This window comes from Psychrobacillus sp. FSL K6-2836 (assembly GCF_038003085.1).
Classification (GTDB): Bacteria; Bacillota; Bacilli; order Bacillales_A; family Planococcaceae; genus Psychrobacillus.
This window is the reverse complement of record NZ_JBBOOM010000001.1, coordinates 807,399-865,069: the sequence shown is the minus strand read 5'-3', so window position 1 is coordinate 865,069 and position 57,671 is coordinate 807,399. Positions and strand designations below refer to the sequence as shown.

Below are 57,671 nucleotides of genomic sequence, written 5' to 3'. Positions count from 1 at the left end.
ATGTGAGCTTTGTAGGAGGCAGCCAAGAAGGGCAGTCTAGAGGAAGCTCAAGTTCTAATACAGCTGAAATTTCAGTAAAGTTAAAAGCATTAGAGGATAGAAAACGTTCGGTTTTTACCTTTGTAGATGAAGTGCAACCAAAAGTAGTAAATGCTGTAGGAGCTGCTGCAGAAATAAATTTCAATGTGCAGACTGCTTCTGGCTCTTCTCCAAATGTTGTGTCATTTACTGTGTCATCTAACAATAAGAGTGTATTGAACGCAGCAATTACTAACTTACAACAAGATTTAGAAAGCTTAGATGGAGTTGTCAAAGTTACAAATGACTTAAGCACTAAGATGGAAGAGGTACAGATTAATGTTATTCGAGAGAAAGCTACAGAATATGGAGTTGCTCCCGCCCAAATTGCGCAGACCGTAAATAATATGACGAGAGGGGTTTTAACTTCTCAAATTATTGATGAAAACGACAAAGTATTAGGCGTTTATGTGAAATATGATGAAATGTATCGAAGTAATTTGGAACAATTAAAGCAATTGCAATTACGTACTCCTTCAGGTCAGTATATTGCACTACAAGAGGTTGCAAATGTAGAAATAGCTGAAGGTCCCGTCGCCATTCGAAGTGTTGACCAAGCAAGTGCGGTGTCATTTTCAGTAAAATATGAGTCCAAGTATTCACTTGGTGAAATGTCAGATCTAGTTGACGAGATTATACAGGATCAGAAACTTCCAGAGGATATTGCAGTATCTTTTGGTGGCGATCGAGAATTATTGGATAACTCCAAGAATGATATGATATTGGCGGTATTACTGGCAGTGGTATTAGTATTTATCGTGATGGCAGCTCAGTTTGAATCATACAAATATCCTTTTGTTATTATGTTTACCGTTCCACTTGTAGTTATAGGTATTTTCATAGGACTCTTCACCACGAATTTGCCGATTAGTATTTCAGCCATAATTGGAATTTTAATATTGGTTGGAATTGTCGTAAATAATGGTATTGTCTTAGTCGATTATATTAATCAACGGAAAATGGAAGGTATTTCTTCGTATGAGGCAATTATTACATCTGTCCGCGATCGTGTTCGTCCAATATTGATGACTGCGCTGACGACAATATTAGGACTTATACCTTTAGCTTTAGGTATAGGAGAAGGTACTGAGATCAATCAGCCAATGGCAATAACTGTTATTGGTGGATTAATAAGTTCCACTTTTCTCACTCTATACGTAGTTCCAATAATCTACAGTTTGTTTGATAGAGAAACTAGAGGTAAAATATAATCGAAATATTCGGATAATTATCATGGAGAGTCTTCAATTGGAGACTCTTTTTACGTATAATGGAAAAAGGGGTGTAACACATGTCCATTGCTTTGATGACAGGGTTTCCAGGATTTTTGGCAAAGAATATTATAAAAGAGTTAAGGCAGCAGAGTGCTTTTTCAAAAATTTATGTACTTGTACTACCTTCTCAAACTGATTTAGCAGAAAAAGTAATCGAGGAAATTTATCACGATCAATTACATACTCCAACAATTGAAATCGTAGTAGGAGATATAACCCTTTCTGATGCCGGAATTCAAGAGGATTTTCTCGAAAAGTTGCGAAATGAAGTTGAATACGTTTGGCATCTTGCTGCCATTTATGATTTAGCTGTTCCAAGAGAAATTGCCTGGAAAGTGAATGTCCATGGTACAGATATGTTTAATAAAGTAGTAACTGAATTCTCCAAACTAAAACGATATGTATATTTTAGTACAGCATATGTGGCAGGTTTAAGAGAAGGGAAATTATTAGAAACTGAATTAATTCGACCAGATGGTTTTAAAAATTATTATGAAGAAACGAAATATGAAGCAGAATTACTTGTAGAGAAGTTAAAAGTAGCGATTCCAGTTACAATTATTCGACCTGGGATTGTAAGGGGCCATTCAGAAACTGGAGAAACGATTAAGTTTGATGGTCCCTATTTCTTTGTTAATATGATTTCAAAATTAAAGAAGTTGCCTTTTATTCCCTATTTAGGAAAATCAATTTCATGTATTAATGTTGTTCCAAGTGATTTTATAACTAAGGCATCAATCTATTGTTCCTTTAGTGACGCAGCAATTGGTCAAACTATACATTTAACCGATCCGCAGCCTTATCCAGTTGAAGAGGTTTATAGAGCATTTGTGAAAGAAATTACTGGGAAGCTTCCAAGAGGGAGGCTTCCATTATCAATTGCAAAATCTTCTGTTGAATTGTATCCCGTTCGAAAATTTTTAAGGGTAGAAAAAGAAACATTAGATTATTTAACTTGGAATGCAACATTTGATACGACAAATGCTGAAACAATTCTTTCAAAAGGAAATATTACATGCCCGGATTTTATCCAAACAATACCAGCAATGATTGCATTTTATAATAAGCATAAGAACGACTCCTCTTTTCATATTTTAATAAAGTAGTTATTAGTTTACAAAAGCTTTGAATATGTTATAATTAATAACATAATTAAATAGACTTTTGACTAACGTCAAAGGGGAGTAGCTATAGGGAAACCTATTTCATAGTCGTCATTACGTGGTTGTTGCCACCGGTTATGATAGCAATTATATTATTTTTGCTTAGCAAGACCTTTGCCTTTTTTAAGGCATGGGTCTTTTTATATGCAAAAAAGGAGGATTTTGATGGACGCGTCAATATTATTGGAGTACGGATGGGTGTTATTAGTTCTTGTTGGTTTAGAAGGATTATTAGCAGCCGACAATGCAGTCGTAATGGCTGTAATGGTAAAACATTTACCAAAAGATCAACAGAAAAAAGCATTATTTTATGGTTTACTAGGTGCGTTTGTATTTAGATTTTTAGCATTGTTTATGATTACTTTCTTAGTGAATATTTGGCAGGTTCAAGCAATAGGTGCAGCATACTTATTGTTCATATCGATTAAACATATTTATGATCAACGAAAAAATTCAGATAACCATATAGATATGGACGATATGGCACCTAAAAAAGGCTCTGGCTTCTGGATGACTGTTTTAAAAGTAGAACTTGCAGATATAGCATTTGCTATTGACTCTATGTTAGCTGCGGTTGCAATCGCTGTAACATTACCATATTGGGGAGAATTTGAAATTGGTGGTATTAATGGTGGACAATTCGCAATAATGTTCTTAGGTGGAGTTATTGGTCTAATTATTATGCGATTTGCAGCACATAAATTCGTTAAATTACTGGAGAAGATGCCTTCATTAGAAACTGCGGCATTCTTAATCGTAGGATGGGTTGGAGTTAAACTTGCGGTTATGACATTAGCACATCCAAATGTTGGAGTGTTAGATGAGCATTTCCCACATTCTACTCCATGGAAGTTAATTTTCTGGACAGTTTTACTTGCCATTGCTATTGGTGGTTACGTATTAGGGGTTATGCAAGAGAAAAAAACAGCGAAATAATTATAGAATAAGCGTAAAAAGATAGTTTTAACTATCTTTTTACGCTTATTTTTTTTACAATGAGATAATGATTACTTGGAATACCGAAAGGAATAAAATAATGAAGCAGCCACAACTAAAAAAGAAATTGAAATTTACACCTGCTCAAGTTATTGTCACTTATTATTTCATTGCCATTGCTATTTCTGTTATTCTTCTTCGTTTACCAGGAGTGCATAAACCTGGGGTTGAAGTAGCATTCATTGATAGTCTTTTCACCGCTGTGAGCGCCGTTTCCGTTACTGGTTTAACGTCTGTAAGTATTTTGGAGACATACAGTGTATTTGGCTATTTCATGATTATTCTTATACTACAGCTTGGCGGAATTGGAATTATGTCGTTAGGGACATTTATTTGGTTGATCGCAGGAAAGAAGATTGGTCTACGTGAAAGACAGTTAATAATGGTCGATCATAACCAATCCAATTTATCAGGAGTCGTTCATCTGATAAAAGAGATTGTCAAAATTCTTCTACTTATTCAAATTATCGGCGCGATACTATTAACCTTATATTTTACCAAGTATTTCGATACGTTAGAACAAGCAGCGATACATGGAATATTCACATCTGTATCTGCAACAACTAATGCAGGGTTTGATATTACTGGCCAATCATTATTTGCATACCATAATGATTATTTCGTGCAAACAATAACAAGTATATTAATCGTTTTTGGAGCAATAGGTTTTCCGGTTTTAATTGAAGTAAAGGAGTTTTTATCAAACAAAAACAAAAATTTCCGGTTTTCTTTATTTACAAAGTTAACGACCATTACGTACGGAGTACTTCTGTTGTTTGGAGCAGTTATGATTTTTATATTAGAGCTTTTTCATTCCTTTAAGGGTATGCCGTGGCATGAGAAGTTTTTTACCGCATTTTTTCATTCCGTATCTACACGCTCAGCGGGTTTAACGACTATGGATGTTACGTTATTTAGCGAGGGTACCAATTTTTTAATGAGTGTTCTAATGTTTATCGGAGCTTCTCCAAGTTCTGTCGGTGGTGGAATTCGTACTACAACTTTTGCCATTGCACTCCTTTTTTTAATCCATTTTTCAAGAGGAAAAGACAATATTCAAATATTTAATCGAGAAATTCACTTAATAGACGTCTATCGTTCATATGCTGTCATTATTCTAGCTCTAGTGATGGTTTTCACGGCTACGCTGTTACTTTCTGTTACGGAGCCTGATGTACCAATTTCCTCTTTAATATTTGAAATCACCTCAGCTTTTGGAACATGTGGTATGAGTCTCGGTATTACAGAGGATTTGTCGAATATAGGGAAAATAACAATAATGATTCTGATGTTTATAGGGCGAGTAGGTTTAATATCTTTCTTGTTTACATTAGGAGGAAAACACAAAAAAACAAAATTTCATTATCCGAAAGAGCGTGTGATTATTGGGTAATATTAAAAGCCAAGCAATGGAACTATTGCTCGGCTTTTTTTTAGAAAAAAGTTGTAGGAGAGCTACGGACAGATAAATTCCACAAGATTACCTCTCCCCAATTAGGTCGATAATATTATACCAACCAATTTGTCCAAAGCGCTTCGGAAAAACATAGAAACAGTTTTTGAACTAAAGCACCGGGCATTGTTTATGCCCGGCTTTTCTTAATCAATAGTTATTATATCAACTAAATTTGGGATGCAGTTATTTCATTAACAAATGCTAAATGAGGCGTCTCCGTCTTTCCAAATGTAGTTAACAAATATCCTGCTTTTTCCTCAATAGATCCTTGCATAAATGCATCAACATCAATAGAAATTGGTGTTATAAATGTTTGTTTGTATAATTCTCGCTCATTTAACTGTAATGTAGTAAATGATTCACCAGCTAGACTTGGATCTTTTACTAAAAATTTATACATTTTAGATTGTTCTTCCTTACTAAGATCATTATTCCACCAAGGCTTGCGAGGCTGGAACTTTTGTTTTGATAAATAATCTAGCTTCATCACACTTTGAATAGTAGGCAATGAAATATTATCTAGGCCTTCTAAGAACGCATAAAGTCTAGTGTATAAGTCCTCTAATTGGTGTCCGATTCTAGACCAGTTACGCTCCTCCCAGAAAGTCCCGAACTGTTGGAAAAAATCGAAAGGAGTTTCAAATACATGTTCGAATAAATACTCAAGTGTGCGATCCATCCTATGCGCATTCCAATATTTCTCTAAAACATCTTCTACTTGCTTAATACGTAAAATATCATCAAAGTTTAATACATTATTAGAGAATATCTCGTATGGAGCTTGATCTACATAAACATAGCCATATTTCTCCGCTTCAACTCGTAGACCAGTACCACGAAGTAATTTTAAAAATCCTAGCTGAAGTTCTTCGGGACGCATTTCAAATACTTCATTAAATGTATTTCTAAAAGAAGAATAATCCTCTTCTGGAAGACCGGCGATTAAATCTAGATGTTGGTCAATCTTCCCACCATTTTTAACCATAGTTACAGTTCGTTTTAGTTTTTCAAAGTTTTGACGACGTTGCACAAGTTCATTTGTTAAATCGTTTGTAGATTGTACGCCAATTTCAAAACGGAATAATCCAGCTGGAGCGTTTTCATTTAAAAATTGAATTACTTCTGGACGCATAATATCTGCTGTGATTTCAAATTGAAAAACAACTCCGGGTTGATGTTCATCTATTAGAAATTGAAACATTTCCATTGCATAACTTCGACTAATATTGAAAGTTCGATCGACAAATTTGATAAGTTTAGCACCATGATTCATCAAATAACGAATATCTTCTTTTACTTTATCTCGATTAAAATACCGTACGCCAACTTCTATAGAAGATAAGCAAAACTGACAAGAAAATGGGCAGCCTCTACTCGTTTCAACATAGACGATACGTTTCGATAAATCAGGGAGATCCTCTTTAAAACGGTAGGGGGAGGGGGATAATCTTAAATCGAGTTTTGGTGGTAGCGGATTAAGTATAAATTTGTCATCTTGTACATAAGCTAGACCAGGAACCTCTTTAATCGTTTGTTTCTTAGATAAAAAATTTAGTAAGTCTTTAAACGATTGTTCTCCTTCACCAACGACCACATAGTCGATTTCTTTGATTTGTCGTAACCAGATATTTGTATCATAGGAAACTTCAGGACCTCCTAAAACGACAATAACAGATGGGTCGACAGTTTTTAACATTTTAATAACTTTTATCGTTTCTTCAATGTTCCAAATATAGCAGCTAAAACCAACAACATTTGGCTTCTTTTGATAAAGATCAGCAACTATATTAAAGGTGGGATCTTTTATTGTGTACTCTACTATTAAGGGGTGATACTCGGGTTCTGCATAAGCTTTTAAACAGCGTAGCGCTAAATTAGTATGGATAAACTTCGCATTTAAGGTGGTTAAAATTATATTCATTGTTCATAAACTCCTTTTTTTATAATTCTATTGTAGCAGTCCAAATTCTTATGGACAATATAGGTCATAAGAATCATGTCAATCCGTCCAATATTATGGAATAATCAGAATAAACAAACAAATTTCTGTTGTTCTTATTTATAATTTGATGTAGGTAATATTCAGAAAGGCTGGTGTATTTCTTGTTGACAAAATACGAATATAAGGAAAAGTTTGAACATATTTTTCAGCTTTTTTCAAGTGGACTTATATTTATTAATGACAAAGGAATAATATTAGATTTGAATTCCTATGCCGAAAAAATTCTGCACATAGACAAAAGCGATTTCATTGGCCTGAGTGCACGACATCTGTTAAGTTTATTCAATGAAACCGTTGAAGAAAAAAATAGCTTTTTAGAAAAGCTTCTCAACGAAGGATATTTGGATACTCATATTGAATTCCAGACTTTTGTAGGTGAGCATAAATTTATACATGTAGTAATTTCTAAACAAAACGATAGCGGATTATATCTAGCTGAAATATCTGATGAATCAGAAAAAATGTTTATGAAGAAAAGACTCGATCAGTCGGAATCACTTCGTACATTAGGACAACTGGCAGCAGGTATAGCGCATGAAATTCGAAATCCTATGACATCGTTGAAAGGATTTATACAACTATTAACTCAAAATGCAACAGAAGATGCGAAGCGATACTTAACTGTTATAAATGACGAAATCAATAAAATGGAAGAAATCCTCACTCAATTTTTAGAGCTCTCTAAACCAAGTAAATCAAAGTTTACTGTCATAAATGTTGAAGATACTATATTAGAAGTTGTCAATTTTATGGCTCCCCAAGCTTTATTAAAATCAATTAACTTAAACGTTTCTAGTCAAATAAGCAAAGAGTGTGAAGTTATTGGAGATAGTCAATTACTGAAACAGGTATTTGTAAATGCTATTAAAAACGGGACAGAAGCAATGCCTAATGGTGGAAATATCCATATTAGTATTTCATATAAGCTTGGGAACTTTGTTAGTATTTCTGTGAGTGATCAAGGACATGGGATTGAGGATGGGCATATCAATAAAATTTTCCAGCCTTTTTTCACTACTAAATCAACTGGGACAGGTCTTGGATTATCACATGTCTACAAAGTTATAGAAGAACATGGTGGAAATATAAAGGTTAATAGTATAGTTGGAGAAGGTACTACTTTTGATTTTATTCTTCCATGCCAAAAATAGTTTATTAAGCTTTTTGACAATATAAACCGTGGACCTATATAATAGTGGGTAATGTATTTTATATAGGTGAGGATGACGTAATATGACAGAAGAACAATCAAACAGTGCATTAAAACTATTTATAGTATTGTCACGTGCCCATAAAGTAATTCATGAATGTTCCAATCAGTTCTTTCAAGAAAATGGTTTAAATCCAACGGAATTTGCTGTGTTAGAGCTTTTATATCATAAAGGTAAACAGCCACTTCAACAAATTGGTAATAAGATTTTATTGGCAAGCGGTTCTATCACGTATGTCGTTGATAAACTAGAGGGACGAGGGTACGTTAGACGAGTATCGAGTCCAACTGATAGACGTGTGACCTATGCAGAAATTTCTGAAGAAGGTACAAAATTTATGGATGAGTTATTTCCACGCCATGAGAAACAATTGATAGGGCTCATGGATGCATTGCCGGAAAACGAAAAATTGGAAGTAATTGAACTTCTAAAAAAGCTAGGTCTATCTATTAAAAACTTATCTTATTAATAATATAAACTTCGAGCCTTATAATGGGATCGAAGTTTTTTATTTATTCTTTTAACATAGAAGCCCTTTGGGGTGAGTAAAATGTAATCTGAACATATAAAGAAGAAATGAAGGCACAAAATTTTCCGTTCCATAAATCTAGTGTTCTAGGTACTTTGAAAAATAGGATATACCCAAGAATACCGCTGATTTCCGTTTCAGATGGAGTACAAAGGCAAAGTGCTCCACTATGCGATCGCAACGCCTTCGTGACCAACATCCTGTTGGCCTCCGAAGGGTGAGCGATGAACCATCACCGTCGCCATCACATCGATATGATGGTTCATCTGTCTCACTGATTCTGCTGGAGTCGGCACCTTTCACTACAATAAATTAGTGTGTAGTACTCCACTAGAAGATTTATAAAAGCTTATCGCTTAGATGATAAGATTGGTCAAATTTTAGAGAGTTATAAAATTACTAGTAATCGCTCTTGAAAGGAGGAAGTAGGTTTTCTTTTATCAAAGTGGAAATACAGAGAAAAAGAAGTATATATTCAATAAAGATGCAATGATGGGCCAGAAATTGTATTTTCTGGCGCTCATTCTAAGTATAGGAATGTATCTTTTCTCTAGTTACCCAAAAATGTATTAACCTGTTTTTAAAAGTTGTCGAATGGTGACGGATAAACTCTATAAGATTAACGAAAAAAAGATGCTGGTTGATTGCGACGAACGTCACAATCAACCAGCATCCCTAAAATTCACTTGGTAATAAATATAGCAACAAGTCCGTCTAAAGCCCTTCGAAAACGATAGTAACAGTTTTAGGCAATTAGAAGTACTTAGGTTTTTCTTATTTCGCTTTAATTGTTTCTGCCATCTGTACAAATGTTTCGAGGGCAGGAGAATCAGCTGTGTCAAATACTGTTAGTTTAACAATTAGTCCTTCTCGTTCAAATACATAACCTGAAACCTTGCCTTCAGGTGTATCAATCTGATGAGAAGAAGTATTTTCTATAAAATCATTAGTAGGTATTAGATTTTTTTCTTTAATATCAGTAACTGTTGCTGATTCATTGGATGCTTGTAAAGTAACAACTAGATTTTCTTGAATTTCTTCGATTTTTACTTCATCTGCAGAGAAAGTTTCGATACGCATTGACTGTGAATCATTGTTTTGATTGAATAACAAGTCTTTATTTGGTTCTTCGCCAGTTAACTCAAAACCTTTCATGACAGTGATGGAATAGTTTTGACTGTCACTTTCCGTAGTAGTTCCTTCTACTACTTTTTCTGTAGAATTAGTGGATTGCGATTGTTCGGTATCTGTTTCTGTTTCAATATTCTCCGATTCTTCCGGAGAGGTAGCTTGTTCAGTATTTTCATCTACTGTTACTTGGGTCTCATCTGGATCCTCAGTTGTTGTGCTTGTACCACAAGCCGCGAGAAGACCTGTTAGTAATAGAATAGAAAGCGATGTATAAAATTTTTTCATCCGTTTTCAGCTCCTTTTTTATTATCAAGTGCATCCTTTAGTCAGCATTTGTCCAGCTCCAGCGCTTGTCGGGGTCGACATATGCGCTTGTGCTTTTCTTATGTAGACGATAAGGGGTTTTGTTTTGTTTCAAGTGAAAGGCAATACTAAAAACAATAGAACCAGCAAAGTAATGTGTGCAAGAACAATTGCAGTGATACTTTTTTTCCACTCATATAGTATACCAAAGACGACACCTACGAAAAATCCTCCTAATATACCTATCCAAAAACCAGTGAATATGAACGACAACCCAAAAAGCAGGGAACTCAAGATAATAGCAAACTTAGGCTGCATATATTTTTTTAATTGTTGTTGGATTAATCCTCTCCAAAAAACCTCTTCACCAGGAGCAATGATGAATATTAGTAATAGATAATGCCAAATAGCTGTTGGGCCATAATGACTTAAAAATTTATCTATACTGTTTGTTAAATAGGCTGGTCCCATGTCTATTAAGAGATAAGTCCCTAGCATACCTGCATAAGAAAGGAGCCCGAACATTATGCCAAGAAAACTTAAGCGGATTGAATTGTTGTCTTCTTCCATTTTGGAAAAATAGAAAAAAGCTGCCATAAGGAAAAATACGGAGAAAGTATAAAAGTACCAAAAAACTTTTTCATTTGAAAAAGTAATCCAGGATAGACAATAAGCAAGAATTAATGAAAGTAGTAGTTGATATATTGGTGATTGACGAAACATAATACACATCCTTCTCATATTTAAAAAACCGTCCATCTTTTTGAGAGGAACGGCATGACGTTTAATCTTCATTACTATATAATATCTTATAACGCTTATGATTGATAACTGTTTTCTCTTCTGTTTCCAGTTCATTAAAGTTTTCCATATAAGTTAAGTTAACGATCACCGAGTTTTCATTGACTTTCTCTACAATACCTTGAAGACCATCTTTGAATTCAATAATATTCCCAACTTCAGCTATTTTCATAGAGTGTCCCATCCCCTTAAGAACATAATATAATACAGTTTGCCTTAAAATAAGGAGTACGTAAAGTATTTTGGCTAAACTTCTTAAAAAAATCTTAAAAATAACTAATAAAAGGATTGATACTTATGCAAGAATCATATGAAGAAAGACTTAATATGCTTCAAAATGGGGACATTAAAGACATTGTCATTGAAAAAAATGAATTTATAGCTTTTAGAGAAGTATTAGTTCTACGAGAGGATTTTAAACATTTTTCTGGTAATGCGAAACAAGGGGGTCAGATAGTATATACCTATTTAAATATACCTAGAAGTTGAGAATGTCGTTAATTGTCATACGTCTTATGGTTTAGTCCCATTCCTCAAAAGGTATACTGAAATTAATATACATTGTTAAAAGGAGCGATTCAGTATGTCAGAGACAAGATTAAAAAGATTAGAGGCTACTAGAGAGAAAATGGTAAGATCCGCTTTAGAAAAAGGGGTTTTAAACCAAGATACGATTAAGTTAAGTGAAGAGTTAGACCAATTATTAAATGACTTTCAATTTATAGATATGGATGAGGAAAATACTAAAAAAGAAGGATAATAGGGGAGAGAGTAAAATGGGGAGTATATCATTATTACAAACAGAACTGAATAAAGCTATTGTTGGAAGAGAAAAAGAAATTAACTTTATGCTAATGGGGTTATTAGTACAAGGTCATGTGCTATTAGAAAGTGTTCCAGGATCAGGGAAAACAATGATGGCTAAGGCGTTTGCAGAAGCGATTCAAGGTGAATTTAAACGTTTACAATTTACACCGGACGTATTACCTTCAGATGTTACCGGTATAAGTTATTTTCATCCACAAAAACAAGAATTCGTTCTTCGAGTAGGACCAGTAATGAGTAATATATTACTTGCTGATGAGATCAATCGCGCAACACCAAGAACTCAGTCTAGTTTGTTGGAGGCAATGGAAGAAAAACAGGTTTCCATAGACGGGGAAACCATTCCTCTTTTAAAGCCTTTCATGGTTATTGCTACACAAAACCCAGTTGAATCTCAACAGGGAACTTTTCCTTTGCCAGCAGCGCAATTAGACCGTTTTTTATTTAAATTGACGATAGATTATCCGTCACAAGTAGAGGAAAAAAGTATTTTGCAGCAATTTGGACGTACACCAGGACAAGTTAGCATCGATAAAATTGTCTCATTGGAACAGATTGGAAAGTGGACAGAGCAAGTGAAAGAAGTAACTGTACATGAGGATATCATGACATATATCATTCAAATCGTACATTATACAAGAAATCATCAATACATAGAACTAGGGCTTAGTAGCCGCGCTTCTTTGGCGATTCTACAAGCTGCGAAAGCTCATGCTTTTGTGAACAATAGGACCTTCGTGACACCAGATGATGTGAAAAGGGTTATTGAGCCAGTATGTCTTCATCGGATGAAGTTATCATCTCAAGGAATGCTGATTTACAATTTAGCAGAGATTTTGAAAACAATAGTAGAAGAGGTGGAAGCACCTGTTGAGGCTAATGTACGATGAATTGGAATCGTCATGGTTCCGGTATGACCAATACTAAAATTTACTTAGATCTCCTCATTTTTACTTTTATTCTTAGTTTTCTTTTTAAACAGTATATTTTTGTTGCGGTTATTTCTTTTTTGTTGTTAATCGGGCTCGTTCAAATAATTTATTATCGCAAAGTTGGGCAAAGGTTTGAATTTGTAAATACTAAAAAAAGAATACGCTTAATGAAGAATACTTCCTCAGACCTTACACTGACTTTTAACAACAAAGGACTGCCAATTTGGAACGCAGTTTTAACTATATCTTTTCAAACAAATATAGTGCCAAATGGAATACCTAATACAAGAGTGGGTGACTTTCACGAAGTTAAAATTCCTTTTTCGATTGGTTATAAAAAGAGTGTTTCATTAAAGGTTCCCATCAAAGGCGCGAGCAGAGGCCTTGCCAAGATTAAGCAACTTGATGTTCAAATACCTCATCCTTTAACTGATGGATCCATATTACTGGAGTTTAAACCATATATACTTTTGGATGCGATTGTTTTTCCAAATATATACGATGTTAAAGAGAATTTCTTACCATCCAAATTGAAACAAGGGGATTTGGCGTTGAATTCCTCATTGTTTGACGATCCTTTCTTTCCAGTAGGTACCAGGGAATATGAGCCTGGTGATCAGTTTCATCATATACATTGGAAGGCTAGTGCGAAGACTGGACAGTTACAGACGAAAGTTTTTACCCGTGTGGCAAATGTATCGGTATTATTTGTCGTAAATGTGGGTGAAAAGTATAGTGTTCTTTCTGACTTTGAAGATAAATTAGAGTGGCTTGCTTCCTATATCGATGCTTGCTATAAGGAAGATATCCCCTTTTCATTTGCGTTAAATGTTCGAACATCTGGAAAAGTCCCTTTTGTATATCTCCCATTGGGTAGTGGGGATTCACATCGTATACAAGCAATGGAATTGTTGTCAATCCTCTCGATTGCTCATAGTATTATTCCTTTTGATAAATTACTAGCATACTTAGATTTGCATGAGGAGCTACCAGTTGCAACTTATGTGAAGACGCATCGTGTAGAGGCGTATACACCGCTACTACAACGATGGGAGCAACGAACAAATGTATTATATAAGTCGCCTACAGAGATAGGGGGCATATCTCATGGATATAATGACTAATAATGTAAAAGTTCAAGCACAGTCACTAGGGAAATACATACAAGATGTATGGATTGTTGCACTACCTTTGGTTATTTTTCAGTATGAGACAACCTTCGAACTACCTTTTTTATGGATCATTCTTCAAACTATCATTGCTATCTGCATGCAAATAACAATGGGGAGAACTGGTACAAATCCAATTATTCCTTTTATAGTTCCAACCAGTGTTCTATTAATATTATTATTGTTTAATAGTCCTCTCTGGTTATTTATATTAGGTACAGGAATTTCTATTTGGCGTATACAAGTACGATTTAACAAAATACAGGATGAACAAACAGTTGAAAGTAACTATAATCTGTATTTCTTTTTAATATTTTTGGCCGTTCATTTTGTTTGTTTTATCCTTGGATTAGAGAACTATATCTTTTCGTTATATAGCATGGTCATTTTAGGAGTTGTGTTGCCTGTAGCTATGAGATTGTATGCTGTTTGGGTGAGCACGAATAAACAAAACTCAGCTTCCATGTCTCAGGTAATAGGCGGGTTTTCCATAGGATTGTTATCTGTAGTAAGCTTATCCGCTGTGCTTTATATTACGATTCCTTTTATAAGAAAAGGGCTTGATGTTCTGTTTGGGAAGGTTATGAGTATCGCCATCATTCCATTTCTACCGTTATTAGAGTATTTAGAAAATCTTTTTAGTCGGTTAGAAATAAAAGCACCGGAAGAAAGTGAACGTATCCAGTCAGAAGTGCCAACGGAAATGGAGCCATACGAAATAGTCTCGGAAAGTATTGGAAATGGTTTTCCGTTTGAACTTGTCTTCTTTGTTTTAGCAGTTATTATAATTGTATTATTTATCCGATTTTTATTGAAAAATAAACCAGATACGTTATCGACAGAACCTAGTGTTATTCATTATATAAATAAAGAGATAGAGGAAGATAGGAAAGTTAAGCAGTTAAATGGTCAGCAATCCATATATCAAGTGGATACGTCTCTATTAAGAGAGAAATATAAAGAATTTGAAGTAGAAGCTTCCTTGTATGATTTTGATCGAGCTAAAAGTGAAACAGTGCGTGAATGGTTTCACCGGATGGAATGGGCAGTGAAGGATGAGTTCTTCCAAGTCTATGAGGAAGTAAGATATGGCGGGGTGACTATTCAATCGGAGAAGGCCGAATTTTTCCTCTCAAATCTCGAAAAAATAAAAACAAAATATTTTTTTGAAAAAGATGTTTAAAAATGTCTGAGCGGGGCATAATAATAAAGAACACAGCAACATTCTCATTTCCCCCTTTTTAAGGACCATCCAAAAGTTATATGGATGGTCCTCTTTTTTTGGTACACTAAATGTATTCAAAAAAAAAGGAGGGTTATCTATGTCAAAACAATTTAAGGTTGGATTTATCGGTACAGGTGTGATGGGGAAAAGCTTGGTGAAGCATCTATTAAATGCTAATCATGAAGTAACAATTTATACTAGAACGAAAGAGAAGGCAGATGAGCTTTTAAAAGAAGGAGCAAAAATGGTCTCATCTCCTAGCGAAGTTGCAAAACAGGTAGAAATTTTGTTCACAATGGTCGGTTATCCTCGTGATGTAGAAGAAGTGTATTTTGGGGATAATGGTATTTTTCAAATAGACAATACCAATTTAACGGTCATAGATATGACAACGTCTACACCAACATTGGCAAAGAAAATTGATGAAAAAGCAAAAGAGAAAGGGATGCAGTCACTAGATGCTCCTGTTTCTGGAGGAGATATTGGGGCACAGTTTGGGAAGCTTTCTATTATGTGCGGAGGAGAAAAGTCGACATTTGACCAAGCTCTTCCAATATTAAATCTCTTTGGGGAAACGATTTTATACCAAGGGACTGCTGGTGCAGGTCAGCATACTAAAATGTGTAACCAAATAACTATCGCTACAGGCATGATTGGTGTTTGTGAGGCAATGGCTTATGGAAGGAAGGCTGGCTTGGATTTAGATCAGGTTTTGCGTTCCATTTCAACAGGTGCAGCAGGTTCATGGTCACTTAGCAATTTGGCACCTAGAATGATAGCAGGAAATAATGAACCAGGCTTTTATATAAAGCATTTTGTGAAAGACATGAGGATTGCTTTGGAAGAGGCAGATAAGATGGATCTTCAATTACCTGGTTTAACACTTGCAAAATCATTGTATGAGGACTTAATAAATGAAGGTTACGCAGAAAATGGTACACAAGCCCTGATTAATAGCTATTTATAATATAGTAATTATTTACTAGTGCATGTTATAATAAATGTAACACATCTTATGAAGGTAGGCGACTCATCATGAACGACCATAAAGGAATATTACTTGAAAGTGGCACAAACGAATTAGAAATTGTGGAATTTCAAGTTGGACAAAACAAATTTGGTATAAATGTGATCAAGGTTAAAGAAATAATTCAACCTATTGGAATTACATTTATTCCACATGCACATCCACATGTTGAGGGCATTGTTCAACTTCGCGGAGAGGTTCTACCTGTAGTAAGCATGAATAGAGTATTGGGGATTCCTATTCAAAACAAAAGTGATCAAGAAAAGTTTATCGTAGCGGAGTTCAACAAACAACGGGTCGTATTCCATGTGGATAACGTCACCCAAATTCATCGGATCTCATGGGATCAAATTGAAAAACCATCTGATATTTACCAAGGCAGCTCTTCACATGTTATTGGGGTTATTAAAAGACAGGAAGAAATGATTCTATTAGTAGATTTCGAGAAAATTATTGTTGATATTAACCCAGAATCAGGTATTAATGTGGAGTCTGTGAAAAAGCTTGGAAAACGTGAGCGTTCGGACAAAAAAATTGTAATAGCAGAGGATTCACCCTTACTACGTAAACTGTTACATGACACTTTGACGGAAGCAGGTTACGCAAACTTAGAGTTTTTTGAGAACGGATTAGATGCTATTAACTATTTAGAACAATTAACAATAGTAACTAGTGACATTTCAGAGCATGTCCAAATTGTTGTAACAGATATTGAAATGCCTCAAATGGATGGACATGCGCTAACTAAAAAGATAAAAGAGCATAATAATTTATCGAAGCTACCTGTGCTTATATTCTCTAGTTTGATTACGGATGATCTTCGTCATAAAGGAGATCAAGTCGGCGCAGAGGACCAAATTAGTAAACCAGAAATAGCAGAACTAGTTTTAAAAATAGATAAGTTTATATTATAAGCGTGGCTAGTATGAAATTTTAAACGGAATAATAGTTGTATGTAACACTGAATTGTACCATTACCTTAGCATATATATGGAGGGTCGCGACAAGCATCGCGCTCTCCTTTTTTCGGTGGTCTTGCGGCGTTATTGACTGGCAATTAATAAATCAGTCCGTCTTTGACTATAAAAGGAACCCTTTTATACAAAAACTGAATGTTTAACGAGCACGTATCATGTTAGAAGGAAGGAAGTACCTTGCTACAAAAGTTCAATTTCTTTATCCAAAAATGGATGGCTGTTTTAACTCCTTTAAGTTTAGTTCTAGGTGTATTTCTGGAAGATGTGGGAGGGTGTCTATTATTCCTAGTTCCATGGTTATTTGCATTCATGACTTTTTCCAGTAGTCTGAGTATGAAGCTTAGCGATATCAAGGTGTTTACCAAATATCACAAAACAATTTTATTTAGTATCGCATTTTTACATATTTTGATGCCTATCTGGGCTTATTTTTTATCTATAATTGTTTTTGATGATCATTTGTTAACGATTGGATACGTTCTTTCTGTTGCTGTCCCAACTGGGGTTACCAGTGTCATTTGGGTTAATATGTGTAAAGGACATATTCCACTTAGTTTATCTATCGTCTTAATTGATACATTATTATCTCCAATAATTATGCCTTATTTATTGCATATAATTGTTGGTGAAAGTATTGCTATTGATACAACATCTATAATCATAGATTTAGTATGGATGATAGTACTGCCTTCCATTGTAGGGATTGCACTTAATGAACTGTCCAAAGGTTCTATCCAAAACACTTTAGGGAAATATTTAGCACCGTTTTCAAAATTAAGTCTTTTTGGAGTGATAATGATTAACAGCAGTGCTGTAGCACCCTTTCTAAAAGATATTAACTGGGAATTATTTGGTGTAATTTTCTTTGTACTCATTCTATCTATCTCTGGCTATACTTTTGCTATGCTACTAGGTAGATTTATCTGGAAGGATACAAGTATTCTAACTACGTTTGTTTTCATTGGTGGCATGAGAAATATTGCTGTCGGTGTTATTGTAGCTACTACTTACTTCCCTGCGAAAGTTGCTATGCCTGTAGTCTTTGGTATGTTATTCCAGCAAGTACTTGCTTCATTATTTAGTAAAGTGATTCAAAAAAAACAGTTAAAGAATGATGACCAATTGGAAATTTGAATTCAAGTATACTTTTAATAAGGATAGAAAAAATAAATGTCCAGCATTTTCAATTAAATATTCAGATAAGGACAGTCTAATTACGCGACATCGTGGTGCTCCTGCGCAAAGCTCGTCGCAAAATAAAAAAACATTTCACAACGACTGCCTGACCCACATCGTGTGGGCCACGAAGATGCAATTTCGTTCGCTATTTCGCTTCTTTATGGGTCAATCACTTATTACTTTTTTTTATTTCCACTAAAATAAAAGAAAATCTACTTTCTCCTTCTATTATTGGATAATAGTATTTCTAATTCGACTGCTATTACAGATGATTTTCACTATCTAAAGTTTAACCTCAGGCGAACGCGAAGCGTCGGTGATGGTTCCTCACCCTGCGGAGTCCACGGATGTTGGTCACGAAGGCGTTGCGATCGCGAGGTGGCGTTCTTAGCCATCGTTCCTTTGTCTCCACCTGAAACGAAGATCAACATTACTATTCCTTCAAGAAAGTCCTAAGAGCCCAGTGTTCATGGGACATTTTTATTTACTTTCTTTTCTTTTTAAAAAACTAGCAGGAAGATTAATCTCTTCCTGCTAGCCTTTTTTATATTTTGCTTACTCAGAACTCAACATAAAATAATTCAAAATTACTTACCTATCTAAATAGGATTTCATCGTACGCTTTTTTCGTTGCTCTCTCATGTAAGACTTAGTACAAACAACAGGTTGTTTTGGGGACTTTTTCACAATAAGCTGAGGACCAATATATTCAGTAAGTAACTGCTTAGCCATCTTTAAATTCATCTTTCGAATTGGGTTTCGATAGGAATCGTCTAAGTGTCCAAGATGAGGGAGGATTTTAAAATCTTCTTTTACCGGAATCATATGAAAATAATAGTCGGCATACTGGATCAAGACAGAGGATTGTTGTTGACTATGTTTTGGGTTTCGAACGAAATGAAGACCAACTTTTTTGGCTTTGTTTTCAGCTAATAGTTTATCAATTGTTAACTTTTTTAATTCGTAAAGTGGTTTGTTATCTATTGCTGTTTTCGCATGACGGTTTACTGTATAGATTGCTGTTGCTATGTTTTTTTCATCTAAAATAACTGACATATAATCCCCCTTCGAAAGCTGCTCCATAAGTATATCATACCAATTCCACCTTAAATTGTGTACACAAATCAAAAAAATATTGAAAATAAATATATTTGGATAACATTTCTAAAGAATATAGTGAATAAACCGATAAAATGAAGTAAAGTTATTTATATAACAAGTACTTTTACGTAATCATTGGAGGACTATATGCATAATTCATCAAATAAAAAATTAGCTATCAGTGATTATTTATTAAATGTCGTCAAGGAAAATCCCTCAATCCCAACATATATGTTGAAAAGAGATGAACAAAATGGATTTTCTGTTATTTATGTAAATGATGCTGCTATTTCTATTTTTCAACCATTTGAACAAAGCTCTCTAGAAGCAGTGTCGAACCAACTACAAACACTAATTGTTAGCGATGAAAAGTGTGGAATCCATCAAAATATTCCTTTTACTATTCAAAAAAAACAGTATACATATGATGTTACTATTATATTGATAGAAGATGGGATAGAAACGATTTACGGTGTGACTATGTACGATAGGACGAAGGATGAGAATGAAAAAAGTATATTAAAGGGATATAAAGAAAAGTATCTTTCCCTTTTTAATAATAATTTGGATCCCATTATTTTGGTTTGTGAGAATGGAAATATCCTCGACCTAAACGCTATAACATCCAAAATTTTAGACTATGACCCAAAAATTTTAGTTGGCCAATCAATTGAACAGCTGATTGAAGAAAATTCGATGAGAAATTTTCAATTGATGATGAAGCAAACATTAACTGGCTATGCTACAGAAATACAAAATTGCTTAATAAGGCATGTTAAAGGGCATTATTTACCTATGTATATAAAAGCAATACCGATGGAAACAAATAATAATGTAAGTGGTTTCTATTTGGTTCTTCGAGAAACAGCAACCATATCAGATGAACAAGAACAATTGTATTATCTTGCTTATCATGATCATCTCACAGGTTTATGGAATAGACGTGCTCTAAAGGAGCATTTACGGGATACTTTAGTGAATGCGGAACCGGGTAGTGAATTATCGGTAGTACGAATTGATTTAGATCGATTTAAAATGATAAATGAATCACTTGGCTACAATTACGGTGACGAGCTCCTGAAAAAAATTGCAGATCGACTTGGGTTGTACATAGATAAATCAAGTAATTTATACCGTCAAAGTGGGGATGAATTTGTTTTTATAATTACAGACAAATCTAGAGATGAAACTAGTGAGTTTGCAGAAAATATATTAATAGAACTTTCTAAGCCACTATATTTAGATCATCAAGAATATTTCGTTACAGCTTCGATAGGTATCTCTATGTATCCATACGACGGAAAAAAGATGGATGAGCTACTTATAAAAGCGGACCAAGCATTATATATAGCTAAGGATAGAGGAAGAGCTCATTATCGCTATTATCAAGAACAAATGAATTTAGCCTTTCCAAATGATGCCTTAATGGAATCACATTTACGAAGAGCGATTGAGAAAGAAGAGTTTTCTATTCATTATCAGCCGCAAGTGAATCTAGTAACGGGTGAAATAAATTCATTTGAAGCGTTACTTCGATGGAATAATAGGAAATTTGGATATGTATCACCTATGAACTTTATACCAATTGCTGAAGAGTCTGGAATGATTATGCAAATAGGAGATTGGGTATTAGAAGAGGTTTGTATACAGCTAAAGTATTGGCAAGAAAAAGGGTATCGACCAGTTAGAATAGCTGTAAATATATCCCCAAAACAATTTATACAAGACAATTTTGCTATGAAGATACACGAAAAAATTCAAAAGTATAATATCAGTCCAAGCTCACTAGAAGTGGAAATCACGGAGAGTGCTATGACTGATATGCAGGACACTTTTACTACTCTAAAAGAATTGAAGGATATAGGAGTTTTTATTTCGATTGATGATTTCGGTACTGGTTATTCTTCTCTAAGCTATTTAAAGAAGTATCCTATCGATATTATTAAAATAGATCAATCATTTATTAAAGATATGGAATTAGATGATAAAAATGCAGCTATTGCTACAACGATTATCCAACTTGCTCACAGCTTAGGTATGGAAGTTATTGCTGAAGGAGTCGAAAAGGATCGTCAAGTAGAAATACTTAAATCTGCTAATTGCCAAAAAGCTCAAGGCTATTTGTTTAGTAAACCCATTCCAATTGAACATATCAATGAGTCTTATATGCAGCATGTAAAACCGTAAATTCTTTTTTAGAATTTACGGCTTTTTTAAATGAATGAAAATATAAATTTTTTGTCTTGAAGAGCGATTGACACTGTTGATTTTAGTTCGTGACGTAGGTCACGAACAATATCTAAAAAAAATTAGCGGTAATAGTATAGCGAGAAGTCTTTCCAAAGCACCTTGGAAACGATAGAAACAGGTTTTGATGACCTTAAAGTTTTCTTATACTGCACTTAGAATTTTCGGTTTTTATTGTTCATATATGATAAAATATTGAGTGAATGTTCATTCAATTTAAAAGGGGTGTTTATATTGTTGAAACAGAAGACAATAATAGTTACTGGTGGTTCAAACGGGATGGGAAAATACATGGCGATGAAGTTTGTCTCAGAAGGTGCAAACGTAGTCATAACCGGGCGTGATTTAGAAAGGCTAGAGAGAGCTAAAAAGGAAATCGAAGCATATGGTAATACTATATCGTTCTTTCAAATGGATGTTCGCAATCCTGAGCATGTTGAGGCAATGATTCAATTTACAGACAAAACATACGGTCATATTGATGGTTTAGTTAATAATGCTGCGGGTAATTTTATAGTAGAAGCAGAAAAACTTTCTCCTAATGGGTGGAAAGCAGTAATTGACATCGTTTTGAATGGTTCTTTTTATTGTTCAAGTGCGGTTGGAAACTATTGGATTAGCAAAGGAAGTAAGGGGTCTATTTTAAATATGCTTGCCACATACGCATGGGGAGCGGGAGCCGGGGTAGTCCATTCAGCTGCCGCAAAAGCTGGTGTGATGTCGTTAACAAGAACTTTAGCAGTTGAATGGGGTAGCAAATATGGAATTCGTGTAAACGGAATAGCACCAGGTCCTATTGAACGTACTGGGGGAGCAGGAAAGCTGTGGGAATCAGAAGAAGCTGCAAAACGAACTCTTCAATCTGTCCCACTTGGACGCCTTGGAAAACCAGAGGAAATTGCAGAACTCGCAACATTCATATTATCCGACAAAGCTTCATATATGAATGGTGAGATTGTAACGTTAGATGGTGGACAATGGTTGAATCCTAATCCTTTCTAAAAATATAAGTAAGCGATTACATGGTTTTTTTATTCCTTTAATATGCTATGATAGTTACATAGGGTGTTTTCTTATGATGAAAGCAAACAAAGGAGTAGGATGCAATGATAACTGTGAGCAGCAAAGATTTTTTACAAATTCCAATTTTGGAGTACATTATTTCTGCAGAGAAGGTTGCACATGTACAATTAGGAAATAACGCGGAGCATGCTTTACTTGTACTCACAAAAACTGGGTATTCTTCTATTCCAGTATTAGATGTAAAATATAGACTTCAAGGGTTAATAAGCTCTCAACAAATCACAGACGAAATTTTAGGATTAGAACATATTGAATATGAACGTTTACCAGATTTAAAAGTAGATGATATTATGAAAAAAGACATAGCTGTCATTCATGTGGATGAAAAATTTCAAAAAGGATTAGATTTATTAGTAAATAATCCATATATATGTGTAGTAGACGACGAGCAAACCTTTTTAGGGATTTTAACAAGAAGAGTCATTTTAAAACAAATGAAAAAGTACCTTTATCAAGCACAATAGAATCCTAAATTTTTTTAAGCATGGAAGGCCAATCTCAGATGGCCTTCTTTTTTTCAAAAGTAAAGAAAGTATAAAAAGATGTGCCGTGAACACTGGATTCATAAGACTTTAAAAATGAATAATACTGTGATTTCCGTTTCAGCTGGACGCTTTCCGCGGGCGAGGCCGAGCCTCCTCGTTCGCTAGGCTCCCTGCGGGGTCTCGACTTTCTCGCTGTTCCCGCTGGAGTCGCCACCTTTCACTTCAATCAACTAGTGTGTAGTACTCCACTTTAAGATTTAGCATAGCTTATCACTTAGATAATAAAATTGGTCAAATTTAAGAAAGTGATAAAGTTATTTGTAATTGCTTTTGAATTAGAAATGCGATTATCCAATGATAGTGGAAGACAACAGATTTTCTTTTATACTAGTGGAAATAAAGAGAGGTAGTAAGTGTTTGTCCCATAAAGAAGCTAATAGCGAACGAAATTGCATCTTCGAGAGCTTCCACAATGAATAGGAAAGTAGCTTTTCTCTAGTTAACCAAAAACGCACTTACCTGTTTCTAAGAGTCTTAGAAGGGCGACGGACAGACAAATGCTATAAGATTACCGAAAAAAAGGGGTGCTGGTTGGTTGTGACGTACGTCACAACCAACCAGCATCTCTAAAAATTCACTCGGGAATCATATAGTAAAAGGCTGTTTAAAGCTCTTCGAAAACGATAGAAACAGGTATTGACCTAAAAGATACGGGCGTCTTGCTCGGTTTTCCTTATACAATCATTTATGTGCATATCCTTTTAGAATGCGTATGAATGCCACTACAATCCCATCCGAAAAGAGGAAAGCCAATGGTAACAGATTTTCTAATTATTAGAACACTAGCCGAGGAACAAAATATGCGAAAAGCAGCAGAAAGATTGTTTCTATCTCAGCCAGCATTATCTCTAAGACTTCAAACAATTGAAAAAGAATGGAATGCGAAGCTGTTTTTGAGATCACAAAAAGGCTTAACTGCAACCCCAGAAGGTGAGCTAGTCATTGAGTTCGCTATTCAGATACTTCAGCAAAGGGAAGAAGTATTTGAAACGATTCAATCATTATCTTCGAAAGTACATGGGACTTTGAAAATTGCTTGTGCTTCAATTGTAGGTCAAAACTGGTTACCAAAAGTTTTAAAAGACTTCGTGCAAACTTATCCAGAGGCGAAAATTTCCCTGTTGACTGGATGGAGCTCGGAAATTGTGAAATCGATTTATGATGGAGAGGCTCAAATTGGCATAGTGCGTGGCCAATCTGATTGGAAGGGAAACAAAATTCATTTATTTAGAGATACTTTATATTTGGTGGACAAGGAGATGACGTCCATTGATGAAGTGTTGACGACGGAAAAGCCTTTTATCCAATTCAAAAGTGATTCTAACTACTATCAGGAAATTCAACAATGGTGGCAGAAACATTTTGCGATTAATCCTAAAAGGCAAATTATTGTAGATCAGATTGAAACATGTAAGCAAATGGCGTTAAATGGTATTGGTTATGCGATTTTACCTTCTATTACATTAACAGGACATGAGGAAGTGAACAAAATACCCTTAACGAATAATGAAGAACAATTTGAATTGACGAGAGATACATGGCTTATCGGCTATGATGCGGCATTCAATCTACCTCAGGTTGATGCGTTTGTCGAAATTGTCAAAAAACATGCAAAAAACTTTCAATGAAGGAACCTAACTACGCCATTATCGTACTAATACATATAAAGACAAAGGGGGGAAAAAGATGCATATAAAAAAGTTTTTGATGGTTATTTCAGCATTTATGATTTATTTTATATTATCGCCATCAATAGAAGCATTAGCAGCGCCTGAACTAAATGTAAAAGTGACAACTGGATTTAATGGAAAAGCAAAATATGGTGAAGGCTTGCCAATTTCACTAACAGTGGAAAACAAAGGAGATGCATTTTCAGGTGACATCGTCCTCGATCTAGCTGAGTCCTATAATTTAGGGAATGCTCAGTCTATTCCGTTCGAGATTGGAGCAGGTGAAACAAAGACCATACAAATTGCAGCAAGTGGGTTAGCGGAAGATTATATGTATCAAGGAACTAATGTTCAAATGATTCACTTTTTCGAAGGAGGATGGGAAAAAGGTAAGTCCATCGACTTCAAAGGAAATAAAACGTTCAGAACAAACTTTCAAGATCCAGCAACCATCTACTATTTAACATTAACGGAAAGTGCGGATCGCTTAAAGGCTCTGGGTCAGCTTAAGCAACCAAATCAAGTGAACGATGAAATTATACATGTAGCACAACAGAGTAACTTTGCATTACCAGAAGAGGCAGTTGCTTGGGAAATGGCAGATTACATTATTATAGATGAGTTCGTGATTGCTGATTTAACTGAACAGCAACAGCAAGCGCTTATCGATTATGTCTCTACTGGTGGAATAATTGTAGTTGGTGCTTCTGATAATTTAGAAGCAGAGCTTGGGAATCTAAGCAGCTATTTACCATTAAATTTACATACATCAACTCAAAGTATAACTGCTCAGCAAGCAAGCGCATTAACAGCGAACAACCTATTAACAAATGATTTAAAGATATATGATGCATCTTTATCTAGTGGAGCTTCACCGTTAATACAACTGGATGGGACAATAATAGCTGGTAAGAAACAAATTGGTAGCGGAACGATTATTCAAACTACTTTTTCTCTAGGAGATGCACCTCTGGCAAATGATCCTGTATATAGTGATCTAATGTCAACAATATTGCAGGCAGTACAAGTGAAAAATACACATAGTATGAATGGTTATAATAATCGAAAAGACGAGCTTGTTTATAGTTTAGGTGAAACGAATTCGTTATTTAGTTCCTTTAAAGTATCTACGCCATTAATGATTGGAATTGTCATTGTTTATATGATCATTATAGTTCCATTGTTATATATTATATTGAAAAGAAAAGATAAACGAGAGTACGCCTGGGGTATCATTCCTCTTACTGCGATAATTGCATCTCTAGCGATTTTTGGCTACGGTGCAAAGGATCGAATTGCAAGACCTCAAATACAGCAATCCTCGTTCCTTCAAGTAAATGAGGATAAGAGCCTGAATGGATATTTTGCAGAATCAATTTTAAGTAATAAAAGCGGAGACTTCACTTTTGAGGCCCCAATTACCACTACGATGGTTGCAAAGAGAGGTACAAACTCTCTTACGGGACAATCTGCTAATGTGTATGAAAATGCAATTATGGAAAAACATGCAACGAATAGTGAGCTAACATTCCGTGATGTTGGATATTGGTCTGTATCTTCATTGTTTGGGGAGACACAAGTCCAGGATGTAGGTAATTTCGAGGTAGATTTAAGAGTCGATTCTAGTAAAATTCTTGGGACAATTCAAAATAATTTTCCTTTTGGCTTAAAAGATGTCGCTATTTGGTCAGGTAGTAAACTGTATAAATTAGGTGATTTAGCCGCTGGAGAAAAGCTAGAGGTTGATAAAGAACTTGGTACAGTTATGCTTATGCCAACTTCGAACCCATATGTTAATACAAATTACGGAGCATTTGCGAACAACCAAATCGATTTAATGACCCAACGTAAACAATCCCTATATTCATCTAGCATTATTTTTAAAAACACTAATTCGACTCCAGCTATTACTGGCTTTGCAGAGGACAATATTCTTCCGATAGAATTGAAGGACAAAAAAGTCGAGCTTTCTGCTTTACATTTAGTTATTCAGCCTTTCACAGCTACTACTATTTTCTCTGGAGAGTTTACTCTTCCAGCTAATATGTTCACAGTCAATGTGAATACCGACCAATACGGCAAATATATGGAACCTGTTCAAAATAGTAACCTTGAGTGGTATTTAGATGAAGGGGAATATAATGTGTTTTGGGCAGTACCAGAAACACTACCTTTAGACAAGGTCAATTGGACACAGCTACAAATTGCGAATACAGATCGTAATTCCCATGCAATTGAGATTTGGAACTTAAAAACAGAATCTTTTGAAGAAATTACTGAAAGCCGTTTTACATTAACTGAAAATATTGATACGTATATCAATGAAACAGGAATAATACATTACAAATTAATCAAAAAATCAGTACAAGGTGATCCATATACACGACTTCCAGAAGTGCGTATGAAGGGGGAAGTGAAGTAATGATAGAGATTAAAGGGTTAACTAAAAAGTACGGCTCGTTTTATGCATTAAATGATCTAAATTTAACATTACAAGAAGGCACGGTATTTGGTTTCGTTGGGGCGAATGGAGCAGGTAAGTCTACAACCTTTTCAATACTAGCTACATTGCTTCAGCCGACCTCCGGTGATGCCATTGTAAATGGAAAAAGTGTAAGGACAGATGCAAGTGAGGTACGTAAACAAATTGGTTATATGCCAGATTTTTTTGGAGTGTATGATCAATTAAAAGCGAATGAGTATTTAGATTTTTATGGGGCAAGTTACGGAATTCCCGAAGCGGAAAGAAAGGTATTAATTCCTCAATTGCTCGAACTTGTTAACCTGACTCATAAACGTTATGAATATGTCGATTTACTTTCACGAGGAATGAAACAGCGATTATGCTTGGCTCGTTCATTAATACATGATCCAAAGATTCTTATATTGGATGAACCGGCTTCAGGACTTGATCCACGGGCTCGTGTAGAGATGAGAGATATTTTAAAACAGCTAAAAGGAATGGGGAAAACGATTCTCATTTCCTCACATATATTACCTGAGTTAGCTGAAATGTGTGATGAAATAGGTGTGATTGATGGAGGAAGACTTATTGCACATGGCTCAGTTGCAGATATTCAAGCACAGCTTGCAGGAGAAAGACATATTACAGTGAAGGTAAAAGGATTATTAGAAAATGTTGCGACCTTTTTTGAGGAGGATCCTTTTGTATCTTCAGTAGAATTACACACAGAGAAAAATTCAGTTTCCTTCCATTATCGAGGGACTGAGGATGATCAAATCAATTTACTTAAAAAAGCGATGGATCATTCGTTCAAAATTATTTCCTTCTCCGAGACAGAAACAGATTTAGAGGACGTCTTTATGGAAATCACGAAAGGAGCGAAATAATATGAAGCAGGTGTTTTCTAATCCAGTATTGGTAAAAGAAATAAAGTTGCGCTTTCGTTCCCCAAAAAGTTTCATAGGAATTCTATTTTATTTAATTGCTATGTGTATTTTTGTCTTTGGGTTTATCATGCTAACTACTCAATTTTCAGGGACTGGTTATTTCCGACCAGAGGAAAGCTTTTTTATGTTTACGATGCTCACCTATATTCAACTTGGGCTAATACTTTTCATCACTCCAGGCTTAACAGCAGGTGCTATTAGCTCAGAACGAGAAAAACAAACATTGAATATATTATTAACGACAGCTCAGTCATCATTTCAAATTATTATTGGCAAATTAACATCCTCCATTGCGTTTTTACTATTGTTATTAATAGCAGGATTGCCTATTTATAGCATGGTTTTCTTATTCGGCGGGGTATCACCAGGTCAATTAGGCATTATTTTCTTATTTTTCTTTTTAACGATGCTAGCTATTGGAAGCATTGGAATTATGTACTCGACCATCATTCGTAAAACAATTGTTTCTATGATAGCGACATACGGGACTATGATCTTTTTAAGTGCGGTAACCGGGTTTATCTACTTAGTTATTACAGGTATGAATACTATGGTATCAGGTTCTTTAGCATCTTCACCAGTAGGTCATTTCTTTGCGAGTATTAACCCGGTTGTGTTAGTTCTGACGCTTGTATCACCAGGGTCAGATACTTTTATAACAGATACAACTAAAGTCGATTTCCCAATTTGGGCAGGCTATGCTATCTTTTATATTTGTATTACAGCATTTACTATTTTTATATCTGTGAAAAAACTGCGGGTAAATATGAAGCGGACAAAATGAGGAGGACAATAGATGAATAGTCCAAAAAAGTTAATCCGGTACGTTACTAGAGCTAAAAACAGTCTGGCGGTGGAGCATTATATTAGAATGCTCCAAGCAGCCTTATTTTATGGTTTTAGTGCTACTGCGATCATTCTTTTAGTATCTCGTTTGTTTGTATTTCCATATTTTTTAAGAACTTCCATTCTTGTTGGAAGTTCTGTTTTTATAGGCACGTTTTTGTATGCTTTTTGGAAAAGACCTACAAAAAACGAAGCAGTACAGAAGTTGGATTCCTTCTATTTGGATAATTTATTGGTAAGTGCTTTAGCTTTCCTTCAGGAAAAATCTATACTCGCTAAAGGCTTAATAGATAAAGCAGAAAAAAACAGTGAAAATGCATTCCAGCTGTTCAAGAAACGTGATAAAAAGTACTTTCAGCCTAAGTGGATTACAGGATTTGTTTTAGCACTTGCAGTAGTACTTTTTTTGTATGCATTCCCGGCTGCTACGCAATTAGAGGCTAAGGATTTGGAAAAAGAGAAGGAAATTGTAAAGGAACTAAAGAAAGAAGTAAGTAAGCTCGAGAAAAAAGAGTTATCAAAGCCAGTCAAAAAAGAATTAAATGATCTAAAAGAAAAATTAAAAGAAGCAGATACAGCAGAAAAAGCTTTACGAGAAGTAGTGAAAAAGCAAAAGGAACTAGCACTTAAAGAACAGAAGCTAGAACAAAAAAAAGAGGTGGCTGAGGGGCTAGGTGCAACTGAATCTTCTTTAACCGCCGAGGAGCAAAAAGAGCTAGCTTCTTTAGAGGATATTAGTAATTCACTAGCAAAAAGTGCATCTAATTCTCAAACTACTTTAAGTAAGATGGGTAAATCATTACCGTTCAGTTCCAGCGGGATAGCCCAAGGAAACAACAATGCACAAACTTCAAGTAGTTCCAAAGGTCAACAGGGACAAAACCAATCGAGTCAAGGACAAGGGCAGGGACAAGGACAAGGACAAGGACAAGGACAAGGACAAGGACAAGGACAAGGACAAGGACAAGGACAAGGTCAGGGTCAAGGACAAGGTCAGGGTCAAGGTCAAGGGCAAGGTCAGGGTCAAGGTCAAGGTCAAGGGCAAGGGCAAGGACAAGGTCAAGGTCAAGGTCAAGGTCAAGGTCAAGGGCAAGGACAAGGACAAGGGCAGGGACAAGGACAAGGGCAGGGACAAGGGCAAGGAACAGGATCTGGTGCTGGTTTAGGTTCAGGAGGTAGGGATTTACTTTCGATTCCTTCAAGAATTGGAGGATTTGGAGAAACTTCTGTCGATTCAGGGGGACTTGGAGAAGGAGATTCCGCTAGTGAGGAACCAGCAGATATACCTATTACTCGAGGATCCGCAAGACCATATGAAGAAGTGGTCAACGAATATTCGGAGTCTTATATAAAAAGCTCCGAGCGTATGCAGTTACCATCCGATTTACAAAGAATTGTCCAAGATTACTTTTCGTCAGTTGAAAATAGTGAATAACGGAGGGAACTATGACTTTTACAACAGAGGACTACATGAATATGAGTAAGCGTTTAGATGAGGTAAGAACAGAGATAGGTCAATTTATCGTTGGTCAAAAGGAGGCTGTTGAGTTTTCTATCTATTGTGTGTTAGCGGATGGGCATGCCCTTTTAGAGGGATTACCTGGATTAGGTAAAACCATGCTCATACGAACAGTTTCGGAAGTGTTAGATTTATCCTTTTCACGTATTCAGTTTACCCCAGATTTAATGCCTTCAGATATCACTGGTACGAGTATGATAGAGCGATTAGAAAATGGAAAACAACAATTTACTTTTCAAAAAGGACCAATTTTTAGCCAAATGGTGTTAGCAGATGAGATAAATCGAGCAACACCGAAAACACAAAGTGCGCTTCTAGAAGCTATGGGTGAAAAAACAGTTACCGTTCTTGGCGAAACTAAACAAATGGATCGACCATTCTTTGTGCTTGCTACGCAAAATCCAATTGAAATGGAAGGTACCTATCCTTTGCCAGAAGCTCAAATGGACCGATTCTTATGTAAGATACTCGTTTCCTATCCTTCCAAAGCCGAGTTAATGGAAATAACTAAACGTACGACTGGTGGACAAACGATTCAATTGAATAAAATAATGAATGCCGAAGAAATAGTGCATGCTCAGCAGATGGTTAAGGAAGTACTTATAGCAGATGATATGCTGGAATACGCAGTGGATATAATTGCGGCTACACATCCTGAAGAAGCGAGTATCCCTGAAATTGCTCAGTATATTCAATACGGAAGTGGTCCACGCGGATTACAGAGTCTGATCAAGCTTGCCAAAGCAAGAGCTTTAGTAGCGGGACGTTACCATGTATCGATTGCAGATATTAAAACAGTTGCTAAACCTGTATTGAGACATCGTTTATTACTCAATTATGAAGGAGAAGCAGAAGGTAAAACGGCTGATGAACTCATCGACCTTATTCTCCAAGCAGTTAAGCAAGGACAAGCAGTATGAGTATCGAACAATTAGTTCCAAAGGATTGGGCAGGGAAGCTAAGTAGATTATCCATAACAACCAAATCAAAACTAAGAGGTCAGCATAAAGGTTCCCATCGCTCTCAACGTTTTGGTGCCTCTTTAGACTTTTCAGACTTTCGGGAGTACTCGCCAGGTGACGATGTGCGGCAAATAGATTGGAATGTATATGCGCGTACAGATAAATATTTTATCAAACGATTTCTAGACGAACAAGAAATGCGGGTACATATTTTACTTGATACGACTAAGTCAATGGGAGATCCGATTAAATGGACCTTTGCTAAGCAATTGGCAGTATCTTTGGGAATTCTCGTATTACAAAGAGATGATCGATTATCTTTTTCAGCAGTTAGTGAAGGGAAAAAGCCTCCATTTAGAAGAAAAGGAGCAACTTACCGAAAAGCCTTTATCCAAACTATTTCTGACATAGAAGAGCCAGCCATGAGTTCTTCTTTTACAGATAATGCACTTTCTTTTCTGCCGAAAGATAGTACGGTTTTATTTGTCATAACGGATTGCTTAGAAAGTATCGAATCATGGGAGCGACTCCTTCAGAAGCTACCAAAATTCGCTGGTGATATACGTATTTTACAAGTCGTTACCGGTGAAGAGATAGATCCACCATATGGAGGAGATATGCAATTGGTGGACATCGAAACATCGGAACAAGTGAATGTATCGGTATCCTCTAGAGTATTAGCAGCCTATCATCAGGAAAGAAAAGAGCATCAACAACGAATAGAATTACTTTGCCATAAATTTGGTATAAAAATACTCCAAGTAAATGTGGAAGAAGGTATTTCACATACGATGTTTCATCAATTACTACGAGCAAATTGGGTGCAATGAGGTGAAAAGGTTTGGGGATTAATCAGTTAATATATGCTTGGACAGCCATTTTCCCAATCGCTGTGCTACTGTATTATTTTTTTCGAAAAAAATATGTCAAAAAGTCTGTCTCCTCTACACTATTTTGGCAAGAGGCGATGAAGGAAACGAAAGCCTCTCCGTATTTGCAGCATTTGCAAAGAAATGCTTTGTTTTATCTACAAATGCTTGCCATGCTTTTGCTTGTTCTAGCATTACTCCAACCATATTGGAAAACGAAAGCCATTGCTGGGGAACAGATTGTATTTATCGTAGATACTTCTGCAACGATGAATGTAAGTTCAAATAATTCGACCTCTCTTTTTGAACAGCATAGGGAAAAAATGCTGGAGCTAGTCGAGCAATTATCAGGCAAACCACTTACTTTAATCACAACTGGAAACGAACCTACAGTCCTATTAAGGCAAGAAATGAATACAGAACAAATGATAAAAGAGATTAATAAACTAGAAATAAGCTATGAAGCCGAAAATATGTCAAAATCATTGGATTTTGCTCAATCCTTTTTTCAAAACAAAGCGACCTCTGTTTATATTTTTACTGATGAATTAGAAAGACAATCTCTTCCTTTACAACATGAAAAAGTAAGCTGGAATGTAGAGGCTTTAACTACAGATATTACAAATGCATCTATTAAACGTTTTGGTGCAACAAAAACTGCAAATGGAATCTCCACGCTAGTTCAACTGGAAAATCAGTCAGATAAAGAGTTTGTAACAGAGCTGACGATTTCCAATGAAGAGAAGAAATTAATTTCTGAAGTAGTTAAATTGCCACCAAAAGAAACGATTACATTATCTTTTGAAGAACTAGTGACTTCAAGCTATTTGAAAGCAAATATAGATACCCGAGATTCTTACCTTTTAGATAACGAGAATATTGTTTTCATGCAGGATCAATTGTCTAATGTTTTCATAGATAGCTCCATTCATTCGCTAGTTCGAACTGCCTTTCAGTCATTAGATATTAATGTGAGCAGTGTACCTCCAGAACAAATAGGTTTGTTAAAGGAAGAGGGTATAATTGTCACCAATCAATTTGGAATTGAAGTTGAAAATCAGAAACCAACCTTATATATAGGGAGGAATGATGCATCTCCTAAAGAAGTTAATGGAATAGTACAGACTACTGAATCTCCGTTATTCGCTTTTGCTGATTTATCGGATATATATGTGAGCTCAGTATATCCTCCTATAGACGGCTATACTACTATTGCTACTGTTGGAGAGGATCCTTTCATCCAAACCTCACCAACCGGAAATATAATTATTCTTGCAGATATTCAAATGACGGATTGGCCTTTGAGTCCAACGTTTCCACTTTTCATGTGGAGTGTGAAGGAGCATCTTTCAGCAGGAAGTGATTATTTAGGAACATTCACTCCAAATGAGCGAAAGCCCCTATCCCTTGGAGCTACGGAGGAGTGGGAAATTTATACGATGGATGATGAGTATGAATATGCCATTGAAAATGGTGGGAAATTCGTTGCACCAAGTGAACCAGGCTTATATGTTCTGCGTTCGAACGATATCGTGCAGAATCTTTCTGTTATATTGCCACAAGAGGAAAAAGTGATTGATAAAGGGACTTCATATAAAGTAACTGGACAACAGGTAAATGCTGCTGATGACCATCAAGCACATTCCTTTGTTCCTTATATATTAATCTTATTAGTATTGCTATTTGTTATAGAGTGGGAGGTGCAAAGACGACGTGGATTTACGAGTTGACCAACCGCTATGGTTATTGTTATTAATTCCTATTAGTATTTATTTTGTTTGGGCTTGGAGAAAAGATAAGAAAAACTTAAACAGAGAGGGGAAAATCGTATTTTGTATACGAATTATAACTATTCTGTGTTTGATATTAGGTGTTACTAATCCATATTTATTGTTACCTATTAAAGAAGAACAGGTTTTATTTTTAGTAGATCGCTCTGCTTCCCTACAAGGGACTGATCAGCAAATAACAGAGTGGATAGACGAAAGTTTAAAATCTAAAAAAGCTTCCCATCTAGTAGGAGTTTATACGTTTGCAGAGGATTTTCAAACGGAAATTGCAATGACAGATGGAGAGGTAAATTTACCTGTTTTCACCCCAATGTTAGAAGCCGGAAATACTGATTTAGCAAAGGCTTTACAGCTTTCTACAGGCGTTGTAGAGCCTAATAAAGCAACAAGAATTGTTCTCTTTACGGACGGACTTGAAACGACTGGATCTGTTAGTGATGAAATAGTGAAAATTGCTGGTGGGAATGTCACAATAGATGTGGTTCAAATGGCAAGACTATCGTCAGAGGATGTCGCAATCACTTCCTTTGAGACGCCACCTGTAGCTTTTGAAGGGGAGCAGCAACAATTGAACGTCACATTAGAGGCAACGAGTAATGCAGCGGCAGAGTTACTTCTTTATCAAAATGATCAGCTAATCACACGAGAACAAATTAATGTAGAACCTGGCACTAATACGTATACATTTCGAAATGCTTCCAAGGGGGAAGGATTACTTAAATATGAAGCTCAAGTAGTTCTAGCAGAGGATGGACTAATTGAGAATAACAAGCTGACAAGTGTCACAAATGTGGAGAGCTCACCTCAGCTATTAGTAGTCACTCATGATGGTAATTCTTCTAATATTGCGACTGTGATTGATCAGCAGGCCATTGCAACGGACGTTATTGATGCAAGTGTACTGCCTTTCGATTTATCGAATTACTTAGCATACGATGCGATTATATTTGATAATGTACCAGGTCACGTCGTCGGTGAACAAAAGATGACGGTTATTGAACAGGCGGTGAAAAACTTTGGTGTCGGCTTTATGATGGTTGGTGGGAATAATAGTTTCGGTTTAGGAGGATATTTTAAGAGTCCAATCGAGCGATTGTTACCAGTTGAGATGGAGATAAAAGGAAAACAGCAACTACCTTCACTAGGGTTAATCATCGTAATGGACCGGTCGGGTAGTATGAGTGGAACTAAATTAGAATATGCGAAGGAAGCAGCGGCACGTTCTGTGGAAATGCTTCGAGAAGGAGACACACTCGGGTTTATCGCATTTGATGATCGACCATGGGAAATTATTGAAGCCACTCCATTAAACGATAAAGAACCCGCTGTCGAAAGTATACTTTCAGTAGGAGCAGGCGGTGGAACAGAAATATATACGAGTTTAGCTTTAGCATATGAAAAATTATCTCCTCTAAAATTACAGCGAAAGCATATTATATTATTGACGGATGGTCAGTCAGGTACAAGCAATGACTATCAAACGCTGTTAGAGGACGGGAAGAATAATTTGATAACCGTTTCCACTGTTGCTGTTGGTCAAGATGCAGATAGAGCATTATTAGAAAGTTTAGCAGAAATGGGAGGGGGCACGTTTTACGATGTCCAAGATGAATCCACCATTCCTGCGATAATGTCTACCGAGACAGCAATGATTTCCAGAACTTATATTGAGGACAATCCATTTTATCCAACTATTTATGGGGACGCAGCATGGACGAGCTTATTTGCAGAAGGAATTCCGCAAATGAATGCTTATATCGCTACAACTTCGAAACAAACTGCATCCGTTATTGCAGAAAGTGAAAAAGAAGACCCCGTATTAGCTGAATGGATGTATGGACTCGGTCGCACAATTGCATTTACATCGGATTCTACCGGTGAATGGAGCGGAGACTTTGCAAGATGGAGTAATTGGGGAGACTTTTGGAATACGGCAGTTTCAAGGTTACTACCAGCCTATAGTGAGGTACCTTTTTCTATCCAAAAGTCATCGGATGAATCATTTACCGTTACAGATCCAACTGGCAAGTCGTCATTTTTAGAAATAGCTGCTGTCAACGAAAAAGGGGAGGAGCTTTCGGTTACATCTGAAGCACTTGCACCAGGTAAAGCAAGAGTGACAGTAGACAGTGAACCGGGACTTGTGTTCTTCCGTATTTCCAATGAACAGGATGCTGTATATCAAGCAGGTATTTCAATTCCTTATAGCGAGGAATACAAAATACAAAAGCCTAATAGCGCAATTTTAGATATGATTACTAGTAGAACAAATGGAAAGCTACTAACGGAAGCTTCTGAAGCTTTCCGTGAAATGGAGCTCTCTAGCTCGGAGAAACAATCTATCCAACAATTTCTACTAATAGTTGCTATCTTTTTGTTTTTCATCGATATAACAATAAGAAGATTCGGTTTCAATCTATTACTTGCTCCGTTCAAAGGAGCAGGAAAAAAAGTGGAGCCAGTAAATTCAACTACCACTACTAATGTAGGGAAATTAGTTAGAGAAAAGAAAAAAAGATAGGTAGTATAAAATAACCGTTAGAGAGTATTTGCTCCTAACGGTTATTTTTTTGTCTGAATTTACACATCGTTTTTATAGAATGCTTTGTTAAAGAAAAAAGGTGATTAATCGTTAATTAATATGGAGAGTGGTTTTCCCTGTATATTAATAACTGGAAATTTATATTAAAACTAATATTTGTATTAGTGTTCACTTAAACTAACGGTTCGTTTAGTTCAATAAGAGAAATATGTCGAGGTTTTATCGAAATAAGTTAACGGTGCAGGAAAGGTACATTAAAAAAAGTTAGGAGGAAAATTTTATACTGTAAAAAAATAATTTTGTAGAGAAATTTAATGAACATTAAAGACCATAAGAGACCCCACTTCAACTAGCAGATAATTTGGCAAATAGAGCAACTTCTTCTAAGAGGTTGCTCCTCCTACATTTAAAAGCACTTAAGATAATACTCTTTTCTCAACCTTCTACTTAAATGAGTTTAGTTTCACTTTTCTCATGTCCAATAAGACTTTGTATGCTTCAATAGAAGCTCCATTATTCAATAAATGAGCTGCATAGTTGTGTCTATGTTGTTTAATCTCTTTATTTATCTTTCACAACTTGAAATCTTTTAATGATGTATTTCATTTATGGTACTCATTTTATAAGGGGGCACTCGTCTAACAAAAATGGAAGGATCATCATTTTTACTTTTAGGGTATTAGACTATAGTTTTTAGTATCTCCTTTTCCTAGCACTATCACAGATCTATTGCTTGGGTTTGGATAAAATCCTTCGTATTAGTTACCTCAATACCTTTTTTCTGATATTTCTCAAGTATTGTATTCAGCATATCTTTTTTCACAGAAAATAAAGAATCTTCCAAAACAATAACTCGATAACCTCTGTTTTTACCGCCCAAAGCCGTCTTGTAAACACAGCTACTGGCATCTGCGCCAACAATATAAAGGGTATCAATTTCATTTTCTATGAGGTAATTTTCAAAATGGTCTACAGAAAAAGCATCAGTGCGGAGCTTGCTAAAAATGTTATCTGATTGAATGGATAATTCATTATATAAGTCCGCTCCATCACTATCGGCCTGATACATACCACTAGAAAGCATTGTATCCAAAGGGTTTCCCGTAAACTCTTGCTTGGTGTAAATAATCTCCATATTAGAGTCATTGGCGTATTCGATAGCTGTATTGATGTTATCCATTAACGGTTCCGTGTTGCCGTATTCGGATATACCCAAGGTGTCATTTTGGATATCTAATACCAGAAGTGCGCTTTTGGAGCTATCATATTTTGCTATTGCATCCCCGTTTGTGGCACTCGACAAATATACCAATCGTAGGGCTATAATTCCTATACAAAGTATCAATATTCCAATAATACTAATGAGTATCATACGAAGATTTCTCCTTTTATTCTTTGTTTTTATAATAGTCACCTCATATTTATTTATCGTTTGGTGGGGTAATAATAGTTGCGAGAATACGCATTCTTTGTTCCTCGACCGATGTGTTTCTTGTTTGATAAGGAGCAATTATTTCTTTAAAATTCTTTCCGATATCTAACAGTTCTTCAACAGTTGCATAGATAGGTACTGCGCTGAAACCTGACCCATCCTCAACTATATTTATAGAGGGTTTTTCAGCGTAACTTTGAAAATTTTTCATCAATTCAATGATAAAGTTCATAAACAATTTAAAGTATGCTTCACCATCATTCTGCTCAACGATAGATTGATTGACATTCAAAAAACTCTCATTCAATGCGTAAACTTTCTCCGTTACGGCTCGGACTTTATTTTCTGCAACAATCTTTAAAATCCCACTATCTACCAAACGATTTAATGTGCGATAGAGCGTGGCTTGTGGGATATCGTATTGTGATGATAATAAATCTTTTGCTGTACACTCTCCTTTTTCTTGAATAGAAAAAATGATTTGACTTTTAACCGGGTTGACCATACAGTCCATTATTTCCTTAATGCTAATATCCACTTGGATAATCACCTCCTAATGTTATCGATATGATTACATTATCAAGTTGATAATATAAAGTCAATAGTATTCTTCTTAGACTTAACTTTCCCTGTAGAGTGACTGGTATTGTACTTTGGTTAATTATTTTAATAATTGTTTTTTTGCTCACACGATAAGAATGCGTGAGCTGTGGTGAGGGCTTGTCACTCACCTTTTGGAATGCTTTCGGGGAAGTAAACAGTATCAAAGAAAAAACGAGTACTTGAACGATTTTTCGTTCAAATACTCGTTAATAGATAGATATAGTAATTATTTCATGGCCGAGGTTTAAACAACTGGTTTTTTTCTTTTTATCCAAACAAGTGTGATTGCCCAAGAACCTAATAAAATGATTGATCCCACGATGAATGGATAATTAATATTAATATCAAAAAACATTCCTGCAAGTGCTGGTCCAATCATACTTCCTAAACTCATGTAGGCATTATTCATACCGGCAGCAAAACCTTGCTCATTTCCTGCCAATTTAGATATAACTGTATTAACTGCTGGACGAATGAGCGTAGTAGCAGTAGAAAATATCGATGCAACAAGTAATACTAGTGCGAAACCGTCTACGATGAAGAATAGTAGAAAAGCTAAAGCAGCGACAACTAGATTAACTAGGATAACATTTAATTCACCAAAACGTTTAAATAGTTTCTCAACTACTAACGTTTGCACGATGACACCGATAAATCCTCCAACGGTTAATACAACGGCTATATCTTGCGGAGTGTAATTATACTTATGATCTACATACAATGAAAATGTCGTTTGGAAATTTGCAATACCAAAAGTGAAAACAAATATAATAATTAACATCATAAAGTAAGGTGTCTTCACTGAATTTTTCATTTGTGTTAATATATTCTCACGTTTTTTAGGTTCTGGCGGAATTTCCGAAACAGCATTTTTAATATCAGGTAGGATAATGATTGAAATTATAGCTGCAATTACTGCTGCTACAGAAGCCATATAAAACGGGAATGTTAAACTTACTTTTGCCAAGAATCCTCCTATTGCTGGTCCAATCATAAATCCTAAAGACATGGATGCCCCTAAGAAGCCCATTCCTTTTCCACGTTCTTCTAGTGTGGTTATATCCGCAACAAATGCCATAGTCGCTGGAATTAGAAAAGCCCCTCCTATACCACTAATAAATCGTGCGGCGTACAGCATCCATTCATGAGTAGCTAGACCAAACCATAATTGAGAGGCTGAGAAGATGATTAGTCCTACAATGATTAGTTTCTTTCGTCCTAATGTATCAGATAGATCACCAGCTAATGGAGAAAATAAAAATTGTCCAAATGCAAAGGAAGCAACGATAAAACCGAGTGCCTGACCTGCTACTCCAAATGTTTCTAAATATTGAGGCATAACTGGGATTACTAATCCTATACCAGACATTGCAATAAACATATTAAACATTAAAATATATAATGCAGAGTTGTTTGTTTTCTTCGCCATAAAATTCCTGCTTTCTATAAATACTTATTACACGTCTATCGATTCTACCATATTCTTCAAAGAATAAAAACTTTCGTGTAACGAATTATATGATTTTTGAAAAACGAAAAAAAGAGTCGTCGTAGCGACGACTCTCAGTTTAGTTGGCACTCATTTTAAACTCTAAAAACAGCTCGTTATATTTACCGAGCATTTCCAGACCTAAATTTTTGTACACCTCTAGATTTTCTCTAGCCTCTTCAGGAGGATAAAATCGTTCATCAGAGGTAACTTCTTCATCCATCAATTCAACTGCTGCAGCGTTTGGTATCGAATATCCAACATAATCTGCATTTTGTGCAGCAACTTCCGCATCTAACATAAAGTTGATAAACGCATGAGCTCCGTCTACATTCGCAGCTGTTTTAGGAATAACCATATTATCAAACCATAAATTAGATCCTTCTTGAGGAACTGCATAATCTAAATCTTCGTTTTCCCACATCATATCGGCTGCTTGCCCAGAGAAGGTTATAGCTACAGAAGCCTCTTCATTAATCATTAATGGCGTTACTTCATCCCCAATAATTGCTTTTACATTTGGGGTTAATTCTTTCAGTTTTGCAGTAGCTTCCTCTAATTCTTTTTCATCTGTAGAGTTAAGGGAATAGCCTAGGCTGTTTAATCCCATTCCGATGATTTCGCGGGCTCCATCTACTAGTAGCACTTTACCTTTTAAAGAAGGATCCCAAAGTGTTTCCCAGCTTTCAAAAGTTTGCCCGTCTAGTAGGGAAGGATTGAACACAATACCAACTGTACCCCAGAAATAAGGAATAGAGTATTTATTTTTTGGATCGAATGCTAAATCTAAAAAGTATGGATCTATATTGCTCAAGTTCGGAATCTTCGAATGATCAATTTCTAACAATAAATCATTTTCTTTCATCTTTTCAATCGCATACTCTGAAGGTACTGCAATATCATAAGATGTGCCACCCTGTTCAATTTTCGTCATCATTGCTTCATTGGAGTCAAACGTTTCATATACGACTCGGTAGCCCGATTCTTCCTCAAATTGAGTGATTAACTCTGGATCAATATATTCTCCCCAGTTAAAGATAGTCAATGTATCACTACTTGCATTACCAGAGCTTTGATTTAAATATTTGTTAACACCAAACAAAATAATACAAACTATAACGATTGCTAAAGCTGCTCTTGTTATTTCTTTCATTTTCGAACCCCCATTCCGACAGGGTTTTTGCCACGCTGGCTGACAAAATAATAACCAACAACGAGGAGAAGTGTCACGATAAAGACAATTCCAGATAATGCATTAATAGTTAACGTAATACCGGTTCTTGCCATCGAATAAATTTCGACAGAAAGTGTGCTAAAACCATTTCCAGTTACAAAGAATGTTACTGCAAAATCGTCTAAAGAATATGTTAAAGCCATAAAAAATCCTGCGAAAATACCTGGCTTAATAAAAGGAATAATAACTCTTGTCAGAATATCACGTCTTGTTGCTCCAAGATCTGCTGCTGCATCTATTAGCGTGCTATTCATCTCTTGTAGCTTTGGTAATACCATCAATACGACAATCGGAATACTAAATGCAATATGTGATATTAGGACGGATGCAAATCCAAGTTTTACACCTATGGCAGTAAACAGGATTAAGAAAGATGCACCAATGACAACGTCTGGACTTACGATTAAAACGTTATTTAAAGAAAGAATAGATCTACGTAGTGATTTATTTCGCATAAATACAATACCGACCGAACCGAAAACACCAATAATTGTTGCAATTAACGCTGAAAGTAGGGCTACAATTACTGTATTTAGAAGAATCATAATTAGGCGGGTGTCTGAAAATACAGCAGCGTAATGTTCCCAAGTGAATGATTCAAAGCTATTCATGCTGCCACCACTATTAAAAGAATAAAAAATCAAGTATAGAATTGGCGTATATAATACGATAAACACAAGGGCTAAGTAAAACTTCGCTGATTTACTTGTTTTTTCCATTTGCAGTAGCCCCCTTATCACGTTGACCAGTAATGATCATAATAATTACCATAAATATGATTAAGAAAACTGCGATAGTGGATCCCATTCCCCAGTTTTGCGTAACTAAGAATTGCTGTTCAATAGCTGTACCTAAAGTAATTACTTTATTCCCCGCGATTAAGCGAGTAATCATGAACAATGATAGGGAAGGGATAAATACAGCTTGAATCCCGGCTTTAACACCATTGATTGTTAAAGGTAAAATAACCTTTGAAAAAGTAGTCCAACTTGATGCACCTAAATCTCGACTAGCATCTATTAAGGATGGATTTAATTTATCCAAAGAGTTAAAAATAGGTAAAATCATAAATGGTATAAATATATAGACCGCTACAAAGACGAAACTAAAATCTGTGAATAAAATTTGTGTTTCCCCAAACCCAAATATATTTAAAAATGCATTCACTGGACCATACAATCCGAAAATGCCGATAAAAGCGTAAGTCTTTAATAACAAATTGATCCAAGAGGGAATGATGATCAATAACAACCATAATTGCTTATGTCTCGTTTTTGTAAGTAAATATGCAGTCGGATATGCAATAAGTAAAGTGAAAAATGTTATTAGAAAAGCATACCAAAAGGAACTAAGTGTTAGCTTTAAGTAAACAGACGTAAAGAAGTTTAAGTAATTCTCTAGAGTGAAATTTCCACTTAAATCGAAGAAGGAATAATACCCAATTAACGCAATTGGAGCAACAACAAATAATACGATCCATACATAATATGGTATTAAGTAAAACGTTTTTGTAGTTTTATTTTGCATATGCGTCTTCTCCATAAGACTCGAGACGTTTATCAAATTCTTCTTCTGTTTCATTTAAACGCATAACGTGAATAGCCTCCGGATCGAAATCTAAGCCAATAAACTCTCCTACGTCTGCCTTTTTCGTTGAGTGTACTAGCCACTCATTTCCTTCGTCATCATAAGTAGAAAGTTCATAGTGAACGCCTCTGAATAATTGAGTATCTACTTTTACCTTCATTTTCCCTTTTTCGACAGCTGTTATTTCTAAATCCTCAGGACGAATGACGATATCTACTTTTTCATTTTGATTAAGTCCTTGGTCCACACATTCAAACTCTTTTCCACCAATTTTTACTCGGAAATCTGCGACCATTGTGCCAGAAACAATATTAGACTCCCCGATAAAGTCAGCTACATAGCGATTAATCGGCTCATCGTAAATATCCATTGGGGTACCACTTTGCTCAATCTCGCCTTCATTTAATACGAAGATTTCATCAGACATTGCCAATGCTTCTTCTTGGTCATGTGTTACAAAGATAAATGTTTTGCCAAGTCTTTGCTGAAGCTCACGAAGCTCATATTGCATCTCAGAGCGTAATTTTAAGTCTAATGCAGAAAGAGGCTCATCCAATAGAATGATTTCAGGGTCATTTACAATTGCACGTGCGATTGCTACACGTTGTCTTTGTCCACCTGACATTTCAGCAATCTCTCTTTTTTCGTAACCTACTAAGTTAACGAATTTCAATGCTTCTATAACTTTTTGTTCGATTTCTTTTTTGCCAAGTTTTTTTATTCGAAGACCGAATGCTACATTTTCAAATACATTTAAATGCGGAAACAAAGCATAGTCTTGAAACACTGTATTTACTTGTCGTTCGTTGGCAGGGACATTGTTTATAAGTTTACCATTAAAGTAAATGCTCCCACTTGTAGGCTGCATAAATCCGGCAATTAAACGTAAAATAGTTGTTTTTCCACAACCCGATGGCCCAAGCAATGTGTAAAATTTTCCACGCTCTAGTTCCAAGTTGATGTTATTTAATACGGTCGTTTCTGCGTCATATGATTTTGTAACATTTTCAAACCGAATAATAGTGTTTTCAGACATAATATACCTCCAATGTTATATATGTAACTTACAAATAAGAATTAGTAACGACGTAGATTACCTTAGCGATTTCTTCTGCTGCATTTTGAAGAAGATGATTGTCAGATGCTTCAAAATAAAGGGATTCACCAGCCGTTGCAATATATTTTTGCTTACCTAGTGTTAGAGTCACTTTTCCTTGTAGCACGTAGATGAAAGTTTGTGAAAGAGAAGGCTCAAATTGTTTAAATTGTCCCCCTATATCTAGTGAAACTAACACTGGTTCCATTTCATTTTCATTGGATTCTGAAATCAGCCAGTTAAGCTTGTACTTTTTTTCTTCATCCAAATAAATGGTCTGTTCTTCTATTGGGTAAACCACTTTCGTGCGAAATTGCTCATCATCAAAAAAGTCTTTCGGCTTGGAGCCAAGAACATTCAGAATCGAAAATAGTGTTTCTATAGAAGGAGAGTTAATATCTCTTTCTAATTGAGAGATAAATCCCTTGCTTAAGTCTGTTCTTTCGCCTAATTCTTCTTGTGTAAGGCCTTTCTCTAATCGTAACCTTTTTATTTTTTTCCCAATTTGCATATTTTTAGGCTCCTTCGGAAATAAAATAACATATTTTCAAGCAAAGTTTATTTTAACACAACTTAAAGTTTACTTTAACAATTTATTTGATGAATTTCAAAATTTTTTTAAGTAGTGGAATAAAGTAAAACTTTCAACAGTGGGGATTTTCTTTATCCACATCTATTTTTCTCGATTTTCCCCCAAAAATTGAGCTGGCGGTATTACAGCCTGTTAAACAAGGATAAACGCTATTTTTAGCGAACGCATATACTAATGAATGCTTAAAGAAAGAAGGGATATAGGTAGTGAAGTTACGTACCAAAATACCATCATTTCCAACCGATGCGAAATGGATAAATGGACATATAAACAATGAAAAGTTAATAGGGGAAAAGCCTGTTCTCGTTTACTTTTGGTCAGTAAGCTGTTCATTATGTGGAGGAGCTTACAATTACATTAGGCAGTGGAAGGCCAAGTACGGGGAAACTTTTCACCTCGTCGGTATTCATATGCCAAGATCTAAAGAGGATTTACAGGAGAAACGTATTCATGAGGCAATTCAAAAGGGGAGGATGGAAGATTCCATTTATTTAGACCACGAATTGATTGTGACTAAACAATTTCAAAATCGAATAGTTCCTTCTTTTTATTTGTTTGATAAAAAGGGATTATTACGTCATATACAATCAGGGGAGACAGGAATGATGATGCTAGAAAAAAGACTACTTTTACTGATGAAAGAGAACAAATAATATCATACTGATTTCGTATCAAAAAACGGAATGGATGTGGTAAACTTAATGCACTAGATATGTAGGAGGCATTAAAATGCACAAAGAATTTGTTGTAGTCGGTTTAGGAAGGTTCGGCGGTAGTATTGTAAGAGAGCTTATTGATCAAGGAGCGGATGTTATGGCAATAGATATAGCATCAGAGCGAGTGGATGAGTATGCGACTATCGCAACTCAAGCAGTAGTAGCTGATACAACAGACGAAGCTGTGCTGAAATCACTAGGTATTCGTAATTTCGAACATGTTATTGTTGCTATTGGTGACGATATTCAATCTAGTATTTTAACAACCTTAATGCTAAAAGAAATAGGCGTTAAGAAAATCACAGTGAAAGCACAAAATGACTACCACGAAAAAGTACTTCGAAAGATCGGGGCAGACCAGGTAGTGCATCCTGAAAGAGATATGGGTATTCGAATCGCCAACAATATCTTGTCCAATAACGTATTAGACTACCTTGAGCTTTCGGATGAACATTCTATTATGGAAATAAGAGTGAATGAGAAAATTGCGAGTAAATCGCTTATAGATTTAGATATCCGAGCACGATATGGCATTAATATTGTAGCAGTCAAACGTGGGAATAATATCATTGTTTCTCCACAAGCGGATGAAAAACTAATACTAAATGATGTGCTAATCATTATTGGAGCAGATGTGGATATCAACCGTTTTGAAAAGAAAGTTTTATCTTAAGAAAATTACAGGTGTTCTTAAAGAGGTTGTTCGTGGCCAATGTCACGAACAGCCTTTTTAAAAATTCACTTGGTGATAATGTAGCGACCTGTCTGTCCAAAGTCCTTCAAAAAAGATAGAAACAGGTTTTGAACGTAGGGAACCGGGCATTTTTTGCCCGGTTTTTCTTAATGTGTTGCTTCTATTTTTAAAATGATAATGAAGGAATTATCGTTATTCAAGTGAACAGATTTTGTGCGTAGGTAAATCTATACTGAAAGCAAGATATAAATAAAAGTAACCATTCTTTTACAATCATCTAAAAACACATAATTATAATTTCTCGTGAAAGACTAAGTTTACGAGGAGGTGCAATATGCCAAATAAACAAGCCGGTGACAATAAAGAAGATGCCAATCTATCTTGGTGGCAACTATCTCTTATCGGTGTAGGCTGCATAATAGGTACAGGTTTTTTCTTAGCATCTAGCATAGCGATCCAGATGACTGGTACATCGGTTATATTGGCTTTCATCCTGGCTGCTTGTGCTACCTATATCGTGTTCGAAGCACTTGCTAAAATGTCAGCAAATGATCCACAAAAGGGGTCATTTCGAACATATGCTAAAAAAGCTTATGGGCGATGGGCAGGCTTTAGTAGTGGGTGGGTTTACTGGTGTTCTGAAATTTTAATCATTGGTAGTCAATTGACGGCCATTTCTCTTTTAACTAAGCTTTGGTTTCCAAAAGTAGCTTTATGGATTTTTGCATTAATATACGCAGTTTGTGGATTACTTGTTCTATTTATTGGAGCAAAAGCGTTTGGGAAATTAGAAAGTGTATTCGCAGTAATGAAGATTGCTGCTATTTTTATGTTTATCGTGATTGCGGTTTTGGCATTAACTGGGGTACTGGACGGCAAACCAAATGAAAATGTCCCAAGTACTTTAGAAGGTTTTTTTCCTAAAGGAATTTTAGGTTTTTGGAGTGCTCTGTTATTTGCTTTTTATGCCCATGGTGGAATTGAAGTAATGGGAGTTATGGCTATTCATCTTAAAAAGAAAGAGGATGCGCCAAAATCGGGAAAAGTCATGCTGGGATTGCTTGGTTTAATTTATGCTACCTCTCTTACTTTGGCTTTATTACTAATGTCTTATACTAAGTTTAAAGATGACAAGAGCCCGTTTGTTACAGCTTTATCTGGTTTTAACCTGGACTTTTTCCCTCACGTGTTTACAGCCGCAATAATCATTGCAGGTTTTTCAACCATGTCTGCATCCCTATTTTCAGTAACGACAATCCTTACAACCCTATCTGAGGAGGGGGATGCACCTGCCATATTCAGCAAGCAAACAAAAAAGAAATTTAAGATGCCCTTACCAGCAATAGCTCTAACTTCAGTAGGTCTTATTCTTTCGATAGTTACTTCTTTATTATTACCGGATAAAGTCTATCAGTATATAACTACTGCAGCCGCATTGATGTTACTTTATAATTGGCTGTTTATCTTATCTATGTATCAAAGGCTAGTGGAAGCAACAAAAGCAGATAAGATAAAAAGAGTAATCGGCATTATTCTTGTATCAGCAGCTGTTAGTGGTGCACTTTTTCATACAACTAGTCGGCCTGGCTTCTTTATCAGTCTTGGTTTCCTTTTAGTTATCGCTACTATAGTGTTATTTTTGCGTAAAAGATGGAAAAAAGAAGAGGCTTAAAAAAGTAATTGATAAGCTTGAATTCCAAAATAAATCCCAAAAGCTAGCATTGAAAAAGATGAGATGATGGAGATTATGACTAAAAATTTATTGGATAGAAATTTACGTGCCCCGCTTGATAGGAATGCCATAATAGTATCCCATAAAATAATACCTGCAATAATTGCGAAGCTGTACAACCATAGTTGACTATCCGTAAGTTTTTGAGAGGCTTCTGCTAGAACTGAGCCAAATATACCTAACCAAAAAAGGATTGTTAATGGATTTAATAGAGACAGAAGGAACCCTGACGATAATGATTGTCTCAGTTTTGTTCTGTTCTCTTTATGTCGACTTAGCTTAATTTTATGGAGTGTGAATATACTTTCTATCCCAGTATAAGTCAGTACAAAACAGCCAAATGACCATAAAAATACTTTGGTATACGGGGAATCAATAAACTGACCAACACCGAAATACACCAACACCATATATAAAATATCAGCTAGTAAAGCACCAAATCCAAAAATCCATGCATGGAAGAATCCATTTTTAATACCAGTATTTAATTGTGCTGCATTGACAGGTCCAACTGGGGCTGCCAAAGATATACCTAAAAAAACATAAGTAAATATTGAATTCATTATAGAGTCCTCCAATAAAATCATATCTTTTGTATGATATTCATAAGAAAGTACTCGTACAACTAAAGTTGGGATAAATAAAATAACCTCAGAATCCAAGGATTCTGAGGTTAACATTTATCCAATTAAAAGGATGTTGGTCGATCAGGCATTACTTAAGTTCAATTTTATACTTCCATAATGATTGGAAGTATCATAGGACGTCGTTTTGTCTTTTCATACAAATATGGACTTAGTACATCCGTAATTTCATTTTTCAATTCTGCCCACTCTGTATCTTTACCTTGAATAGTGTATCTTAAATGCTTATTTAACATTTGTTGTGCCTCATTAATCATTGTTCCTGATTCACGCATATAGACGAATCCTCGAGAAATAATATCTGGACCTGATACGATTTTCTTCTTCTCCATATCAGCACTTACAACAACAATGACCAAACCTTCTTCTGATAAAATACGACGATCACGAAGGACGATATTACCAATATCACCAATTCCACTTCCGTCGATATAAATATCACCAGAAGGGATGCGACCAGCGACATGTGCTTCATTGGCACTTAGTGCAAGTACTTCACCGTTTTCCATTATAAATGTATTATCCGGATCTACATCACAATCTACGGCTAACTCTGTATGAATTTTCAACATACGATATTCTCCGTGGATCGGCATAAAGAACTTCGGCTTCATAAGGCGTAGCATTAGCTTATTTTCTTCTTGTGAGCCATGCCCAGAAGTATGAATATTATTTAATGAACCGTGGATTACTTCTGCTCCAGCTCTGAATAGAAGGTTAATCGTACGATTGACACTTGCTCTATTTCCAGGGATAGGAGAAGAAGAAAATACTACTGTATCTCCAGGTTGAATTTGAATTTGTCGGTGTGTACCGTTAGCAATACGTGATAATGCTGCCATCGGTTCACCTTGACTACCTGTACAAAGGATCAGTACTTCATTTGCCGGTAATCGATTCAATGCACTTGCATCCACAAACGTCTCTTTAGGAGCAGTAATATAGCCAAGTTCACGACCAATCGTCATAGCATTGTCCATACTTCGACCAAATACAGCAATTTTACGACCATGAAGAACAGCTGCATCCGTTACTTGTTGAAGTCTATGAATATTAGAAGCGAAAGTAGCAAAGATAATACGACCGTCTACTTTACGGAAAATAGAATCCATGCTTTCTCCAACTTTACGTTCAGACATTGTAAAGTTAGGGATTTCGGCATTTGTACTATCTGATAGCAAGCATAAAACTCCGTCTTTACCAATCTCAGCCATTTTTGTTAAGTTTGCAGGTTCTCCTACAGGAGTAAAGTCAAACTTAAAGTCACCAGTGTGTACAATATTACCTGGTGGCGTTTTCACAACAATTCCAAACGCATCAGGAATACTATGAGTTGTACGGTAGAAACTTACAGAAGTTTTTCTAAATTTAATAACATCTTCTTCTTGAATAACAATCATTTTTGTTTGACGTAGTAAGCCGTGCTCTTCTAATTTATTTCGTAATAAACCTAGTGCAAGCTTTCCACCGTAAACTGGTACATTAAGCTGTTTCAATAGATAAGGAATACCACCAATATGATCTTCATGACCATGTGTAATAAATAAACCTTTAATCTTATCAACATTTTTTACTAAATAAGTGTAATCAGGAATTACATAATCAATACCTAGTAAATCATCCTCTGGAAATTTAATACCAGCATCGATTAAAATAATTTCATCCTGAAATTGAACTCCATACGTGTTTTTGCCGATTTCGCCTAGTCCGCCGAGGGCGAAAACTGCAGTTTGGTCATTTTTTACAAATTTCATATATTAAATCTTCTCTACTTTGTAATTTTCGCTAGCTTGTTCGTACTCTAAATGATTACCTTCAAGCAACTGAATTAATTCGATATTGTATTTGCGGTCTATTAAAAGGGCACGAACTTCGCGCTCACTTTCAGCCTCTACATATAAACATTGTGTGTTTTCGCGAACTGGCACTTCTAGTGCATTCTCTTGATAATAAACTTTAAAAATCATTTTATACTCTCCTTTTTCACGTTCAAAATAAATCAATTCTCTTTATATTATCACGACACTTATTTAAAATAAAGAAAAGCCCTCCATTTTAAGAGGGCAAAAGTATTTTAAGCGATCGTTTTGTTTCTGAGCATTCCACCGAGCCGTCTCAACAATTTCCTTTTCAGGCGTTTCAACATGGCTATTCACTCCTTATAGAGTATTATATACTATAGGAAGAAATGTGTAAAGGATTAAGACAGAAAAGTCAAATAATTTGTATCTAAGAATGGAGAATTTTAATGACAAACAAAATTTTATTTTTTGATATTGATGGAACTATTTTAGATAATGATAAAAATATTCCAAATGGAGTGGAAGAATCGCTTCAAAAAGCTAGAGATAATGGGCATGAAATTGTCATATCCACTGGGCGTTCCCCTTTTACTGCAAAATCTGTGTTAGAACGTTTGAAGATAGATTCATTTGTTTGTTACAACGGACAAATTGTTCAGTTTAAAGGTCAAATACTACATAAGGGAATTATTGCGAAGGAAGAGTTGAAGCCTTTAACGGATTTTGCGAATGTAAGGAAGCAACCAATAGTTTATATGGATAGTGATGAGATGGTTTCTAGCTTCCCTGATCACGAAGATGTATTTGAAAGTATTTCAACATTGAAGATAGATTTTCCACGTTATGCAGAAGATTTCTTTCTAACAAATGATATCCATCAAGCACTAATCTTTTGCAGTGCGGAAGAGCAAAAGGAATATGAAAAGGCTTTTCCTAATTTGAAATTTGTCCGTTGGCATCGTGTTTCCTGTGATGTTCTTCCGAAAGGTATTTCAAAAGCCAAAGGGATGGATTTATTATTAAAGCATATTGGAAGAAATCCGGAAGATGCAGTTGCTTTCGGAGATGGTTTAAATGATATAGAAATGCTTCAATTCGCTGGGACAAGTGTCGCTATGGGGAACTGCGTCGAAGAGTTGAAAGAACACGCAACCTTTGTTACTGATCATGTATCAGAGAGCGGATTATCCAACGCAATGAAAAAATTAGGGTTAATCTAAAGGAGTTTACTTGATGTCCAAAAAGTTTGTCCTCATATATGGGGATGCGTTTGTCGATTATATTGCGGAAGATCAGAGCAATAGTCGATTTTTAAAGTTTTTAGGAGGGGCTACCGTTAATGTTGCTGCAGGTGTTGCTCGTCTAGGTGCAGCATCTTCGTTTATAACTGTAACTGGAGAAAATGAAACCTCTGAATTTGTTAGAAATGAATTGATTGCTGAAGGGGTAGATTTATCCTTTTCACAAATAGTGCCAGAAAAAGAGGTAAGCGGAGTTTACGTGCATCTTTTGGAAAATAATGAACGGCATTTTGAACGTTATGTAGATGCAACACCTAACATCCAAGTAGATTTTTCAACTATTAAGAGCGAGGTAATTCATCAGACATCTGTATTTCATTTTTGTTCCGGAACGCTTTTTCATCCGACAGCTCTTGTGACAACTAGAAAAATAGTGGAAAGCATGAAAAAATCGAATGTTCTTATTTCCTTCGATGCTAATATTAGACCGTTACGCTGGAAGAGTGAAGAGATTTGTAGGGAAACGATATGTTCTTTTTTTGAATTTGTAGATATATTGAAGTTAACCGAGGAAGAGTTATTCTTTTTAACGAAAACGACTACAATAGAAGAGGGAATCACATGCTTACAGCCATACAATTTGGAGGCATTACTTATTACAATTGGTGCTGAAGGCACGCACGCAGTAATTAACGGAGAAGAGGTACATATTCCTGTAGAAAAAGTAATTCCGATTGATACAACTGGAGCTGGAGATGCTTTTGTTGCAGGAATTCTTTCTAAAATTTATTTGGATGGGCACCCCTCTACAAAAGAAGCCTGGATCAGATATATCGCGTTTGGCAATAAACTAGGTGGAATCTGCGCTACTAAGTCCGGTGCGTTATCTGCCATGCCAAGATTGATAGATTTACAACAATGAGGTAACAAAACAAATAGCAAGTTCGAGGAAGAGAACCGCAACATAACCTGTTCGAATCGCAAGTTCGAGACTCTGAATCGCAATATAACAGACAAAACGCCAGTCTACAATTGTAGAACTGGCGTTTTATGTACTAACTTAAGCTCGTTCATATGGAACGGAATCCGGAATAGGGGCATACGGATTCTCATTATTAATATGATCGTAAAACATGATGCCATTTAAATGATCTAGCTCATGCTGAAAAGCAATAGCTGCTAATCCTTTTAAGCGTTTTTTGAAGGGAGTTCCATCTGGGAAAAATCCTGTTGCAGTAATACGTGCGTATCTTGGTACATATCCTTCAATTACTTCATCTACAGACAAGCAACCCTCTCCAGCGGAAATATACGTTTTTTCTACAGAGTGACTTATTATTTTGGGATTGACAGCTACAAAGCTTACTTCTTCGTTATTTTCATCCTCTAAATGAAGGGCGAACATTCTTTTGTTAGCATTTACTTGGGGAGCAGCAATACCAATTCCTGGACGTATTTTATATTTCTCTACCATTTCATCATCTTGACTGTTAATGACATATTCCAGTAAATCGTTTGCTAGAGTTAAATCTACCTCTGATAATGGGAAAGTCAATTCCTCGGTTTTTTTTCGTAAAGATGGATGTCCATCTCTGACAATATCATTCATTAAAATCATTTTAATCGTCCTTTCAATGTTCATATATCTATTATAGCGAAATTTGACCATTTACTAAACAAAAAACAGCCTTTTGGTCAGTTGAATTTAATAGTTAATACAATTATAGTTGAATGGGTATAGGGGGTTACATGATGAAAATAAGCAAATATATACTCATCTTCAGCAGTATATTACTACTTGCTGGCTGTAATTTTGGAGAGTCGACAGAACAAAAGCTATCAAACATCTTAACAGAAATTTATGATCTGGAAGCTGATTATAGAGATGTACAAGAAGAGTTAGCTGAAACAGAATCAAAAGAACAAGCGAACTTTCAACAGATGATGGAACTGACGAAGGATCAAAAAGAAGAACTTACTACAATGGTAGAAGATACCGCAACCCTATTAGAAAATAGATTAGCTTTAGTAGAGAAGGAAGCTGCCTCCTTAAACTCTACTTCAGATGGCATCAAACAAATTAGTACACTTATTACCGATACAAAAGATGCTACTGAAAAAGAAAGTCTAAAAAAAATGGAAACTTCATTAAAAGAACGTATTACAACATATGAAGAAGTAACAAATAACTATAATGAGTTGGCTACTATGCAACAAGATTTATATAATATGTTAATTGATGAATCGGCAGATGTTACTGCAATACAAGAACAAGTTCAAGAAGTAAATATGCATAATGAATTAGTTCAACAATCTGTCCAAAAGTTTAATGATGCAACTAATAGGGTAAATGAAGTAAAAGAAGAAGTTTTAACTTCTTTGCAGAAGGATGAAAAATAAAAAAGCAGCTCTCCATAGAGCTGCTTTTTTATATAATTATAGCAATCTGATATAGTACAGACATAATTATAGAGTGATACAGATTGTAGGAATTTAAAAATTTCGACAATTAAATACGTTTATTTCATATGATTGACCCCAGATTTATTCTTGAGTATACTGAAAAGGAAGTATTGTTGTACTACTAGATTCAAATGAAAATTTTAATACAGAAGAAAAGGAGAGATGTAATAATGGCTGCAAAAAATCCAACGCAGTTAGACCCTATGAAAACGCTTCACGAAATTGAAGAGAAGTTTGAAATGTTTCAAATTTTAAACGAAGATGGGGAAATTGTTAACGAGCAAGCAAATCCTAACTTATCAGATGAGGAATTAGTTGAGTTGATGAGTCGTATGGTATATACACGTATTTTAGATCAACGTTCAATTTCTTTAAACAGACAAGGACGTTTAGGCTTCTATGCACCAACTGCAGGTCAAGAAGCTTCACAACTAGCATCTCAGTTTGCACTAGAAAAAGAAGATTTTATCTTACCTGGTTATCGTGATGTACCACAAATAGTTTGGCATGGCCTACCTTTATGGCAAGCATTCTTATTCTCACGTGGGCATTTTATGGGTAACCAAATTCCTGAAGGTGTGAATGTATTCCCTCCACAAATCATTATTGGAGCACAATTTATCCAAGCAACTGGAGTAGCACTAGGAATGCAAAAACGTGGAAAAAAAGCAATTGCTATCTCATATACAGGTGATGGTGGTTCATCACAAGGTGACTTCTATGAAGGTATTAACTTTGCCGGAGCTTACCGTGTGCCAGCAGTGTTTATCGTACAGAACAATCAATATGCGATTTCTACACCTCGTGAACTACAAACATCCGCAAAAACAATAGCTCAAAAAGGTATTGCTGCTGGTATTCCTAGTGTACTTGTTGATGGTATGGATCCATTAGCTGTTTATGCTGTAACAAAAGATGCTAGAGAACGTGCAATTAACGGAGAAGGACCAACTCTAATTGAAACGATGTGTTACCGTTACGGTCCACATACGATGGCAGGGGATGACCCGACACGTTACCGTACTTCTGAAACTGATTCTGAATGGGAAAAGAAAGATCCATTAGTTCGTTTCCGCAAATACCTAGAAACAAAAGGTATTTGGAATGAAGAAAAAGAAGCAGAAGTAATTGAAAAAGCTAAAGAAGAAATAAAAGAAGCAGTTAAAAAAGCAGATGCAGCACCAAAACAAAAAGTAACTGACCTTATCAATATTATGTATGAAGAAAATCCATATAATTTAGATGAGCAATTAGCTTACTACACAGAGAAGGAGTCGAAGTAACCGATGGCACAAATGACGATGATTCAAGCAATTACGGACGCACTCCGTACTGAGCTTAAAAATGATGAAAACGTTCTAGTCTTCGGTGAAGACGTAGGCGTTAACGGTGGAGTATTCCGCGCAACAGAAGGATTACAAAAAGAATTTGGCGAAGATCGTGTGTTTGATACACCACTTGCAGAGTCAGGTATTGGTGGTCTTGCAGTAGGTCTATCACTACAAGGATTCCGTCCGGTTCCAGAAATCCAATTCTTTGGATTCGTTTTTGAGGTAATGGATTCTATAGCTGGTCAGCTAGCTCGCATGCGTTTCCGTACTGGTGGGGCATTTAACGCTCCTGTCACTATTCGTTCTCCATTCGGTGGTGGGGTTCATACACCAGAAATGCACGCAGATAGCTTAGAGCTTCTTATGACATCAACACCTGGTGTAAAAGTTGTTATTCCTTCCACTCCATATGATGCTAAAGGATTATTAATCTCTGCAATTCGTGATAATGATCCGGTTATTTATTTAGAGCATATGAAGTTATATCGTTCATTCCGTGGCGAAGTACCAGAAGAAGAATATACAATTCCACTTGGTAAAGCTGATGTAAAACGTGAAGGAACGGATTTAACAATTATCGCTTACGGTGCGATGGTACATGAAAGTTTAAAAGCTGCAGAAGAGCTTGAAAAAGAAGGACATTCTGTAGAAGTAATCGATTTACGTACAGTGCAACCATTAGATATTGAAACAATTATTGCTTCAGTAGAAAAAACAAATCGTGCAATGGTTGTTCAAGAAGCACAGAAACAAGCTGGTATTGCAGCGAACGTTGTAGCAGAAATTACAGAGCGTGCTATTTTAAGTTTAGAGGCTCCTGTATTACGTGTAACTGCTCCTGATACTGTTTTCCCATTCTCTCAAGCAGAAACAGTTTGGTTACCAAGTTCTAAGGATATAGTAGAAACAGCTAAAAAAGTTCTAACGTTCTAATATAAAATCTGTTATAGAAAGGGTGAATACATTGTCATTTGAATTTCGATTACCAGATATCGGTGAGGGTATACATGAAGGTGAAATTGTTAAGTGGTTTGTAAAAGTAGGCGATGAGGTACAAGAGGACGATATTTTATGTGAAGTGCAAAATGATAAGGCCGTTGTTGAAATTCCTTCTCCTGTAAAAGGAAAAGTTACAGAAGTTCTTGTAAGTGAAGGAACAGTGGCAATTGTAGGAGATGTGCTTGTTAAGCTTGATGCACCTGGTTATGAAGACCTTAAATTTAAAGGCGATCATAGTGATGAAGAAAAAGCAGAAGAAAAGACAGAAGCACAAGTTCAAGCAACTGCAGAAAATGGTCAAGCAGTAGAAAAAGAAAAAGTAGACACTCCTGACCAAAAAGTAGAATCTACTAAAAATACTGAAACAGCACCAAAAGAACAACCAAAAGGTGATACACGTGTTATTGCTATGCCTTCTGTTCGCAAGTTTGCACGTGAAAACGAAGTAAGCATTGCAGATGTAACTGGATCAGGTAAAAATGGTCGTGTGTTAAAAGAAGATATAGAAGCTTTCTTATCAGGAGATCAAACTTCAGCTAACGAAGAAAAAGTAGAAACTACAAATGCAGAAGTTAAGGAATCAGCTAAAACTTCAGCACCTGTAACTTTTGAAGGCGAATTCCCTGAAACGAGAGAAAAACTTTCACCGATGCGTAAAGCAATTGCAAAAGCGATGGTACATTCCAAACATACTGCTCCACATGTAACATTAATGGATGAAGTGGATGTAACAGAACTTGTTGCACACCGTAAAAAATTCAAAGAAATTGCAGCTGAAAAAAATATCAAGTTAACTTACTTACCTTATGTAGTAAAAGCTTTAGTAAGTACACTTAGAGAATTCCCTGCGTTAAATACATCTTATGATGATGAAACAAACGAAGTAATCCAAAAACATTACTTCAATATTGGTATCGCAGCAGATACTGATAAAGGTTTATTAGTTCCAGTTATCAAAAATGCGGATCGTAAATCTGTTTTTGCAATATCAGATGAAATTAATGCACTTGCTGGAAAAGCACGTGATGGTAAACTTGCTGCTTCTGAGATGAAAGGCGCTTCTTGTTCTATCACCAATATTGGATCAGCGGGCGGACAATGGTTCACTCCAGTTATCAATCATCCAGAAGTTGCTATTTTAGGTATTGGTCGA

General features: G+C 35.7%; 52 protein-coding genes (2 of these 52 cut by a window edge). 35 read left to right on the top strand and 17 right to left on the bottom strand.

The genetic code is table 11. The features are described 5' to 3' along the window. The 4 genes from MKY37_RS04250 to MKY37_RS04235 all read left to right on the top strand — a co-directional run. On the top strand, positions 1-1,289 hold the 3' portion of the coding sequence (locus MKY37_RS04250) for an efflux RND transporter permease subunit (RefSeq protein WP_340774122.1). It extends 1,765 nt beyond the left edge of the window; only the last 1,289 of its 3,054 coding nucleotides appear in the window; its start codon lies off the left edge, out of view; its stop codon occupies positions 1,287-1,289. An 80-nt stretch (positions 1,290-1,369) separates the two neighbouring features. After that, on the top strand, positions 1,370-2,458 hold the full coding sequence (locus MKY37_RS04245; RefSeq protein ID WP_340774120.1) for an SDR family oxidoreductase: 1,089 nt from the start codon (positions 1,370-1,372) through the stop codon (positions 2,456-2,458). A 222-nt stretch (positions 2,459-2,680) separates the two neighbouring features. Next, positions 2,681-3,451 carry a TerC family protein gene (locus MKY37_RS04240; protein WP_340774117.1) on the top strand — a complete coding sequence of 257 codons (771 nt, stop codon included), beginning with the start codon at positions 2,681-2,683 and terminating at the stop codon, positions 3,449-3,451. A gap of 67 nt (positions 3,452-3,518) precedes the next feature. Continuing rightward, positions 3,519-4,904 carry a TrkH family potassium uptake protein gene (locus MKY37_RS04235; protein ID WP_340774115.1) on the top strand — a complete coding sequence of 462 codons (1,386 nt, stop codon included), beginning with the start codon at positions 3,519-3,521 and terminating at the stop codon, positions 4,902-4,904. 229 nt (positions 4,905-5,133) lie between these two features. Here the strand turns inward: MKY37_RS04235 and MKY37_RS04230 are convergent, their stop codons facing one another. Further along, positions 5,134-6,888, bottom strand: a complete 1,755-nt coding sequence (locus MKY37_RS04230) for a B12-binding domain-containing radical SAM protein (RefSeq protein ID WP_340774114.1) — start codon at positions 6,886-6,888, stop codon at positions 5,134-5,136. 185 nt (positions 6,889-7,073) lie between these two features. Between MKY37_RS04230 and MKY37_RS04225 the strand changes: the two genes are divergently transcribed. Next, a complete protein-coding gene (locus tag MKY37_RS04225) occupies positions 7,074-8,120 on the top strand; it encodes an ATP-binding protein (RefSeq protein ID WP_340774112.1) in 1,047 nt (348 codons plus the stop codon). Between the two features lie 82 nt (positions 8,121-8,202). After that, positions 8,203-8,649, top strand: a complete 447-nt coding sequence (locus tag MKY37_RS04220) for a MarR family winged helix-turn-helix transcriptional regulator (protein ID WP_340774109.1) — start codon at positions 8,203-8,205, stop codon at positions 8,647-8,649. Between the two features lie 834 nt (positions 8,650-9,483). On the opposite strand, the gene MKY37_RS04215 is transcribed toward MKY37_RS04220, so the two are convergent. The 3 genes from MKY37_RS04215 to MKY37_RS04205 form a co-directional block, all read right to left on the bottom strand. Beyond that, a complete protein-coding gene (locus MKY37_RS04215) occupies positions 9,484-10,125 on the bottom strand; it encodes a hypothetical protein (RefSeq protein WP_340774106.1) in 642 nt (213 codons plus the stop codon). 129 nt (positions 10,126-10,254) lie between these two features. Next, on the bottom strand, positions 10,255-10,866 hold the full coding sequence (locus MKY37_RS04210; protein ID WP_340774103.1) for a CPBP family intramembrane glutamic endopeptidase: 612 nt from the start codon (positions 10,864-10,866) through the stop codon (positions 10,255-10,257). Positions 10,867-10,927: 61 nt separating this feature from the next. Continuing rightward, positions 10,928-11,116 carry a YkvS family protein gene (locus MKY37_RS04205; protein WP_090563100.1) on the bottom strand — a complete coding sequence of 63 codons (189 nt, stop codon included), beginning with the start codon at positions 11,114-11,116 and terminating at the stop codon, positions 10,928-10,930. 125 nt (positions 11,117-11,241) lie between these two features. Between MKY37_RS04205 and MKY37_RS04200 the strand changes: the two genes are divergently transcribed. From MKY37_RS04200 to MKY37_RS04165, 8 genes are all read left to right on the top strand, one after another. After that, on the top strand, positions 11,242-11,433 hold the full coding sequence (locus tag MKY37_RS04200) for an abortive phage infection protein (RefSeq protein ID WP_340774098.1): 192 nt from the start codon (positions 11,242-11,244) through the stop codon (positions 11,431-11,433). Positions 11,434-11,527: 94 nt separating this feature from the next. After that, on the top strand, positions 11,528-11,704 hold the full coding sequence (locus MKY37_RS04195; protein WP_340774096.1) for an aspartyl-phosphate phosphatase Spo0E family protein: 177 nt from the start codon (positions 11,528-11,530) through the stop codon (positions 11,702-11,704). Between the two features lie 16 nt (positions 11,705-11,720). Then, positions 11,721-12,659 (top strand): AAA family ATPase, encoded by a 939-nt coding sequence (locus MKY37_RS04190; protein ID WP_340774094.1) that lies wholly within the window; start codon positions 11,721-11,723, stop codon positions 12,657-12,659. Beyond that, entirely contained in the window at positions 12,656-13,825 is a 1,170-nt protein-coding gene (locus tag MKY37_RS04185) for a DUF58 domain-containing protein (RefSeq protein WP_340774091.1), read from the top strand. Before MKY37_RS04190 ends, MKY37_RS04185 begins: the two co-directional genes overlap by 4 nt. Next, a complete protein-coding gene (locus MKY37_RS04180; RefSeq protein WP_340774090.1) occupies positions 13,809-15,053 on the top strand; it encodes a hypothetical protein in 1,245 nt (414 codons plus the stop codon). Before MKY37_RS04185 ends, MKY37_RS04180 begins: the two co-directional genes overlap by 17 nt. A gap of 139 nt (positions 15,054-15,192) precedes the next feature. Then, complete coding sequence (locus MKY37_RS04175; RefSeq protein ID WP_340774089.1) at positions 15,193-16,062, top strand: NAD(P)-dependent oxidoreductase; 870 nt, start codon at positions 15,193-15,195, stop codon at positions 16,060-16,062. Positions 16,063-16,130: 68 nt separating this feature from the next. Beyond that, positions 16,131-17,036 carry a chemotaxis protein gene (locus MKY37_RS04170; protein WP_340774087.1) on the top strand — a complete coding sequence of 302 codons (906 nt, stop codon included), beginning with the start codon at positions 16,131-16,133 and terminating at the stop codon, positions 17,034-17,036. A 240-nt stretch (positions 17,037-17,276) separates the two neighbouring features. After that, positions 17,277-18,233: a bile acid:sodium symporter family protein gene (locus tag MKY37_RS04165; protein ID WP_340774085.1), complete on the top strand. Its 957-nt coding sequence runs from the start codon at positions 17,277-17,279 to the stop codon at positions 18,231-18,233. 636 nt (positions 18,234-18,869) lie between these two features. Here MKY37_RS04165 and MKY37_RS04160 read toward each other — a convergent pair. Continuing rightward, a complete protein-coding gene (locus MKY37_RS04160; RefSeq protein ID WP_340774083.1) occupies positions 18,870-19,334 on the bottom strand; it encodes a YkyB family protein in 465 nt (154 codons plus the stop codon). Positions 19,335-19,526: 192 nt separating this feature from the next. Between MKY37_RS04160 and MKY37_RS04155 the strand changes: the two genes are divergently transcribed. From MKY37_RS04155 to MKY37_RS04100, 12 genes are all read left to right on the top strand, one after another. Next, positions 19,527-21,566, top strand: coding sequence for an EAL domain-containing protein (locus MKY37_RS04155; protein ID WP_340774082.1), 2,040 nt, complete (start codon positions 19,527-19,529; stop codon positions 21,564-21,566). A 294-nt stretch (positions 21,567-21,860) separates the two neighbouring features. Beyond that, entirely contained in the window at positions 21,861-22,628 is a 768-nt protein-coding gene (gene fadH / locus MKY37_RS04150; protein WP_340774079.1) for a 2,4-dienoyl-CoA reductase, read from the top strand. Positions 22,629-22,732: 104 nt separating this feature from the next. Then, entirely contained in the window at positions 22,733-23,173 is a 441-nt protein-coding gene (cbpB, locus tag MKY37_RS04145) for a cyclic-di-AMP-binding protein CbpB (protein ID WP_340774076.1), read from the top strand. Positions 23,174-24,006: 833 nt separating this feature from the next. Further along, positions 24,007-24,882 carry a LysR family transcriptional regulator gene (locus MKY37_RS04140; protein ID WP_340774073.1) on the top strand — a complete coding sequence of 292 codons (876 nt, stop codon included), beginning with the start codon at positions 24,007-24,009 and terminating at the stop codon, positions 24,880-24,882. A 58-nt stretch (positions 24,883-24,940) separates the two neighbouring features. After that, the gene (locus MKY37_RS04135) at positions 24,941-27,346 is read left to right on the top strand and encodes a hypothetical protein (protein WP_340774071.1); all 2,406 of its coding nucleotides are present in this window, start codon (positions 24,941-24,943) and stop codon (positions 27,344-27,346) included. Then, entirely contained in the window at positions 27,346-28,275 is a 930-nt protein-coding gene (locus MKY37_RS04130) for an ABC transporter ATP-binding protein (RefSeq protein ID WP_340774068.1), read from the top strand. Before MKY37_RS04135 ends, MKY37_RS04130 begins: the two co-directional genes overlap by 1 nt. 1 nt (position 28,276) lies before the next feature. Beyond that, the gene (locus tag MKY37_RS04125; protein ID WP_340774065.1) at positions 28,277-29,119 is read left to right on the top strand and encodes an ABC transporter permease; all 843 of its coding nucleotides are present in this window, start codon (positions 28,277-28,279) and stop codon (positions 29,117-29,119) included. Between the two features lie 12 nt (positions 29,120-29,131). Continuing rightward, the gene (locus MKY37_RS04120; RefSeq protein WP_340774063.1) at positions 29,132-30,616 is read left to right on the top strand and encodes a hypothetical protein; all 1,485 of its coding nucleotides are present in this window, start codon (positions 29,132-29,134) and stop codon (positions 30,614-30,616) included. Between the two features lie 11 nt (positions 30,617-30,627). Beyond that, complete coding sequence (locus tag MKY37_RS04115; protein ID WP_340774061.1) at positions 30,628-31,620, top strand: AAA family ATPase; 993 nt, start codon at positions 30,628-30,630, stop codon at positions 31,618-31,620. Further along, positions 31,617-32,492 (top strand): DUF58 domain-containing protein, encoded by an 876-nt coding sequence (locus MKY37_RS04110; protein WP_340774059.1) that lies wholly within the window; start codon positions 31,617-31,619, stop codon positions 32,490-32,492. The genes MKY37_RS04115 and MKY37_RS04110 overlap by 4 nt, the downstream gene beginning before the upstream one ends. 11 nt (positions 32,493-32,503) lie before the next feature. Next, positions 32,504-34,261, top strand: coding sequence for a vWA domain-containing protein (locus MKY37_RS04105; RefSeq protein ID WP_340774057.1), 1,758 nt, complete (start codon positions 32,504-32,506; stop codon positions 34,259-34,261). Further along, complete coding sequence (locus MKY37_RS04100; RefSeq protein WP_340774055.1) at positions 34,245-36,842, top strand: VWA domain-containing protein; 2,598 nt, start codon at positions 34,245-34,247, stop codon at positions 36,840-36,842. The genes MKY37_RS04105 and MKY37_RS04100 overlap by 17 nt, the downstream gene beginning before the upstream one ends. 739 nt (positions 36,843-37,581) lie before the next feature. Here MKY37_RS04100 and MKY37_RS04095 read toward each other — a convergent pair. The 8 genes from MKY37_RS04095 to MKY37_RS04060 all read right to left on the bottom strand — a co-directional run bounded on the left by MKY37_RS04095 (position 37,582) and on the right by MKY37_RS04060 (position 44,815). Next, entirely contained in the window at positions 37,582-38,235 is a 654-nt protein-coding gene (locus MKY37_RS04095; RefSeq protein WP_340774054.1) for an isochorismatase family cysteine hydrolase, read from the bottom strand. 49 nt (positions 38,236-38,284) lie between these two features. Beyond that, complete coding sequence (locus MKY37_RS04090) at positions 38,285-38,833, bottom strand: hypothetical protein (protein WP_340774053.1); 549 nt, start codon at positions 38,831-38,833, stop codon at positions 38,285-38,287. Positions 38,834-39,142: 309 nt separating this feature from the next. After that, complete coding sequence (locus MKY37_RS04085; RefSeq protein ID WP_340774052.1) at positions 39,143-40,327, bottom strand: MFS transporter; 1,185 nt, start codon at positions 40,325-40,327, stop codon at positions 39,143-39,145. 139 nt (positions 40,328-40,466) lie between these two features. Continuing rightward, on the bottom strand, positions 40,467-41,540 hold the full coding sequence (locus MKY37_RS04080; RefSeq protein WP_340774050.1) for an ABC transporter substrate-binding protein: 1,074 nt from the start codon (positions 41,538-41,540) through the stop codon (positions 40,467-40,469). Further along, entirely contained in the window at positions 41,537-42,340 is an 804-nt protein-coding gene (locus MKY37_RS04075; protein WP_340774049.1) for an ABC transporter permease, read from the bottom strand. The genes MKY37_RS04080 and MKY37_RS04075 overlap by 4 nt, the downstream gene beginning before the upstream one ends. Beyond that, positions 42,324-43,148, bottom strand: a complete 825-nt coding sequence (locus MKY37_RS04070) for an ABC transporter permease (protein ID WP_340774047.1) — start codon at positions 43,146-43,148, stop codon at positions 42,324-42,326. The genes MKY37_RS04075 and MKY37_RS04070 overlap by 17 nt, the downstream gene beginning before the upstream one ends. Continuing rightward, complete coding sequence (locus tag MKY37_RS04065; RefSeq protein ID WP_340774045.1) at positions 43,138-44,244, bottom strand: ABC transporter ATP-binding protein; 1,107 nt, start codon at positions 44,242-44,244, stop codon at positions 43,138-43,140. The genes MKY37_RS04070 and MKY37_RS04065 overlap by 11 nt, the downstream gene beginning before the upstream one ends. A gap of 28 nt (positions 44,245-44,272) precedes the next feature. After that, a complete protein-coding gene (locus MKY37_RS04060) occupies positions 44,273-44,815 on the bottom strand; it encodes a helix-turn-helix domain-containing protein (RefSeq protein ID WP_340774043.1) in 543 nt (180 codons plus the stop codon). A 287-nt stretch (positions 44,816-45,102) separates the two neighbouring features. Between MKY37_RS04060 and MKY37_RS04055 the strand changes: the two genes are divergently transcribed. From MKY37_RS04055 to MKY37_RS04045, 3 genes are all read left to right on the top strand, one after another. Then, positions 45,103-45,549 (top strand): TlpA family protein disulfide reductase, encoded by a 447-nt coding sequence (locus tag MKY37_RS04055; RefSeq protein WP_340774041.1) that lies wholly within the window; start codon positions 45,103-45,105, stop codon positions 45,547-45,549. A gap of 76 nt (positions 45,550-45,625) precedes the next feature. Then, positions 45,626-46,285, top strand: coding sequence for a potassium channel family protein (locus MKY37_RS04050; RefSeq protein WP_211893479.1), 660 nt, complete (start codon positions 45,626-45,628; stop codon positions 46,283-46,285). A gap of 355 nt (positions 46,286-46,640) precedes the next feature. Beyond that, entirely contained in the window at positions 46,641-47,978 is a 1,338-nt protein-coding gene (locus tag MKY37_RS04045; protein WP_340774037.1) for an amino acid permease, read from the top strand. Here MKY37_RS04045 and MKY37_RS04040 read toward each other — a convergent pair. The 3 genes from MKY37_RS04040 to MKY37_RS04030 form a co-directional block, all read right to left on the bottom strand. Next, entirely contained in the window at positions 47,975-48,601 is a 627-nt protein-coding gene (locus MKY37_RS04040) for a LysE family transporter (RefSeq protein ID WP_340779839.1), read from the bottom strand. The two genes, MKY37_RS04045 and MKY37_RS04040, sit on opposite strands and share 4 nt — an antisense overlap. A gap of 167 nt (positions 48,602-48,768) precedes the next feature. After that, a complete protein-coding gene (gene rnjA / locus MKY37_RS04035; RefSeq protein ID WP_340774035.1) occupies positions 48,769-50,436 on the bottom strand; it encodes a ribonuclease J1 in 1,668 nt (555 codons plus the stop codon). A 3-nt stretch (positions 50,437-50,439) separates the two neighbouring features. Then, entirely contained in the window at positions 50,440-50,649 is a 210-nt protein-coding gene (locus tag MKY37_RS04030; protein ID WP_340774033.1) for a DNA-dependent RNA polymerase subunit epsilon, read from the bottom strand. 281 nt (positions 50,650-50,930) lie between these two features. Between MKY37_RS04030 and MKY37_RS04025 the strand changes: the two genes are divergently transcribed. Beyond that, a complete protein-coding gene (locus tag MKY37_RS04025) occupies positions 50,931-51,704 on the top strand; it encodes a Cof-type HAD-IIB family hydrolase (RefSeq protein ID WP_340774030.1) in 774 nt (257 codons plus the stop codon). 13 nt (positions 51,705-51,717) lie between these two features. Next, entirely contained in the window at positions 51,718-52,647 is a 930-nt protein-coding gene (locus MKY37_RS04020; RefSeq protein ID WP_340774029.1) for a carbohydrate kinase family protein, read from the top strand. A 138-nt stretch (positions 52,648-52,785) separates the two neighbouring features. Here the strand turns inward: MKY37_RS04020 and def are convergent, their stop codons facing one another. Next, positions 52,786-53,343 carry a peptide deformylase gene (gene def, locus MKY37_RS04015; RefSeq protein ID WP_340774027.1) on the bottom strand — a complete coding sequence of 186 codons (558 nt, stop codon included), beginning with the start codon at positions 53,341-53,343 and terminating at the stop codon, positions 52,786-52,788. A gap of 134 nt (positions 53,344-53,477) precedes the next feature. On the opposite strand from def, the gene MKY37_RS04010 reads away from it, so the two are divergent. From MKY37_RS04010 to MKY37_RS03995, 4 genes are all read left to right on the top strand, one after another. Then, positions 53,478-54,125: a YkyA family protein gene (locus tag MKY37_RS04010; RefSeq protein WP_340774025.1), complete on the top strand. Its 648-nt coding sequence runs from the start codon at positions 53,478-53,480 to the stop codon at positions 54,123-54,125. 233 nt (positions 54,126-54,358) lie between these two features. Then, positions 54,359-55,471 (top strand): pyruvate dehydrogenase (acetyl-transferring) E1 component subunit alpha, encoded by a 1,113-nt coding sequence (gene pdhA / locus MKY37_RS04005; protein WP_340774023.1) that lies wholly within the window; start codon positions 54,359-54,361, stop codon positions 55,469-55,471. Positions 55,472-55,474: 3 nt separating this feature from the next. Then, entirely contained in the window at positions 55,475-56,452 is a 978-nt protein-coding gene (locus MKY37_RS04000) for an alpha-ketoacid dehydrogenase subunit beta (RefSeq protein ID WP_340774021.1), read from the top strand. A 31-nt stretch (positions 56,453-56,483) separates the two neighbouring features. Then, on the top strand, positions 56,484-57,671 hold the 5' portion of the coding sequence (locus MKY37_RS03995; protein ID WP_340774018.1) for a dihydrolipoamide acetyltransferase family protein. The gene runs 168 nt beyond the window's last position; the window shows 1,188 of its 1,356 coding nt (coding positions 1-1,188); the start codon lies at positions 56,484-56,486; its stop codon lies beyond the right edge, outside the window.

Coding starts and splice junctions, on each gene's coding strand:
- MKY37_RS04245 (WP_340774120.1), top strand. CDS start 1,370: ATGTCCATTGCTTTGATGACAGGGTTTCCAGGATTTTTGGCAAAGAAT.
- MKY37_RS04240 (WP_340774117.1), top strand. CDS start 2,681: ATGGACGCGTCAATATTATTGGAGTACGGATGGGTGTTATTAGTTCTT.
- MKY37_RS04235 (WP_340774115.1), top strand. CDS start 3,519: ATGATTACTTGGAATACCGAAAGGAATAAAATAATGAAGCAGCCACAA.
- MKY37_RS04230 (WP_340774114.1), bottom strand. CDS start 6,888: ATGAATATAATTTTAACCACCTTAAATGCGAAGTTTATCCATACTAAT.
- MKY37_RS04220 (WP_340774109.1), top strand. CDS start 8,203: ATGACAGAAGAACAATCAAACAGTGCATTAAAACTATTTATAGTATTG.
- MKY37_RS04215 (WP_340774106.1), bottom strand. CDS start 10,125: ATGAAAAAATTTTATACATCGCTTTCTATTCTATTACTAACAGGTCTT.
- MKY37_RS04210 (WP_340774103.1), bottom strand. CDS start 10,866: ATGTTTCGTCAATCACCAATATATCAACTACTACTTTCATTAATTCTT.
- MKY37_RS04205 (WP_090563100.1), bottom strand. CDS start 11,116: ATGAAAATAGCTGAAGTTGGGAATATTATTGAATTCAAAGATGGTCTT.
- MKY37_RS04200 (WP_340774098.1), top strand. CDS start 11,242: ATGCAAGAATCATATGAAGAAAGACTTAATATGCTTCAAAATGGGGAC.
- MKY37_RS04195 (WP_340774096.1), top strand. CDS start 11,528: ATGTCAGAGACAAGATTAAAAAGATTAGAGGCTACTAGAGAGAAAATG.
- MKY37_RS04190 (WP_340774094.1), top strand. CDS start 11,721: ATGGGGAGTATATCATTATTACAAACAGAACTGAATAAAGCTATTGTT.
- MKY37_RS04185 (WP_340774091.1), top strand. CDS start 12,656: ATGAATTGGAATCGTCATGGTTCCGGTATGACCAATACTAAAATTTAC.
- MKY37_RS04180 (WP_340774090.1), top strand. CDS start 13,809: ATGGATATAATGACTAATAATGTAAAAGTTCAAGCACAGTCACTAGGG.
- MKY37_RS04175 (WP_340774089.1), top strand. CDS start 15,193: ATGTCAAAACAATTTAAGGTTGGATTTATCGGTACAGGTGTGATGGGG.
- MKY37_RS04170 (WP_340774087.1), top strand. CDS start 16,131: ATGAACGACCATAAAGGAATATTACTTGAAAGTGGCACAAACGAATTA.
- MKY37_RS04160 (WP_340774083.1), bottom strand. CDS start 19,334: ATGTCAGTTATTTTAGATGAAAAAAACATAGCAACAGCAATCTATACA.
- MKY37_RS04155 (WP_340774082.1), top strand. CDS start 19,527: ATGCATAATTCATCAAATAAAAAATTAGCTATCAGTGATTATTTATTA.
- cbpB (WP_340774076.1), top strand. CDS start 22,733: ATGATAACTGTGAGCAGCAAAGATTTTTTACAAATTCCAATTTTGGAG.
- MKY37_RS04140 (WP_340774073.1), top strand. CDS start 24,007: ATGGTAACAGATTTTCTAATTATTAGAACACTAGCCGAGGAACAAAAT.
- MKY37_RS04135 (WP_340774071.1), top strand. CDS start 24,941: ATGCATATAAAAAAGTTTTTGATGGTTATTTCAGCATTTATGATTTAT.
- MKY37_RS04130 (WP_340774068.1), top strand. CDS start 27,346: ATGATAGAGATTAAAGGGTTAACTAAAAAGTACGGCTCGTTTTATGCA.
- MKY37_RS04125 (WP_340774065.1), top strand. CDS start 28,277: ATGAAGCAGGTGTTTTCTAATCCAGTATTGGTAAAAGAAATAAAGTTG.
- MKY37_RS04120 (WP_340774063.1), top strand. CDS start 29,132: ATGAATAGTCCAAAAAAGTTAATCCGGTACGTTACTAGAGCTAAAAAC.
- MKY37_RS04115 (WP_340774061.1), top strand. CDS start 30,628: ATGACTTTTACAACAGAGGACTACATGAATATGAGTAAGCGTTTAGAT.
- MKY37_RS04110 (WP_340774059.1), top strand. CDS start 31,617: ATGAGTATCGAACAATTAGTTCCAAAGGATTGGGCAGGGAAGCTAAGT.
- MKY37_RS04095 (WP_340774054.1), bottom strand. CDS start 38,235: ATGATACTCATTAGTATTATTGGAATATTGATACTTTGTATAGGAATT.
- MKY37_RS04085 (WP_340774052.1), bottom strand. CDS start 40,327: ATGGCGAAGAAAACAAACAACTCTGCATTATATATTTTAATGTTTAAT.
- MKY37_RS04080 (WP_340774050.1), bottom strand. CDS start 41,540: ATGAAAGAAATAACAAGAGCAGCTTTAGCAATCGTTATAGTTTGTATT.
- MKY37_RS04075 (WP_340774049.1), bottom strand. CDS start 42,340: ATGGAAAAAACAAGTAAATCAGCGAAGTTTTACTTAGCCCTTGTGTTT.
- MKY37_RS04070 (WP_340774047.1), bottom strand. CDS start 43,148: ATGCAAAATAAAACTACAAAAACGTTTTACTTAATACCATATTATGTA.
- MKY37_RS04065 (WP_340774045.1), bottom strand. CDS start 44,244: ATGTCTGAAAACACTATTATTCGGTTTGAAAATGTTACAAAATCATAT.
- MKY37_RS04060 (WP_340774043.1), bottom strand. CDS start 44,815: ATGCAAATTGGGAAAAAAATAAAAAGGTTACGATTAGAGAAAGGCCTT.
- MKY37_RS04050 (WP_211893479.1), top strand. CDS start 45,626: ATGCACAAAGAATTTGTTGTAGTCGGTTTAGGAAGGTTCGGCGGTAGT.
- MKY37_RS04045 (WP_340774037.1), top strand. CDS start 46,641: ATGCCAAATAAACAAGCCGGTGACAATAAAGAAGATGCCAATCTATCT.
- MKY37_RS04040 (WP_340779839.1), bottom strand. CDS start 48,601: ATGAATTCAATATTTACTTATGTTTTTTTAGGTATATCTTTGGCAGCC.
- rnjA (WP_340774035.1), bottom strand. CDS start 50,436: ATGAAATTTGTAAAAAATGACCAAACTGCAGTTTTCGCCCTCGGCGGA.
- MKY37_RS04030 (WP_340774033.1), bottom strand. CDS start 50,649: ATGATTTTTAAAGTTTATTATCAAGAGAATGCACTAGAAGTGCCAGTT.
- MKY37_RS04025 (WP_340774030.1), top strand. CDS start 50,931: ATGACAAACAAAATTTTATTTTTTGATATTGATGGAACTATTTTAGAT.
- MKY37_RS04020 (WP_340774029.1), top strand. CDS start 51,718: ATGTCCAAAAAGTTTGTCCTCATATATGGGGATGCGTTTGTCGATTAT.
- def (WP_340774027.1), bottom strand. CDS start 53,343: ATGATTTTAATGAATGATATTGTCAGAGATGGACATCCATCTTTACGA.
- MKY37_RS04010 (WP_340774025.1), top strand. CDS start 53,478: ATGAAAATAAGCAAATATATACTCATCTTCAGCAGTATATTACTACTT.
- pdhA (WP_340774023.1), top strand. CDS start 54,359: ATGGCTGCAAAAAATCCAACGCAGTTAGACCCTATGAAAACGCTTCAC.
- MKY37_RS04000 (WP_340774021.1), top strand. CDS start 55,475: ATGGCACAAATGACGATGATTCAAGCAATTACGGACGCACTCCGTACT.